Here is a 53,340-nt window from a genome sequence, read left to right as displayed (position 1 = left end):
AGCACCAGACAAGGACAGGCCACCAGATGGCGACGGGATGCGGCCGCGCAGTTTAGTGGCGGCTCCTGTTAGAACAATGCCGCCGGCGGGTGAGCGGGCACCACCGCGCAGCTGGGAAGAAGCCCCGGAGAAGACAAGGCCGCCGGATGGCGTCACCGTGAGCGACGCAGGGCCGCCTCCACCGCCGCCACCGGACGTCGTCGCACCGGTACCCAGCGGCCGCGTACCGAACGAGGATGCGCCGAAACTCATTTAAATCTCCGGCCAACCGGTTGAAAAATCGTAGGCGGAAACTGCTTGCCAATCAGTGAGCGCCGCGACCGCATCACGATGCCGGCCCGCGTTGCCGGCGATGACCGCTTCCAGCATCGCCAATTGGTCGCTGTTGGCCTTGACCCGCTGCGCCAGTTCCAGCACCGTGATTTGCCGCGCCTGCGCTTCCATCGTCAGCATCGGCGTGTCGGCGCTGGCGTCAGCCAGGTAGGCAATGGCTTCCTTGACCTTTAGCGGCCAGGAGGACATTTCGGCGGGCGAGATGCCGGCAACCACCTTGTTGCGCAGCTTGGCGGCGTGCGCATCGATGGCCGCGACCTTGGCCGCGCGCGCACCCGCGGCAGCATCGAAGCTGTCGATGATCGCCTGCACGGCTTCGTCGTTCGACGAAATCCAGACGCCGTTTTCTTCATGCAGCCAGTGGCCGGCGGCGCGAATGGCCTGGTGCAGCGCATAGCCTTTTTCGATGTAATTGATCATGCGATCACCTTTAAGCCGATCCAGGCATTGCCATGACCAGAAGCGCCCGGATCATTCATCGACGCGCCGGACAGCGACGGTGTGGCTGGCAAGCCCGATGCAAAACTGCCGGCCACACGCAGCGTGTCGCCGTAGCCGTAGCCGTTCGAGCGGCAATACAGCGAGTCAATGTTATTCGTATTGCCGCCAAGGTCGATCTGCACGTCGCAAATCATGCCGATGACATACCAGCCAGGCGGCAGCCAAATCCCGTTGGCGGGCGCCCAGGAGGCGACGGCGGTATCGGTTTTGAGGCCGGTGGCGCTCAGGTTGACGTTGTTGAACGTGACCAGCTTGTTATTTGGAAGGCCATTGTGGCCGACATCGTACAACGCCCATTTCAGCGTGCCCGCGCCGGAAGTGGTTCTCAGGTCGATGCGGATGCCGGTTAGCAGGCCGGCAGTGGACATCTTATATCCGGCGTAATACTCGATATTCGGGTAAAACGTGCGCGCCGAGCCGTTGCTGCCGGCCTGCATGTGCTCCGAGATGGGATAAAGCGCCCACAAGTTGTCAGCGTCGGTGATCTGCTGCCTGCCCGGCTTGAGCGCGCCGGCGATCTCGGCCAGCGGCGCCATGCGGATCTTGATGTTGCCGCTCGCCGGGGTCGATCCGAATGCCAGGGCCGCGACCGAACTGGATGCATCCTTGTAAGTTGCGCCGTCCCAGGTGATCTGTGGCCGACTTCGGGTGAGGACGTTGGCTGCGACCGTGCCGATGCCGGACTCGAACTTCTTGTTCACCGTGTCCTCGATGACATAACGCACCGTGGTCGCGCCCGTGCCGAGCACCGTCGAAAAGCGCGGCGTGTTGGCAATCGCGGTCAGCGTGACCGCGCCGTTGCCGCTGGCGCCGGCAATGGCGGTCGTCGTTTCTTCGACATAGTTACCTGCTCTCATACCACTCCCCAATCGTCGGTTAGCCGCTGCAGCCACTCCAGCGGGATGCCCTCGCCGTCGGTCTTGTCCGGATGGATGTCGGCGTGTTCATGCACACAGCGCAGCAGCGTATCGAGCGCCAGCGGGTGCACCGCATGCTTCTTGTGTGCTTCGACTAGGTAGCGGTCACCTGGGCCGACGATCGATTCGATGCCATCGATCTCGACGCGGGCCGAACCGCGCACGCATTCCATCCAGTGGTCAAAGGTGTGCGCATGCAGGCGGGTATGGCACCCCGGCACGTCGAAATCCATCTCGATTACCACCGCACCGGGTACCACACTGATCGACGTCAGCGGGCCGTCATCATGGGTTCGGTACTTCATTTCATCGACTCCATTCGATTGTTGATGCAGTGGTCTTTCCACCGCGTCTTGTCCAGCAGCCCGCAGAACCAGGCGCAGAACCAGCACGGCCGGCGCTCGATGATCTGCCAGCCGCAACGCGAGGAAACGGTTTCCCGTTTCCCCTTCGCCAGCACGTTCAGCAGCACATCCAGCGCCCACCAGATGTTGCCGAGGTATAGCGCGAGCGCCCTCATCATTCCGCAGTGATTTGCGGCGTCAGCTGGATGTTGTCGCCGTTGGCGGCCGGGGTGAAGCTGGTGAAGGGTTCGGCCAGCACCAGGTCGCCCGAGGTCAGGCGCGTCGCGTAGTACCCGTAGATAGTCGGGTTGGTCGTCAGCGCGCCGGTAAAGGTCCAGGTCTGCTGCGCATAGGCCGCCGTTGACGGATTGCCGCCAGTGATGGTCCAGTTCGCGCCGGTGAGCGTCTTGGAAGCGTAGCCGCCGCCCGCGGCCTCGGTAAAGGTCGAAGCGGTGTCGGTCTCGGCCGGCGTGATGTTGTTGCAGAACAGGCGATACACCAAGTTTTCCGGTGCAGCCTTGTTCACGAGGTAGCTCAGGGCGATGACTTCGCCACTGTTGGCAACGGTAATCGTCATGCTGCACCTCCATGCTGGTAACCAAGGCTGATCAGGACGGCCTCGTCAGGCCGGCGCGGGGCCGGGATATCCTCGATGGTCGCCTGGCGCAGATCCGCCAGCTGCGACCGCACCACCACCGGCACCGGCTTGTCGTTCTGGTCGAGCATCATCAGCGTGGTGCCATCCGGCTTGGCGAAGGTCACTTCGCCCATGGCGTCAATGCCGCAGCCGGTCAGAATGCCGACGGCGCCGTCCTGGGTGACCACCCACATGCCCACGCGCAGGCGCGCCGCGGCGAGCGCATCCTGATGGATGAAGGGCCGGTTGAGCGCAATGGCGATGGACTGCGGCATGCCTTGCGCGGCGCTGTCGGACTGATCTGGTAATAAAGTCATTGAAACCCTCACAAAGTAATAGGGGTGGTGGGATGAAACAGCAATTCGGTTGTCGACAGCGCCGTGCCAATCGGCAGCACGACGTTGCCCGTGGCATAGGCGCCCGCCGTGGCCGCATCGACAATGCCGCCGGCCGTGGTACTCAGGTAATACGCCGCACCGGGAGTCAGGCCTGACAAGCCGGCCATCACGTTCCCAGCGAGGTAGACGGTGGCGGCAGCGCCCGGCGCCACGCCCGCTTTCACGAAGCCGACCGCCTCCTTGCCTTCGGCCACGGCGCTGGCGTTGGCAACCGTGCCGTCTGATTTCACGTAGACCAGCGCATTCGGGGCCAACGCTTCCGCGGCGGTCAGGGTCACCGCCGATTGCCCGCGCGCGCCTGGCGGTCCTGCGGTAAAGACCTGCACTACCTCGCGCTGCGGCGGGTCGACGACGATGACGTTGTAGGTGACGGGTGCGCTCATGCTGCCCTCGTGGTATTGACAACAATCAGGCCCATGCCCTGCGCCAGCCGCTCCACGACGACACCGTCCGCGATCAGCTCGACGTCGAACACGAAGCGCACCTCGTTGATCTGCGGCTGCAGCGCCACCGGCAATTCGAGGGCTTCAGTCACCGCGGCCGGAAAATCAAACTGAAAGGCGGGAATCGTCTCGCCATCAAGGTCGACCGTGGTCGGGCCGATCGTGCCGGCGCTCTGGGTCAGCTCGAACAGGACCGGGCGCCCCTGGCCCAGGCGCGCCTGCATGAGGATCTCGTCGTATCCGGAAAAGTCGCGGTAACTGGCGTCAGTCGCGTTCTGCAGCGCGAACGCGGCCTGGTACGGCGCGCCCTGATAAATCTTCGGCAGGCGCACCACGCCGGATAACGCCATCTGGCCGGGCGCCAGGTCGAACTGGATCGGGATCGGATTGGGCAGCATGGGGGTCCAAAAAATAAAGCCCGCGTGCGGCGGGCGGGTTACTTGCAATGTCGTCCGGATGGATCGAAAGCATCGAGCAGCGAATGGCAAATCCAACACCCGAGCGTGCCTCTCCAGCCGACGCCCGAGCGACAGTGGCGGGACACGCGCGCCGACACCAGCCATTCCCGCGGCAGCTCGAGGAAGAGCAGCGAGGCGACCATTACGTTGCAGGCGAAGTCGATGACCAGCCCGAGATAGAGGATCGGCAGGCCGAGCAGGTAGGCGGGCCTCGGGATCGTGCCCGCATCGCGGGCACGCTGCAGGCTCATCACGGCGAGGTAAAAAAGCCAGAGCAGGTAAGCGCCGGCGAAGCAGCCGGCCACCAGCTGCAGGCCGATCACAGGTCGACTCCGCGGAAGGCGGTCTGCACGTTCGCCGGCGTGGCCGCGACGATGGCGCCATAGGCTGCCAGGATGGCATCGCGCAGGCTGCTTTCATCGGTGGCGGCGAGAATGCCGGCATTTTTGGTGATGTCGAGCAGCGACTGGCGCGTGGCCACGATCGCCTGCGCGGTGGCGGCATCGCCTTCGGCCAGCGCCGCGAAGCCGATGCCGGCCAGGCGGTTCAGGATTTCCTCGCGCTTGATGCGCACGACATTCATGGCGCCGACGAACACGTCGGCATAGGCCGACGTTGGATTCTGGATGGCGGCGATTTCCGCTTCCGTGGCCAGCCGCATGTCGTCAGTGATGAACTCGTCTTGTGAACCATCGTCTTCAAAAGCGAACAATCCGCCGGCAGCGTTAATGTAATGTTTCATGCGTTACCTCCTTGTTAGCGCATCTCGCGCCATGCCAGCAAGTTTGCTTGGGTTGCAGACGCTTGATAGGTCGCCCCTGGGGGCACGATGGCTACCACCGCCAGCGCATCATTACCAATGCCTCCTGCCACCCGGCTGTTGTTCGCAATACTGCTCACGCCCCCAATGGTGAGCGCAAGTGCTACCGTGCTATTGGACACTGAGTTCGTAGCGCAGACCGAAATCATGATTGGCTTGCCGGTCGTATTGGTGTAGCTCGTGTTCAGCGCGCGGCTCGACGTGACGTCGGTCCAGCTTTGGCCCAGGCCGATGGCTGCCGCAGCGACGAACGCCGTGGTCGCGGCCTTGGTCGTGCTATCTCCCTGTGACTGGGTCTGGAACACGCCGGCCGAGCGCAAGGCGGTCAGGAGCTGCGTGTAGTCGCCCTTGGCCAACGCGATGCCGGCGGCGGCGATCACCGAGACCAGCGTCTCCTGCACGTCGTTGAGCCAGGCGGCGTCCAAGACGCTGGCCGGGATGCCCGAAGACGGATTGCCATCGGTAAAAAGATTCCCTACCGCATAACCTGCGGCATCGGTACGGTGCATGTGTTTCTCCTTACGAGTAAGCGAAGAGGACGGTCGTGTGCGCCGGCTTGAACCGGCTCAGCACGGCCTCGAGCAGCTGGTTGCCCCAGGCATTGAGCGGATCACCCGCCGCCGACTGGCCGGCCCGAAATGGCGTGACGGTGTTGAGCGCCCCGTTGACCTGCCAGGCATGCCGCCACGCGCCGTTGGTGAGCCGGGCGCCGCAGCGGCTTACCCCCGCCTGGAATGGTTTGAAATCGGTGATCGTCACCGTGTAGCCGAGCGCGCCGGCCAGCGCGATGAAATACGCCGGCGACTGCCCGCCGACGGTCGTCAGCCGGGTCACCAGTGCCGTTCTGCGCTGCGCCACGCTTTGCGACAGGCCGGCGACCACCAGCGCCGGATCCGGCAGGCCGGCATTTCGCTCCCAGTCGGCCAGCAGCTCGGCGGTGGTGCGCGGATCGGCTTCACTCACCAGCTGCTCGGAGCGGGCATCGATGCGCGCCAGTTCATCGGCTGCCGCCTGCAGCAGCCGGGTCAGCGCCGCGTCATCGTTTCTCGGCCAGACGGCGCCGTGCGGCAGCAGCGCTTGCAGCTGGCGCAGGTAGTCGATCGCACTTACAGCCATGTGATCGCTCCCATGACCGGCATGTGGCCGGTGGCGCTGACGACATCGGCGCTTGGCGACACCAGCACGTGATTCGCCTCACCGGCGGCGGCGCTGATGGCGGCACGGATATGCGACAGGTACAGCGTGCCGCCCGGCGTGGCTTCGCGCAGCAGCAGGTCCGCCAGTTCCGCCTGGATCGCCGCCTGCACCGCCGCCGTGTTAGGGCTCACCGCCTGAATCTGGAAATTCAGGGTATCGGCGATCGGCGCGGCCACCGTCACCTGCGCCGTCACCGGGCGCCGCGCATCGAGATACGCCTGCACCGTCGCCACCTCGCCCGCATCCGGGATCAGGCTGGTGTCGTTGTCGCGCACGAAGCGCACGGTCACCGTACCGGCGCCGAGCTCCTGCGGATACACCCAGGCGCGCGTGACACCGGCGACTTCCAGAGACCAGGACAGATAATCGTTGCTGCTGCCGCCATGCGGCGGGGTCTGGATTCTCGCCAGCAGCCGGGATCGCAGCGCGTCGTCGGCTTCGGCATCGGCCGCGCCGCTCAGGCCGCCGGTGGCCACGCTGGCCGACGAATTCACGCCCACGACCGGCGACACCAGCACCAGGACCACCCCCGCCGCGGTATTGGCGGCCGCGCCGCTGGCGATAGAGGTCACCGCGGCGGTGCCGGTACCGGCGGACAGCGTGACGTCGGCGCTGGTGCGGAATTGCTGGCCATCGGCGCGCTGCAGCAGCGAGCCGGCCGGCACCGTGGCGCCGGCAGATCCGGTCAGCGTGACGTTGCCGGTGGCAGGCGCCGCGGCGGTGCGGGTGACGCCCCAGATGCCGGCCCAGCGATCGAGGTATTCCTGCTCGCAGGTGTCGATCATGAGCTGCGCCGACAGCCAGTCGAGGTACCCGTACAGGCCGCTGGCCGCGCCGCCGTTGACGTAGGCCAGCACGTTCAGCACGCTGGCGGCCAGGCGGGAATCGCCCTCGGGCAGCCGGCTGTTCATGTCGGCCAGCGCGCGGTCGATCAGCGTTTGAAGGGTGGGACGGTTAAAAGGCATCAGCTCCTCACTTGGTTGGCATCGGTCCAGGCGAACTCGAAGCGGAATTTCTGCGGCGCGCGCCGCTCGCGAATCACCGTCACGGCCAGTCCGAGCACGCCGGGCGCCACGATTTGCGCATCGACCGTCACCCTGCTGGCGACGCCGTCATCGACGAGCCACTGCAGCGCCTCCTGTGCATACTCGCGGGCGCGAGCGACGATTTCGGGGAGTTGTTTTTCGCGGCCCAGCAGCCACAGCCGCGAACCGATGCGGCGCCCGGCGCCGACGCCATCCAGCGCATCGCCCCACCAGCCGCGGCGAGACGCCGCCGGATCCGGCAGCGCATCGTCGCCTTCGGCGCGGCGATCGGTAAATAGAGATAACAGCACCGCGGTCTTGATGTCGTGGTCGCAGGCTACGTCTCCGCCGGCAAAGCCGATATCGGCGCGCGCGCCGGGGCCATTCCAGAACAGTTCGATGTCCATTTACATTGCCTGATTCGGGGTATTGACGGTGCCGCCCTGCGGATCGTTGTGGGTGTGGCTGTTGTAGGTGCTGCGCATGGATGCCATCGTCTTGCCCGTGCCGCCGCCCTGGTCGGCGATGTTCTGGGTGGCGGTGATGTTCTGTTGGCCGACGATGTTCTGCGTCACCTCCAGCTGCGCCTCGATGCGCACCTTCGGCGTGTTGGTGAAGGTGATCTGCTTCCCGGCACCATCGACCACGATGCCGTCGCGGGTTAAATGCACCTTCTGGCCAAGGTCGTCATAAATTGCCACTTCACCGCCGGCCAACCCCGTCAGCCGATATCTCCGGTCGTCGACGGCGATGATCAGGCCGTGATCGCGATTGCCGCCGACAAACGCCAGCACCGCCTCGGCGCCCGGCAGCGGCACCGAGGTGAAGCCATACTCCTGGATGCGCTCGGCATCATCCTGCACCTCGTCGGCCAGCAGCTGCGCCTGCGCGGTCTGGATCGCGCCGGCATCATTGACGACGGACAGGATCGCCCGGCCCACCATCAGCCGCACGCGGTTGCGCATGTCCTCGGTCAGCCGGTTCACCATTTCAATCATTTTTTGACCACCTGAAATTTGCTGACTGTTGCACCCGCGGCGGGATCCGGGATTTCCGGCAGCTGGTCAAATGCCTTGTCCGACACCAGGGACAAATCCGCCGTGGAGCCGCCCTCGTCGAGCTTGTAGGTGACCGATGAAATCAGCCACCAGCCATCGAGCCGCATCCATGGGCATTTCACGCGCACCATCTTGTTGATCTGCCACAGCTCGCCGGTATCCGGCTCGCGCCAGCCCTGCACGGTGATGACCACCTTTTTCGACTTCGCTTCCCGGTTGGCCGCCTCCCATTCGGCGCGCAGCCGGCAGCGCCGGGCATCGGCCTGCGTCTCCGCCAGGATGATCAAGGGTCGATAGCGCGTGATCTGCGAGTTGCCCGTCTTTGCACCTGGTGCGCGGGCGACCGTCGCTTTCGGTGCGGCCGTGCTCAGATCAAATTTGCCGGCGCCGGCCGCCGCCGCCTGCCCTTTCACCGTGATCTCGCTGAACAGTGCCGCGTGGCTATGCTCGAACGACGCACGCAGGATATTCTTGCCCTGCTCGAGCACGGTGGCGCAATGGCCACCCATGCCGGCGCGCGTGATGACCAGGCCACCTTCGCCATCGGACACCAGCAGCACGCCTTCGTTGCGGGCCAGCTTTTCCAGCGTTTTGAACACCGTCTCGCCGTTCTGGCACGCCTGCTTCGGCACGTGCCCGGCAACCCGTGCTTTCTTCGGCGGCGTGCCCTTCTTGCCCGCCTTTTTCTGCTTGGTGGTCAGCTTCTTGCCACCGACCGTCTCGTCGAACACCTCGATGCCGTACGGCGTGCACAGCGCGCTGGCGATCTGCTCGAAGGTCTGATTGGCAAACGCCGTCGACGGCGCCGAACAGTCGACCAGATCGCCGGCCCGGTCCCGCCCGGTGACTTTGATGTCATGCGCGTTGGCGTCGTAGCTGACCGCCACCGCGTCGACATAGCCCGAGATGACCGTGTCGTCGCCGATTTCGATGGAGCACGCTTCCCCTGGCGGGATCACCCAGTCCTTCGGCTGACCGGGCCAGCGCTCGGTGATGCCGAGCTCGAAGGTGCCGGCCAGCTGCTCGATGCCGGTGCGCACGGTGATCGCCTTCCAGCCGGCGAACACCTGCCCGCCGACTCGCAGCGTCAACAGATTGGATGGCGTCATGGTTATTCGTTAATGAACTGCAGCGGCGCGCCGGCGGCAACGAAGCCCGGATGGCGCACCCGGTTACGCGCCACCAGGTCCGCATCGCGGGCGGCGTCACGCCAGGCATCGCCATAAAAATCGTGCGCCAGCACGACACTGGGCAGCACCGCGCGCGGCGTGATGCTCACCAGCTGCGGCACGCCGGCCGTCTGCCTGCTGAAGTGTTTAATCGCATCGGTGCGCAGCTGCACAATGGCATCGGCCGCATCCTGCGAAATGCCGTCGGCCAGCAGTACCGCATCGGCGCGGCTGACGATCTCGGCGCGCAGCATTCTCGCTTCCGTCAGGGTTTGCGGCTCGGTCGTGGCCAGCGTATACACGCGCTCGACCGCCGCTGCCTGCTGCACCAGGCCAGAGAGTGCGGCGCGGTTGCCGGCCTGCGCCTTTCTCGACGGCGTGACTGCGCTGCTGGCAATCGCCGGCAAGGCAAAGCCGAGCAGCGCTGTCAGGTCGGAGGCGCTGCGCACCAGCGCCAGGATGCCCCGCGCCAGCGCCGCCGGATTCAGCAGCGAGCCGGCGAGATTCTCGGGCAACAACGCGGCCAGCGCCGACACCGGATTGGCGCGCAGCATGGCCAGGTTGCCCAGCGCCACGCCGGGTAGCTTCAGCAACTTGCCAACCGAATCGAGCGCATCCTGCGCCACGAAATCCTGGACATCGTCGACCGAGAAATCGCTGGCGAAGCTGTCCGCAATCGCCTCGCCGCTGGCCTGCTTCTGGTCATCGAGCACGGCCCGGGTATCGGTGCTGGCCTGCGGCGTTTCCTGCTGGCCAGCCTCCACGAAGGTCATGGTCACCTTGACCATGCCGCCTTCGCGGGTGGTTTCCGTCAGCTGCACGTCACCGCTGACGACCACCGACAGGGTGCCGTAGTACGGGTGCACCAGCTGGCCCGGCCCCGCTTCCTCGATCGCGGCCAGCAGCCGGTCGCGGCCGGCCATGTAGTCGGCGCCGACGATCAGCGCCTCGACCTTGTATTCCCGCGCCTTGCGGCCCATGTCTTCCATGTACGGGATGTCGCGCTGCGGATATTCGTGCCGTGCCAGGCGCCGGCCAGCGTTCAGCGTGGCGCCATCGACGGAAAACGGCACACCGCGAAAGCTCGCCGGCCGCAGGTTATCTCGCCATGCCATCTATGCCCCCGCCATCATGATGCCGGCCATCACGTCGATATCCATCGCATCGCCCGTCTTGGTCAGTTCCGTCACCTTGGCCTGCCCGCCCTCGACCTGGATCTTGAGCGTGCCGCCGACCTCGGTCTTGTTCTTGGCCGCCTGCGCTGCCGTCATGCCGTTGGCGCGATCGGTGGCGAAGGTGAAATTGAAGTTTTTCAGCGCCTCCGGCATCAGCTTGTCCGGCAGGATCGACTTGATGATGCCGAGGATGCCGTTGCCCAGTGCCTGCCAGGATTCCATCCACAATTGGATGATGCCGTCGAAAAAATTGACGCTGAACACCGATTTGATCCGGTTCCACGCGCCGCTGACGTAGTCGACGATGCTGTCCCAGTTCTGGTAGACGATGACGCCCAGCCCGACGACGGCAGCGATGATCGCGCCGATCGGATGCGCGCGCATCACCACCCAGAGGGTTTTGAGCGCCGCTATCGCCGCCGGCGCGAACTGCCACGCCAGCATGCCGATCTTGACCGCCACGCCGCCCACCGCCCATGCCAGGCTGCCGGCCGCCAGGATCACCGGCGACATGATCCCGCCCAGCATCGCCAGCGTGGTGCCGGTCGGGCCCAGCACGCTGTTGAGCGTCTTGAATGCGCTGCCCACCAGCTGCGCCACGCCCCACAGGCCTTTGAACATCTGCACGCCGAGATCGATCATCGCCGGCAGCTTCTGCAAGAAGGCGTCGAACTTGCTGTCGATCAGCGCCCGGTTCGCCACCACCCACTTCTGGATGTTCTCGAACATCGGCTGCAGCTTTTCCGCCAGGCGCAGGCCCAGCGCCGTCTTGATGCCGTTGAAGGTGCCTTGCAGCCGCTTCCAGGTCTTGTCGAACGCATCGGCCTGCTGCAGCTGGTCTTCGGTGAACAGCCGGCCATCGGCCCGCATCTCGGCGAACTTGTTCTTGATGCCGTCGGCGCCGCGGTTGAAAGTGCCCATCATGGTCTGGCCATTCTTGCCCATGAGCTCCAGCAGCACCGCCTGCTTGGCCAGGTCGTTTTCCGACCCCTTGAAGGCGCCGGCCATGCGCTCCATCACCTGCTCCGGCTTCATGGAGCGCAGCTCGGCCACGGAGATGCCGACGCCGGCGAAGGCGGCGGCCTGCTCCTTGCCGCCATGCGTAGCCTCGTTCATGGCTTTCTTCAGCTTGCCGATCGCCGCCGCGGCGTCTTCCATGGTGCCGCCGTCTTCTTCGACCAGCGCGCCGAACACCTGCAGCGTGTTGGCGTGCACCTGGTACTTCTCGGCCAAGTCTCCGACCTGGTCGGCGGTCTCGGCGGCGGTAATGCCAAAGCGCAGGATCTCGCCGATGGTGCCGGAATACACGCCGGCAATGCCGACCGTACTGGTGGCCAGACCCACCAGCGACTTCGACAGGTTGCCGACGGCCGACTTGACCGCACCGACTCCCGTGGCGTCATACAGCTTGCCCAGCGCCTTGTGCACGTCGCCGGCCGGCTTGATCAACCCTTCCAGCTTGGCGCCGACCTGGTTCAGCGTCGCGGTCGCCTTGTCGACGGCGGAAATGACGATTTCGGTCTTGGTCTGCGCCATGGTTCGCTTTAAAAACAAAAAACCCGCCATCAGGCGGGTTTCGAAGGAATGAAGTCGGATCAGCTCGCCAGCAAGTGCGCGAACTGCCAGAGGAATCGGACGCCGACGAACGACACGCCGCCCAGCACCAGCAGGATTAACAGCGCCGGGATGAGCCCGAGCAGGCCGGTGACGTACGTCCCGGCAATCAGCAGGCTGGAGACGACGCCGCGCTTGGGGTCGGTGGGCAGGGTGACCGGCAGGCCGTTATCGATGTGCTTGTCCATGCGGACATGGTAGCAAAAAATAACGGACTGCAACGGTCAGTCCTGCGCGCGCTGCGCTTCCGCAATCTTCTGCGCTTCAGCAGCCCAGAAGTCGATCTCCGCACCATCCATCTCCCAGATGTCGCTGGGCGGGAAATGAAAGATGTAGGCGATCAGGACGACGGCGTCGCGCCAGTGCCAGGCGCCAAAAAATCGGCTGCCTCCCCGACGATCTGCAGCGCGTCGGCCGCATCGAGTTCATCCATCACCGCCAGCGGCACGTTCGACATGATGGCGACGTATTTCAGGATGCCGCCGACCTTGCCGTCGGCGGGGCTGAGATCGACCGCCTTCATCTCCTTGGCCTTCAGCCGACGCAGCGTCAGCTCGGTGATGGTGCCGCCGTCAGGCGCGTTGACCGGAAACGAGAGCGTGTAGGTCTTCATGCCTGCTCCGCGGCGCTGCCGATGAATTTCACCGACGCCTTGCCGTCACCGGACTGCGGCTTGACCGGCATGGCCAGGCTGGCGTTGCGCACGATGAACACCTGCCCGCTGTCGCACTCGAAGGTGACGCTGGCATCCGCCGTGCGGTTGAGCGCGACGATATCGGTGTTGGCGTCGACGATGATGTCGCACTCGATCTCGGCGTGTACCGGCTTCTCGGTATAGCCGAGAAAGCCGTAATCGCCGACCACCGGGGTGCGCTCGACGCCGCCCGGATCCAGCTTGCCGGTGCCCGGCAGGCTGGCCAGCGTCAGGCCGTTGACGCGGATGAAGGCACGACCAAACATTTTGGACATGGGGTTGACTCCTTACAGTCGGAATTGGATCTGCGCGGCGAAGACCCTAAATTGGTTCACAAGATTCGGCGGCAGCTGCACGTCGATGCGGTTGACATCGGTGCCGTTTCTCGCCACCAGCAGGTCGGCCTTGAACTGCTCGATGTCTTCCATCAGGCCGGCACTGACCCAGTCCAGCGCCAGCGCGATCAGCTCGGCGCGGATGATCTTCGGCGTCACCACGGCCTGACCGGGCGCGGTCAGCGTGCCGTCGCTGGCCAGCTTGTAGCGCGGGAACTTCTGCGAAATACGCGCGCGCACCTGGTAGCGCATGAGCGACAGCGTGTACATCGTTTCGATGTCGCGGTAGCTCGGGTCGACGATGCCGCTGCTGTTGGTCTTGTAGTTCGTCACCGCGCGCTCGATGACGACGTTGCCGCCGCCGTCGACGATGGTGGTGGCGCCGCCATACGACAGGATGTTGTTGCGCTCGGCGCGGGTGAACCGCTTGTCGGCTGAAGCCGGCAGGCGGCCCGGCAGCACCAGCGTCTGCAGCGGGCGGGCCGGGTCAATGGCGAGGTAATACGCCGACAGCGCGCCGGCCAGTGCCGCCTTTTCCCACACCGGGCCGGGCTCGCCGCCGGTCTCGCAGGTCCAGCTGGTGATGTGCGGGTTGTTGCGGGATGACAGCGCCGTGTTGAGCGAACCGACGGTGCCGCGCAGGCCGATGTGGCAGTGGCCATCGTTCTGGTACAGCGGACCCCAGCGCGTGTTCAGTTCGGTTTCCATCAACGCGACGTTGCTCGCGTCGTTGAACGCCATGATGATCGTGTTGTATTGCGTGGCGCCGATGTTGGCCAGGGCGGTCGCAATGCTCGGGTCGCCCGCGCCATTGGCCATGGCGGTAATGGCAATCGCGATGCCGGCAGGCGTGGCTTCCGACAGCGGGTAATAGTTCAACCGCAGGTCGATGTCGTTGCCCAGCGTACCCTTGTGGCGGCTGGTCACGGTGACGTTGCCGGTGCTGCTGGTGGCGGTCACCGGCAGGTCGGCGTTGGCGTTGATCGCGGCGGCGATCGCGGTGGCAATCGTGGTCGGCGTATCGGACGTCGACACCGCCACCTGCACGCGCTGGCCGGCCACATACAGGTTCACTACGCCGGCCGCCGTCGGCGCGCCGGTGATGGCGAGTGATCCGGTGGCGGCCACGCCGGCGCCATTGTCGGCCACCGGCAGCACCCAGGTCTCGATCGCATCGGTGACATCGAACAGGCGCGACACCATGGCCGCGCCGATGGAGCCGCGGCCCAGGGCGGCGATGCCGGCGTTGGCCGAGCTGACCTGGAACGGCACGTTGGCCGACGCGGTGCCGGCGGCCAGCATGGCGGCGATCAAGAGGATGCGCTGCGGCATGTTGACCAGCCCGCCGATGGCGCGGCTGTTGTCGAATTCGACATACTGGCCAGGCGTGAGCAGGTTCACCGGGATCTGATTGAAAGAGATGGCGGCGTCAGACATCACTTGGCTCCTTGAGAGGCGTTATCGGCGGTTTGCGGCTGGGCGGAGACATCGCCATCGGCCAGACGGCGCAGCCAGAACGGATCGTTGTCCGGCACCTCGGTGCCGGCGGGGTCGGTCACTTCGCGGCCGGTTGCGGGGTCGCGCACCAGCCTCCCTGCGACGGGAAACACTTTCATGGATAGCTCCTATTGAGGAAGGGGGATGGTGGCGACGGCATCGATCTGGCCATCGGGACGGCTGGGCAGCTGCGGCTCGTTGCGCGGGCCGGCCATGTCGATGGCCACCTGCAAGGTGTCGAAACCCGGGAACGACTGCGCCGGCGAGCGGATGTAGCGCGCGGTATAGGTCATCTCCGCGTGCACCAGGTCGGCGCGGCCTTCGTCGCCGCCGTATTTCAGCTCGGTGTCGATATACGGGCACTGGTCGACCAGCGACACGAAGTCCGGCGCCGGCAACACGGATCCGTTCATCGCCGCTTCGATCGCATCCTCGATGGCGTCGCACAGGTCATCCAGCACGTCGTCGGCGTCCTGGTCGGCGCGCGCGATGACGACGATGCGAATGGCCAGATCTCGTCCATGGCGGTAGCCATCGATGTATTCGCCCGGATCGCGCTCGGTGTACACCAGCACGCACGGCAGCGCGCCCGGAGACTCCGCATCGACCGGGTGCGTGCGCGAGGCGAACACCCGGCCGGACAGTACCGGCACCGTGTCCAGCAGCTCGCACAGCGCGTGGCGGATCGCTTTCCGTTGGCTCATGTCTTGCCTATCTGGACGGTGCTGAAATAACCATCCGCTTTCTTGGTGGGCGTGCCGCGCACCCGGTAGACGTCGTTGCCGATGACGATCGTGTCACCCTGGCGCATCAGCGGCGCCCGGGCGGTCTCGAACTCAATCTCGACCTGCGACGCCTGCACGCGCTCGTCAAGCAGCAGGACGTCGGGCTGCACGAAGCCGACCTGCAGCGGTACCGGATTGCCGATGGCCGGCTGATACACCGCCGCCGTCAGCATGCCGGCATCGCTGAACGCGGCAAAGAAATCTTCTTCAGACCACGACACGTGCGTCTCCTGGGGGAATGCTGCCGGCGTCGGCCGGCAGCCGGGTCACGTCAATCCGCCCGATCAGGAGGGATCGGACAGGCGCACGCGGGCGGTGGTCTCGCCGTTGGCCTTGGCCTTGGTCAGCACGCCGATGAAGGTGTTGCCGGCGGAGGTGGTGGTGACGCGGAAGTTGACGTTGTCCCAGTACACCTTGGTGCCGACAGCGCCGGTATCGGTGCCGAGCGCGGTCAGGTCGAACACGCCTTCGGTGACGATGACGACGTCGGCGCCGTTGGCGGCGGAATCGACTGCCACGCCGAACAGGGAGACGAGCAGCACAAGCTCGCCGGCATTGACGGCGCGCGGGGCGACAACCTTGATGTTGTCGTCGTTTTGCACGTAGTTTTTCATTGCTTGCCTTTCTAAACTTGAAGGGGAAAAGGCGGCGCCAGCACGGCGCCGCGCGGGGCGTCAGTCGCGATCAGGCGCCCGGGTTCTTGTACATGCCGCGGAAGTCGATCGCTTTCGCGCCGATCACCAGGCGTGCCTTGATCTCGAGGCCGTCGACCTCGAAGCCCTGGCGCTGCTCGGTGAACAGGCCTTCCTCGCCCTCGAGGTACGCGTATTCGACGGTGTCGATCAGGCCGCCGGCCTGGCACAGCAGGTACCACTGGTTGCCCTGCAGGCGCTGCTCGGTCACGACTTCGAGCGAGGTGTTGAAGTTCGGATTGATGTCACCGGCCTTGGCGGCCACGAAGGACGCGCTGGTGTATTTGTTCGCCTCGACTTCCTTGTCCGGACCGACCAGCAGGATGGACGGCGCCAGGTTCAGCGGACGGCCTTTCGGCGCGGTCTGCTTGCGGATCGCGGCGCGACCGGCGCCCAGGCTGACGTCGGAGATCGCGGCACCGGCGCCGGCCAGGTTGGCATGGGTCGCGTGGAACAGCGCCACGCCGTCGGCCATCGCGGCGTTGGCCAGCAGCACGTTGTAGACGACGTCGCTCTCGGTTTGCGCGGCTTCGGCGCCCATGGCCATCGGGATGCGGCTGACCATGTCCATGTCGTCGTTGACGATGGTTTCCCAGGTCAGCGCGACGATCTCGCCGTATTTCTCGACAGAATATCCTTCGGCGCTGTCACCAAGGTTGCCATACGCGTAGTTCTCGCCGGCCTTGACCTTGCTGAATGCCGACAGGTCGGACAGCGCGGTGCGGGTCATGGTGCGGAAGTCCGGCGCGGACGACTGGCGGGCCCAGCGGGTGAAGGTGCGCGGCGCCAGCGCGTAGCCGTTGCGCAGCGTGCGGTTGACGGTGTTGGCGAGGATTGCCGGGAAGTCCGACACGCCCATCATGCCGGCGCGGGCGGCCAGGTCGCGGTCCAGACCCATGGCGATCACGGCGACTTCGCGCTTGTTCAGGCCGCGGGTGTTGACGCCCTGGTCTTCCAGCACGCGGCGGGCCAGCTCCGACAGGCCGTAGCCGCGGTACTGGCGGGCAGCGTCGGACAATTCGGCGCGCGGGTTGGAGCGGTGCAGCAGCGCCTCGGCGACGGCGGCGCGGCGCACGTCGGTCTGGTCGCGCACGGTTTCGATCTGGGCGGCGCTGCGCACGTCCTGCGCGGCCTGGCGCTCGTCGATCAGGCGCAGCACTTCGGCGCGCACGGCGTCGACCGAGGTGCCGGCATCGCGAAAGCGCGCGATCAGCTCGGCGCTGTTGTCCAGGCGGCCGGCGCGCACGGCGGCTTCGATGCCGACGATGCGCTCGCGCTCGGCGCGGGCGGCTTCTTCGCGCAGCTGGTCCTGGGCGCGCTGATTGTCAGCGGGCTGCTGGGGGGCGCCAGCGGTCTGGGTTGCCGCCGGATTCTGGCCTTGGGATTCAGGCATGTTGCTATCCTTTCTGAGGTGGTGGGTGGCGGCATCAGCACTGCCCGATGCCAAGGTGGTAACTTCAAAAACCGGGAGTTTCGAATCGGTGGCGCTCCTGACCTGCGCGCCGGGGTCGGCCGGGATCGGCACAATCGACAGCTCCATCGGCTCCCAGTCGATGGCGCGGTAGATCCAGTCGTCGCCTTCATTGGCCGGCGCGATCATTTCGCGCGCGTAGGTGGCGTAGCCGACGGAAATGTTGCGCAGGATGCCGTCCTGCACATCCTGGAAGATCGGCTCGACGTCGGCGCGCTTGGAAAACCGCACGGTTGCCTGCGCGCCGTCGGCGCTTTCGATCACGCCGATGACGTCGGACAGGTCGTACTGGCTGTGACTGTTGAGCAGCGGCGCGCTGCCCGACTGGAAGCGGCCCATGCGGATGTGCGCCGGGTCCAGGCTCAACTCTTCCATGTAGTAGCGGTCGCGGTACCAGTCATAGCGGCGCACGCCGGCGCCGGTGGTCCAGGTCAGCTTCGCGGTGCGCGACTCGGCGTCGACCGTGTTGACCGGCGCCAGGCGGTGCTGCATCGGCAGCGCTTCTCGCTGCTGTTGCTGTTGCTCTTGAGGCATTGCCTTCTCCAATGAAAAAGCCCGCGCAAGGCGGGCTGATCGGTTCAGTAAGCCGCCTTACTCGGCGGCGTTGGGCTGGAGCATTACTTCCTTCAGGCTCAGGCCCGCCGTCTTGTCGGGCGAGATGCCGAGCTTTTGCATGGTCTCGGTGTCGCGCTTGATTTCTTCCCAGACTTCCTGCGGGTCGTAGCCCATGCTGCGGATCACCTCCGACGGCGAGATCATGCCGCTGGCCAGCTGCTCCTTGAGCGCCAGCACTTCCTTCACCGGGTCGATGAACGGGCGTTTCGGCGTGGTGAATTTCGGCGTAATGCCTTTCACGTCCTTCTTGCCGACCAGCAGTGCCGCTTCGCCGAACGCACGAATCACCGGCTTCATGAACATCGGAATGAAGGTGAGCCACTGCGCCTGGTCGATCAGCGCATTGAATTCAATGCGGCCGCCGCGCATCGAGCTGAAGTTGGCCTGACTTAAGTCGCCGGTCAGCTGCTGGTAGGTGACGCCGGCACCGACCGCGATTGCGTGCAGCTGCGTGCGGGTGTATTCGCCGTACGCGCCGTTGGCCTGCGGATTGGCAAAGGTGATCTCTTCGCTGCCCTTGACATAGTTGATCATGCCGGGCGCGAGCTTCTCGATGCGGCGCGCGTCGGGCGTGTCACCCGGCGCGCCAATGGTGCGCACCGGATCATCGGTGCGCACGAACACGGAAAAGCACGCTTCGATCTTCTTGCGCACCAGCTCGGCGTCCTCGTAGTCGGACAAATCTCTCGTGCGCATCATCGACACGGCGAGTGCCGGCATGCCGCGCACCTGCTGCGGCCGATCCTTCTGGTACACGTGCAGGATGTCGGTGGCCGGGATCCGCACCCGCGCCTGGCTGCCGTTGTAGCCGGTTTCGCCCGGGTGCGTGCGCCACATGTGGTACGCCACACGCCGGCCAAGCAGGTCGTATTCGACGCCGGCGATGATGACGTTGCCGTTGGCGGTGAGCTCGTTGACCGTGATCAGGTAGTCCGGCTCCAGCACCTGCAGCTGCAGCGGTACCGACAGGCCGTCATCGGGCTTGCGGTAGCGCAGCCGCACCAGGGTCTCGCCGGATTCCTTCCAGCAGCGCGCGACCAGCGCCTGAATGCCGTTCAGGTCAAGCTGGCCATCGGCGTCGCACTCGTCGACCCAGCGGTTCCACAGGTCCTGCGACTTGCCCATGCCGACCTGGATCCCGGTGCCGACAATGCTGGTCGTGAGCACGCTGATGGCGCGCGCCGCATACTCATTGTTGCGCACCAGGTCGCGGGCGCGGTTGCGCACGCGCTCGAGCGCCGGGCCGATCTCGGTGTTGGCCGAGCTGCTCGGCGTGGTCCAGCCGGCAGTGCGGCGCCCGGTCTTGGCGGCTTCATAGGCGCGTGCGTGTTCCAGCGCCAGTCGCGCCTGCGCCCGCTTGACCCCGGCCACCGGGGCGACGGCGGCCACGATCTTGTCGAGTAGATTCACGTCAGTCCCGTCCGAAAGAAGCAAAGCTGGTGTTGCTGGTGCGCGAACTGGAAGACAGCTGCCCGGATTTTTCCAGTTCGCCCTGGATGAAGGAACGGGCCTCCATCATCTCGGCCATCGAACGATACTCGACTTCCTTGTCCGCATACTTCACGCGGCGGCGCCCGGTCTTGATCGCGTTGTCGAGGTTCTGCAGGTCTTGAACGGAAAATGCCATGTTGAAATCTCTATAAGTTGACCTCGAGGCCATCCAGCCAGCCGTTGCCGGCACTTCGACCCGAGGCGGCCGGGCGGGCGGACGGTGCCGGAAGCGCCGGCGCGGCCGGCGACTCGCCGAACAGATCGCCGTTTTTCGGCTGCACCACTTCTTCCAGCTTCTGCCACATGCGCTCGGTATAGCGGTGCAGGTCCAGCGTGTGCGCGGCGAAGATGCCGTACACCGTGCAGTCGAGCACCTCGTTGCGCTGCCGTACCTTCACCCAGCGGTACTGCTCGCCGGACGCCACCTTCTGCAGCATGCGCACTTCGGCGGTGAGCTGGTGATAGAACTCCGCCGGCAAATCCTTCGAGAAGTGCACGTAGCCAGGCCCGGGCTGCGTCACCTTCAGCCGCCCGAACAGCAGATCCTTTGCCGTGTCGGTGCCGACGTGCCACAGCTTGATGCCGTTTTTGATGACCTTGCCGCGCCAGTTCACGTCCTGCATCGACGCGCGGCCCTTGACCGGGTGGCCCTGCCTCGGCTCGCCGCGGATCGCGTAGATCCGGCTGCTGGCACCCGCATGGCGCACGAAGTTGTAGGCCTGGTGCGTGAAGTGGCCACCGGTGTCGAGCGCCGCCGCCTCGATGCGCAGGCTGCCGCCGGCGACGTGGTCAAATCTCGTGTCCAGGTACGTGCCCAGCTTGTCCCAGTCGCGCTCGTCGGCCGGGTTGGCTTCGATCACCATGTAATCGACGACCCACATCTCCTCGCCGCGCCCGATCGCCCAGACCACCACCTCGAAGCGGTTGTCCTGCGTGTCGACGCCGGCCACCAGCACCAGCCCGCCCATCTGCACCTGGCGCAGCGGGTAGCTTTCCGCCCGGGCCATCAGCGCATGCAGGTCGGCCTTCTCGACCTCCTCTTCCCACGTCTCGCCGAGCGTAGTGTTGACGAAAGTTTTCAGTTCCGACTTGTCACCGCCCGACGCCTTGGTCTTGGCCGACAGGAATTCGCGCACGATCTGCGCCCAGCTCGTTTGCGGGCTGTACGCGGTCCAGATGTGAAAGCCGATGCGCTTGGGCGTGGCGATCAGCTCGCCCGCCGCGTCGCGGTAGTTGCTCTGGTCGTCAATCCAGGTGCCGTCAGCGGCGATCCAGCGGCTGTGCTGCCAGCCTGCCAGATAATCCGCCTGCGACATCAGGCCGCCGCACTGCTCGCATGCATGCATGACGGTGTCCGGGTCGTCGTTCACCCATTTAAAGCCGAACGCCTTGTCCTTGCCGCCCCAGCGCAGGCGGATCATCTCGCCGCAGTGCGGGCACGGCACGTGCACGTAGAAGCGTTTATCAGCCTGATCGAAGCGGGCCTCGATCAGCGAGAAGCCTTTCAGCTTCGGCGTGGAGCCGGTCACCAGTTTCGGGAAGGTGGCGCCCTCGATGCGCTTGCGCGCCAGGGTCACCGGGCTGCCTTCCTTCTCGACGTCGATATCGAAGCCGTCGAGCTCGTCGAGGATGGCGACGTCGACCGACAGCCGGCGGTAGTTCTTCGCCGCCTTGCCGCCGCGCAGGTGCAGGCTGGATCCCAGGAAGCGCTTCTGCTTGAGCGTGTTGTCCTTGCTCTTGGCCAGAAATCCGGGAAACACCGTTTCCATTACCGGCACGTCGCGGATCATCGGCTCGAGTTCCGTCTTGCAGAACTCGTCGCTGTCGTCATCGGTCGGCTGCCACAGCGCCTGGTTCCGGCGCTTGTGCTCGGCGAAGTAGCCGATCGCCGCCAGGATCATCTTGGTGTACCCGACCCGCGCCGATTTCATGAACGTCACTTCTTCGATCTCGTCATTGGAGATCGCATTCATGATCGCGTGCTGGTACGGGTACGCCTGCCAGCGCTGCTCGACGTAGGAAGATTCCGCCGACAGGTAGAAATGCTTTGCAGCCCAATCGGACAGGCTGATCGGCTCGACCGCAGCCAGAGAACGCAGACCGGCACGTAGTGCCTTGTCAATCTCCGTCAGGTCCACCAGCCTCAGATTGATCTTCCGTCCCATCAGGGTCCTCTACGTCGTCCTCATCTAGCAAATCGAGGACCGTGATGCTCGCCGCCTGATTGCGAGCCTTGACGATCTCGCGGGTAATGAAGTCGAGGTCATCTGGCGTCAGACTGGAGCGGCGTTTCAATTGCACAGGGATCGCTTCGAGGACGCCTGATATGCGGCGCCCGGATCGGGCGACAACTTCCTGCAGAACATCGACAGATGCGAGCATGCGACGGGTAACCTCGTTCTGCATCTCAATTTTTTCGCGCTGCGCCTTAGCCAATCTTGCACGTTCAGCCGCCAGGTCGAGGTCACCGGCCGCAGCCCGGCCCGCCGCCTGCTCGCGCAAGTGGTGGCAATACTGGGCAAGCCAGTCGCCGGCAGTACCGCCAGGCTGGATGACGCCGCGAGACAGCATGTCGCTGACGGCCTGCTGGCTAATCCCGACCAAGTTGCCAAAGGCACCTTGTGTCATGGTCGCCTGCAGATCTACCACACAACCCCCTAAGCAAATTTTTGTAAGTAGCGCGCGATCGGGGTGCGAATTACCCGTGCGCCCGGGACCCCGCGGAAGGACCCGCGCACCACCCGGGCCTCATCGCATGGTGGCCACTGCCTTCGCAATGGCGGCGCTGAAGTGGCCATCGAAGGCTTTCGAGACAGCGCGCTGGCCGATCTCGGCGAACGGATAGCGACGCCGGTACTTCACCTGGTCCGCATACGCCACCAGCAGGATCACCTTGCCACCCTTGCGCTGATAGATGCCGGGCACGCCATCGACTTTGCCGCTGAAGACATCGGGCCGAGATAACAGCTTCTTGATCGCGCCGCGCGTCATGTTGCCGTATTGATTCAGGCGCACCCCTTTCGGGATCAGCAGCGCGCGCCGGGCTGGCGAGCGCACGCCGCCATCAATCTGAAACTGCAGGTATTTCAATTGCTCATGCCGCACGAACACGGTGGCGATCTGCCTGGCCTTGGTCGCTGGCGTATAGCCGAAGGCGCGCATGGTAAACGGCGTCGGCTTGTCGAACTGGTTCGGCAGCGCATCGGTCATCTTGATGCGCACTTCCTTGGCCGTGTCCGTCAACCCCTTGGCAATCGCGAATGGCAGCTGCGTCTTGGCCACGTCGTTCAGGCCTTTGACGACCTCGGCGATGTTGTGCTTGACGGAGGCGAAGAGCATCGGCGGCGATCGTTACCGGGCAGCTTGCGGCGGGTTGCCACGCTTGGGCGGGCGGATGGCGAAGTACTGGCGCAGGTGCGCAGGACAGAAGCCGTCGTGCGGCTGTTCCTGCTTGTCCTTGCATCCGGGATGGCCGCATTTCTGCGGCTCGCCGATCCAACGTGCTTTACCCATCGCCAATCCTTCAGGAATAAAAAAGCCGCCAGGCTGAATCAGCGTGGCGGCGAAATCCATCTCAAGGGAGAGCTGGAGGAGACACATGAAACTGGGATGCGGCGAGTTCGAAAATGTTCGGTTATTTCTTCATTTCGTACGCGCTGCAAAGTGTAGCGGAATCGTAGGGGTTTTCTCGGAGGGTTTCTAGCCCTCTGCTGCACGCCGTTTTCCAGAAAAGTTTCACGCGGCCCTGCGTACGGCTCTTGCGCGGCGCTCGGTTATATGCTTGTCGATCAGTTTATGCAGCGCGTTCAGGCGGTTGTACACGGTGTCGACGTGGCAGTGCGTGCGCCCAGCAATGGTGAGATTTGACAGGCACTGTACATAGCGCGCATAGGCGACGTCATACAGCTGTGGGCGGCGCAGTTTGATGGCGGCCAGCGCCGCATCAATTTCCATCTCTTCCCCATGCGCCAGCGGGTCCGGCGTGGCCGTGCTGCGCGCATGCACCAGCTGATACGCCGACGAGATGCCGCATCCGCCAATTCTCTGCCGGCCCGATGCCCATTCGCCCCAGCGCTCCAGGCGCACATGTACCCATTCGATCATTTGCCATCTCCTTGTTCATGTTTAACTTCCTGGCAGACCTTCGTGCCGAGCTCGATGCCGTTTTCGCGTGCATAGAAGGTTCGCTCGCCTTTCATGCCCTTGCGGATCTGAGCGTCGATCATTTCCTTGCCGAACGCATCCCGCAGCGAGTCGATGAAGCGGCTGACTTCCGGTATCTCGTTTCGCAAATCCTTCTTCACGTCCAACCTCCTAACCTGCCGTTTCAAGGTTAGACGGCTGCAAGCCTTTTAGAACATGGCTTCGTCTAACCTCCTAACCTACCTAACCTACTTTTTATTTCTATAGCTGTATTACGGCCCATGCCTCGCGTGTATACGTGGGAAACAGGTTAGGCAGGTTAGGAGGTTAGACGAAGCCTTATGCCATGCTGGTTTGCGCCGTCTAACCTCAAAACCGGAGGTTAGACGGTTGGACGGGTTAGACGGATTGCTGCTGCTATATTGGCAAATCATCTTCTACCCCTTGCTCCGCTGGCGCGACCGGCAGCTCCTTTGGCCGGGCGTAATACCACTCCCGGCGCCCGCTGGGCTGCCGTTTCTTTTCCCATCCCAGCCGCTTCATGACCGAAGCAATGCGCATGGTCTCGGTCTTGGCACCGCTGATCTTGCCGATCTCAATCTCCAGCGCCTTGGTGAGCAGCTCTTCCGAAGTCACCTCGTTGATCGCTCCACCGGCCGGCGGCGTGCCGCCCAGGTACAACGGCTGGCCATCGACATAGCGCTGGATGCGCGGCTCCCATGGATCGGCCAGCTCGCGTGCCTCCTGTTCCGGCTCGATCAGTTCGCGCTGCTCTTCGCGAGTTGGGTGCCACTTATGCCCCTGATCGATCAGGTTGACCGCCTCGGCAAACAGCTGATCGCGCATTTCGGCCAGTCGCTCCAGTTGGATCATGCCGCAGCGCACCGGCCAGCTACGCCGGTTGCCTGTGGAATCCTTCAGGTACTCGTCCTGGTTCGTCGTGGCGGCAAAGCAGGTGCGACGCAAGACGTTCAGCATGCGGCGCCCGTACGGCGCTCGGAAGCGGTCGGTTTTATTGGTGATGAAGGCCTTGATGGAGGTGGAGTCGGCCTTGTTGAACGAATCCAGCTCCGCGATTTCGTACAGCCACACGCCCTGGATCGCTAAATACGCATCCTTGTCGCCGATCTTGAACGGCGTCTCGCTGTACCAGTCGCCGCCGAGCACGCGCAGGGCTGACGATTTGCCGGCACCCTGCCCGCCCTCGAACACCGGCATGTAATCCATCTGGCAGCCAGGGTGGAAAGCACGCGCTACCATCGACATCAGAAACAACGTCCCGATCAGTGCGTTGTACCGGGTCGGCTCCGCGCCCATGGCCTCGGTCAGCCACAGATGCAGGCGCGGTTCGCCATCCCACTCTAGCGAGCGCAGATACTCGACCACCGGATTGAACTGATTCTCGCGTGCCGCCTGGGCGACTGCCTTTTCAATGGCGCCATCCGACTTGATCAGGATGTTGTAGTGATCGACCAAGTAATGGCCTAGCTTGAAATCGTCCGCTTCGGTCCACTCGCCTACCTCGCCACCCCAGGGCGGCACACGGCGTTTCACCTGCAGCTGGGAGAATTCATTTAGGGCAATCAGCCCCTTCAGCTGATCGTCATTCATCAGCACGATGTAGACGTTTTCCCTGCAATCCTCGAGGCCGCCGCGCGGCTTGACGATCAGGCCATCGCGCCACGTCTTCTCATCTTCATCGTGAGGACCAGGCGCCACCGCGCCAGCCGGGACAGGGGTAGAAGCGGCCTTCAGTGCCGGTACCGGCTTTTCTCGTGCCGGCTTCGGCGGCCGCCAGCCGCGGTCGACCGCCATTTTGTAGACTGTCGCTGCCGTGATGCTGCCGCCGCCGAAAGATTTCCAATGCGACTCCAGGTCTTTCAATCCGCCGTACTTGCTGGCTTTGGACGACCAATAGTCCCATACCCCTAACCCCGCTTCGCCGAGAGCGTCATAGATACCCATGCCGACCCGGATCCACTCGTCGTAGCCGCAATCGGCTGGGATCACCGCCAGCGCCGATTCCAGCTTGGCCCGCTCATCAACAGGCCCGACCATGGGAGCCGCTGCCGTGCGCGCCACATGCTTGGCGCCCTTGACGGTGATCCGCAGGCGGTTGAGCACGGTCGCCGAGATCGGCGCAATCTCGCTGCTGCACCCCATGTACGGCTTCGCGGTGAACGTAAAGTATTGACGTCCACAAAACACTTCCAGGCCGATCTCGTTCGACTTAAAGGTGTCGGATTCACCGGCCACGATAATGTGCACGCCGGTGCCCGACGGCGAATATTCGGTGTAGGAGGCGCAGGCGTCGATGATCTTCTGCGCCATTTCCGTGATTTCGCCGGTTTCGCGCTTGATGCAGCCATCGATATCGATACCGATCAGGCCGTCACCAGGCAGAAACGCGAAGCCAACGCCAGAGTAGCGGCCATTGCTGGCCTGAACCACCTGCAGCGCCTGGTCAAGCGTGACGAGCGCGGCGCGGTCGGCTTCATCGCCCTGCTTACCAACGCGGCGATTGCCGCTGGAGTAATACGGCATCTTCTTCGGCTTCTTGTCACCGGGCTCGAAGCGCCAGAGCAGCCACTGGCAGCGGCGCCGCAGAGACGCCGGCACCAGCGCAATGTCGATGATTGCGTCAGGCGTGGTCATGCGCCACCTCATCCGGGAAGTGCTCGCGCAGATCGTCCAGCACGGCGGTGACGGTCAGGCCGGGTCCGTAAATCGCGATTAGCGCGTCCGGATAACGCTGGTGGAAGGTTTTGAAGTGAAGCGAATTCATGTTCGACAGCACCAGGGCGCCGCCGTTGACGAATACGGCAAACGGATGCGGGCTGGACTTGGCGCGGGTGAGGATGCGCTGGATGGCATCGGTCAGCTGCGTGGCCGGCTTGCGCGAGCCGCGAAAACGCGGCATAGGGACTTTCTTCGGAATCGAGACCATCACCGCTTACTCCTTGGATCTGAGCAGGACGGTGTCGGTGTCGCGGCAGTAGGCGCGGAACGTCAGCGCCTTGATCTCGTCGAGCGTGCGGTGCATTGCATCGACCACGGCCGACAGGTCAGCGCGCTCGCGGGTGTCGATTTCGCCGTCGGCGGTCGCCAGGGCGAACTTGCCGCACCACTGGCCGAGTTCGACGTGCAGTTGATTCATCTTGGCCAGGATGTCGTCATTGTCGACGTGGTCCACGTTCGGCAGCTTGACGAAGGTGCCGCCGCTGATGGTGGCGATCGCTTCGGCGAAATGCGTAGTGTCGGAGAAGGACTGCATCTGCAGCGCGATCTCGACCAGCATCGACTGGCCCTTGCGCTCATAGATCCGGTTTTCCAGGCTGTCCTTAGAGGTGCCGAGCGCCGCGGCCATGGCATCCCAGCCGCCGGCGAAGGCCTTGATCATCGTTTGATACGCTTTGCGAAGTTCCACCGACCTCTCCCTTTCTTTGTGGTTTTGATATTTATTTTTGGCAACTAAACTGTAGGTACTTCAAATAGGGCGGGAGTTCCACCGTGATACATTGCTATTCCCCAACAACAACTTCTTAACGAAGAAACCCCCATGAAACTCGATCGCGCTCTACAAAGAGAGCTGCTTGAATTGCTTGCTGTCGAATATCCGAACACTCGTGAATGCGTCTTTACCCCCGAGTTGTCGGACGAAGTAAACGAACGCCGCATTGCCAACCTGCTTTACCTTGAGGAGCATGGATTGGTCGAATCTGGACTGCGGTCGTACATGGACGGCAACTACGCCTCGACCGGGTCCAGAATTACTGCGCGCGGCCTGGACTTCCTTGCCGACGACGGCGGCATGAGTGCCATCCTGGGTACGGTGACGGTTAAGCTTCATGACGACACCATCAGGTCTTTGATGGAGCTAACGATCGAGAAATCGGATCTCCCGCCGCCAGAAAAGAAGAAATGGACTGATGCGCTTCGATCGCTGCCTGCCGACGCCATAAAACACCTAACGATGAAATTACTGGGCATGGGGCTGGACCACACGCCGGACGCAATTCACGCAATGCGAACGTTCCTTTTCCCGTGATCGCTCTAGCTTCAAGCAGGACGAAGTGACCGTGGCCAATCTGGTCGCCAAAGTTCACCCAAAAGTCATCAACCGGAACCGAACCTTCGATGAAGACGCCGTTTTCATGGAAAACCACTGCGTCGACGTGTGCCCTTACCAGGTGAGTCATGACCCGACCTCTCAAAAGACTGACGAAACGGATGCGCGCGTTGACCGACCAGCGCATCGCACGACATGTGACCCGGCCGAAGCGGCGCTATTTCGCCCAGATTGCTGGACGGCGTGGACTATCAAGGAAGGCTTGGCTGCAGGTGCGTCGGCTGTTGAGGGAAGCGAGACCATCTTGACTGTCATGGAGCGTCCTTGGAAGGCAGCGTGATCGATGCGCGGATATAGCCCCAATCCACATCTGGACGGAGCTCTTCGCATCGCACGGCTCCATTGGTTAACCGCTCAATGCCAGGGCAATGCTCAGCTGGGACTTTTCTGGCGCTCTCCTTCCATTGCGAGACCGCTCCCTTAGTAATTCCCAAGCCTGCAGCCAAGGCGGTCGCCGAGCCGACGATAGAGATCGCTTCTTTTAAAGCTTCATGTTCAGTTCTTAGGCACATGATAATTTCCAATAGACAATTGCAGTATAGAACGCTATACCGAAAGGAGTCAAGCACTCTAAACCTCTATGTGTTTAGAGTGCTAAACATGTCTACACTTGCCGAACGGATACAAGAGGTCATCGATGCGGGTTACTCGCAAGTTGATCTCGCACGCGCTGCCAACGTCACTAAGGGCACTGCAAATCAGTGGCTAAATGGCGGCATTAAGTCGATCAAACTTGAATATGCCCAAGCGATCGAGGACTTGACCGGCTTTTCCGCTGTTTGGCTCGTAACAGGCAGAGGTGACAAGCGCCTCCCAGGCCGCGACAACCCAAGCCAACGCCCTCAGTTCGCTCCTGTCCAAGTCATTAGCGAACATGACATACCAGCCGGGGTAGTCAAAATAAGAAAGGTAAAACTTCGCCTCTCAGCTGGCATCTCAGGTTTCTCCATAGATGAAGTCGAGGAAGACGGAAACCCAATTTTCTTTCGTGATGATTGGCTTGCTGGGCGGGGCTACTACCGCGAAAACTTGATTGCCTTACGTGTAAAAGGCCAAAGCATGGAGCCAGGCCTTTATGAAGGGGATACAGTTGTTATCAACACCGCCGACACGAAGCCTAAAGATGGCTCGGTATTCGCTGTGAACTACGAAGGTGAAGCGGTCATAAAGAGGCTGCAGCGGGACATCGGCTTCTGGTGGTTGGTATCCGACAATTCGGATCAGCGACGCTATCCAAAGAAGAGATGCGAAGGAGAGGCATGCATTATTCTTGGCCGAGTCGTGCATAAACAAAGTGAACAAATTTAACCGCATTCCCTACGCAGATGGTCTAAGCGTGGAAAGAGCTATCAGGAACCATTTCGTCGCCGATCCAAGCCTAAATGCGACAGTAGAAGAAATTCACGAACTTTGGAATTCATGGCCAGATAAACCACTGCCCATCGAGTGGACTAGCTTTGCTGTGTCACGACTCAGCACCGATGGCTTCCTCGAAAATGCAATGGTTGGTACGAAAGTAGTCTGGTTTCGGTCAGATACCTTTAAAGGAAACGTATTCTAAACTTCGAAGTATAGTTTTCTTGACTGCATAAAGTTTAGCGGACTATACTGCATTCCATCGCGCAACATTCCGTTGCGGAAAACCGATGGAGGCTTGGATGTCCCTGCAATTCTTCAAGCGCTGCGCCCAGACGGTCGCCGCTCTTGATTCCCACGATCCCGCCATTGCCGCCCGCACGCTCCAGCAGCTGGAGCAGCGCGCCGGCCGCGCCCTTTCCTCTTACCGCTGCCGCCTGCGGCCGTTCGACGTCGCCTGCGCTGACGACTCGGCACTGGACGGCTTTATCCAGCTGAAAGCGTCCAACGCCGTCGAAGCGCAGCGCCTGGCGCACCACGTCACCGGCGCCGCGGTCATCGATGTCACCCGCATGGAGGGCTGAGCCATGCGCCGCTTCTCCGTCAAAGTACGCACCGAGACCGAGTTCCACAGCTTTATTGCTGTCGGCTCCTCTAGCGCAGATGTGCACAAGGCAGCCGAGGATCGCTTCGGCGGCCTCAGCTGCATTGTCGTCATTCCGCTGTAAGGGGGCAGCCATGGCCACCCTCTGCAAGCCGGCACCGAGCCGCTTCGCGCTCGAGCGCGCCCACCGCTTCCTGAAACTGACCCTGCCGCTCGACCAGGCGCTTGAGCGCACTGCGTTCCGCCTGATCCTCGAAAACGTCGCCCGCGGACCGAAGCTCTGCCCCACCCGCCTTGACGTCAAGAAGCTTCAAGCCAATGACCATGACTAATTCATCCATCACCCTCAAAAGCCGCGTGGACTTCGACAGCGACGACGGCCGCCATACCGGCACCGTCGTTGGCCTGCTGCGCGACATCAACAACGGCCGCGGCATCGCCCTGGTCGAGATCGACCACGAGCTGCCGGGCGTCGTCCACCAGGTCGCCATCGACCAGCTGCACGTCAGGTACCCCCATGTCGCGTGACAAGAAGAAGCGCACCAAGGTCTACCGGCCGAAGCACATCCAGATCCCGGTCATGCCGGATCTGCAGCGCGAGTTCATGCTGGCCGCGCATGCGTCGCTGGCCACCTTGCGCCTGGCGCCCAGCCTCGACGCATTCGACAACTTGGCCGACCTGTTCAACACCGTCTATGTCGCCGCACGCGATGCGGGCCATTCCATCACCGTTCTGGAGTCCGGCATGCGCGCATTGCAGACGGTCGGCGACCGCCATGACGAGAAAGGCGCGCTGGCGATCGCCCGCTTCGAGCTGCCGCCGATCGAGAACGCCGTCTTCGAATGCGAGCGCCTGGTGCCGCTGCTCGACATCTTCGGCCTGTACAAGGCACGGCTCAAGGCGCAGGCCCTGCAGCGCATGAACGCCCTGCAGGCGCCGCTGGAGGCTGCGTGAACACGAATTCCAACCAGCGCCTGTTCTATTGCCTCGACGCGTTCCCCTCCGGCGAGCGCGAAGAGCTGGTGCGCACGACATCGCAGCTGCACAACTGGCTGCCCATCACCAAATCTTCTCACCCTGACGCCGCCCTCTTCGTCGACGGCAAGTGTCGCTACCAGGGCCAATTTTCCGACGAAGCCATTGCCCAGATCGAAAGGGAAATCAGATGACCTCCGATGAGTACATTCCGCCTTGGCACAACGTGGCAGACCAGAAGCCGGACGTCGACACGACTGTCCTGATTTTCAACGCCGGTGCTAACGAGCCAGTCTGGCTTGGATGGTTCGATGGGGAGATATGGCGCTACATCGATGGCATGCCGGCCATGCCATCCCATTGGACTGAAATTCCCGGAGGACCGGAAGCATGAGCGCTACTGTTGAACTCTGGACTTCGAGCGCCCGGGATGCCTTTGGCTGCCGCTTTCGAGATGCTTGGCATGTCGTCGGCTGGGAAGAAGGCAAGCCGCCAGAAGGCTACGTTTGCTGGCTGCCGACCCAACATGAACAGAGAATGCCAGCGGCCATTAAGTCCGCTGCGCCCCAACTGGAGCTTTTTGAATGAATCACCGCGTATTGAAATTGCAGGAAGTGATGGCCAAGGTCGGCATGAAGAAGACGTCGATCTACCGCGCGATCTCGGTCCACGATTTTCCGGCGCCGATCAGCCTGGGCGCCCAAGCAGTCGGCTGGGTGGAAGCGGAAATCGATGCCTGGATCGAGTCACGCATGCAGGCGCGTCAGGTGTATAAATTTGGACTTGATCTGACAGGACATGTCGGATGAGAAGGCCGGTATCGACCCGTCGCTGCCCTACGCTTAGACATCTTGACGGGCTCCTCTTAGCGTAACATCGGACATCCAATAGACAAACAGGGGCGGAGGCTAGCCCCTCCGAAAGGGATTGATATTGGTGAATCAGAGGAGACAAGCAACCCGCTTTTAAGGCGGGTTTTGTTTTTGTATGGGTGTTACTACGCAAGTGATCCATTCCCTTAATAATCAGGAGACTATCTAAGCTTTTAGAATGGGATTAACAATTTTCGTGGGAGAGCAGTCGAAGCGAGAATATGGCTAATTAGGGACAATTCTTGGTTCCAAACCTACAACACCAGTTGAAGTCCCTCGCTCCTCGTCTTTCCGGTTGCCATAACTCTTGCAACTCTATCAGTTTGCAATCGATAATGCTTCTCTTCTCCGCAAGACCACTACCTGCTGACCCTCTTGTTATGTTTCTTAACAAAATTGTTGCACCTTCCTGCCTATTAGTCTCATAAGAGTTACCTAATCAAAAAGTCCCCAATACTGGCCAAAATTTGCAACTATAAATTGGAAGATCGTCAGTAGGCCGATAATTAGATAAAGAAAGACCACAATTTTTTTTCTTGCGGCTGGACTGGCTAACGCTGTTTGCAAGCGTGGCTGCAGATACCGTCTTGCCACATAAATGGCAATGGCAAAAATCAGAATATTGATGAAATGTATCATCGCGATACGGCTTGAAAAAACGTCTTACTAACGCAGCCCTCCATCTCTGCACCATGGAGATAAGCGCATACTTGATCGGCAGGCGATGCCAATGTCAAGCCCGACGGTAAACGCTTAAAATGCGAAGAAATTTAAGCGACGAAGAAAGACACCGCACAGCCGTCCAAGTCAGTCTACAGGCACTAAGAGGGCATTCCAGATATGACCGACCGACCCTTTTAGCGATTCGCCTAACTAGCCATTAGGCTATGGAGCAGAACGCGTTACATTTGCCGTCGGTGTCGGCACAATGCTAATGCGATAATATTGCGAATAGTCTAGAAGCGGGCTGTAATTCACATCCGCTGGGTTAGTTACACGGAAGTCAACCAAGCATAATTCACCGGCCGTGGTGACTCCAGGGTTTGGCGTGAACCAGAAGGCGCCATTAACGATGGTGATCGTCCCTACACCGAGGTTCGGCTGTATAGCAACCCCCGTTGGAACGGCAGTCGGAGAGCCAATCAGGCCAGGCAACCGGCACGGCGTATTTTGTAGTACCTCCACGCCAAACTCATAACCGTTGTATCCAAGGTTGCGGCAATCCGTTCCTGAAATAGGAGATGAATCCGTGCCCGGCACGGCTGATCCCAATTCCAAGGGCAAACTAACAACATTAGAATTAACGACTGAGGTATCGACATAAGCGAAAAGGTTGTCCTGTATTGGACCGGCACTTGTCGGAGTGAATGTCATCTGGTATTGCGTTCTTCTAGGTTCCCCCTGCACCGTTGCAAGGGGCGTCGCCGGCGCATCCCGCCGATACAGGCTGACGGATTTAATGACAGGAATTTCGTACACAGGAATTGCGATAGTCGAAGTATCCAGAGCTATGGTAACCGTCACGGGCACATCTGGCTGCAAAGTGGCTCTATCAGCAGTGATGGCCGTCGCTTTTGGCGAACCGAATAACACAATTTTCGGCACAGTAGCGTTAACCACAGAAGAACTAAGACTTAAAAATCTGAGCACGGTTAACTTGGCGGCAAGCTTTACTCCAAATTCACTGGTCACTTCATAGCTGGACGCATAAGACAAGTCTGCCAACTGAGTTGACGAAGTGGCGAAACTCCCATTTACGCCCGCTCCTCCCCTGACTGTCATAAATTCAAGTGAGAGTTTTCCCCCTAATACTCCCTTGATCTTTTGTGCGGCCCGCTTTAGCCATGGATTGTCTAGCGATAGAATTACGCCTCCGTATGCAAAGACCCTCGGTTCTACCCGTGCTTGAGGAGCAGAAGGCAAAACGATTTTGATCTCACCCGCCGTAATGTCAGGCTCTCCGTTCTTTACGTAAGTTTGACAGCTAGGCAGTGACGGTTCTGTGGTGAAGTCCGCTGCAAACGGAGGACATTGCATTCCGCTATTCAAGGTTTGTTTATATTTGAAGGGAACGCTGAACGTATCCTTGCCAGAGCTGTTCGATAATTTAAACTCAAAACCTATGACTGGCTTCGATCCAATAGCCACTTGCGCGAATGCACCAGGAAGAGGCACACTCGGAAAGGATGCCAGTTCCATCTTGCAATCCGCAGTAGCCTCGAGATCGGCTCCTGAGGCGAATTCAAGAGTCCCGTCAATCGCAATCGGACCTTTGATGCTTATGTCTAGTCTAGTAAGGGCAGTTGTTGTTCCCTTTACTTTTACATCATTGCGGAACTTCGGGACCATTTTGAAAGCAGCTTTGAGAAGGTCGATTGAAATGCCGGCCGTTGCTGTGCACACAAAACCAGTATCTCCCAAGCGAAACTGATTGGGCTCTAGTGGGGGCGCTGGCGTATCGCTGATCGTCGTATTGCTAAGCAGTTTCGGAGTATTGGCTGCAGCTTCCTTGGAGGTGAAAACGAGGTCTCCATCGGGGTCGGTAGTAATGGTGTAGCTGTCGGCAATTTCTCTTGGGATTACCGCGTCAGCATCAGCAAGCCTGAACCCCTCATCAATATCCAACTCGCGAAATAGCTGCATAAGCGGTATGGTTTCAATGATAATTTGCGTTTGGTTGTTTTCGACCTTTGACTCAACGACTTTGCCTGCCAGTGGAATCTCTCCCGTACCAATCAACACAGTTCCAGTCGGATAAGCCGTATTTCCCTTGAGGATCACACTGCCCCGGTACCCTATGTCATACTCGGCCTCTGGGTTCACCGGAAAAGGGCCTTCGGCAACTTGACTGTCTTCGATCAGCACTGCGCCAGAAACTGGCGTTGCGATTACTATGGTTGTAGGGGGTGACTTGACCCCGTTAGCCTCTGCCACGATCTGAGCCGACCCAACTGCTGCTACGGCAGTGACTTTGCCACTTGCGTCTACGGTAACTATGTCCGGCTTGGATGAAGACCATTGCGCGGTCGTAGGGGTGCTTGTGCCATCAGAACGGACAAAAGTTGCTTGAAGCTGTTTGCTGTCTCCTCTATCTGCAAACAGTATTGATCTCGGGCTAATAGTCAAAGAATTTGATGTGGCGGCGTTCTCCGTGGTTGTTGCAGTAGCCGCATTTTCATCACCGCCCCCCCCGCTGCCACAACCGGCAAGCCATGCTGCGAGAATGGCGACGATAACCCATTGAGCAATGAATGGAGCGTACTTCATGATTGTCTCCTTACTTACCTCTAGATTGTGTGCCTGTTGGCTTGATAGGTATCTGGATAACAAGCCAAAGCAGGGGTGGGCTGCGCACTGCGCAGTCTTAGATTTGTAAGTTGATGTTGGAGAGATTCGAGATGGAGCAGGATGCGGCCATTTTGCTGGGTCAGTTGGTAGCCGATCCAGCAGCCAATGGTTACCACTGCCCAGGCGAGAACAACCAGCAGGACCATAATGTCCTCTTCTTGCGCTTGTTTTTTAGACAGTCCGCTGGCGCTGCTCAAGAAAAGAACGCAGCCAGTAACCGCTAGTCGTTGGAGTCTAGGATGTACATGAGACGTTTCAAGATAGGCATGAGAGCGGAAGCCAGCGGATGAATAACCGCTTGACCTACATCAGACGAGGAGCGCATGGCGCGCTCCGGCTGCCAAGGCCAAACAGCAGCATTTACAACACAAAACGTTCCTATTGTTAACTTAAGAGCCAAAAGGTGTGCATCTATATGGTTTACCATTGACAACCAGTGGAGCAGCATAACAGCGTAGCAATACGATGACCTTAATCACCAAGCCTACGATCGACCATGGCAAGCCATACTCGTGTGCTATCCCGTTGTGGGTGCACGCTGGCGCAGGTCGCGCATTCCCATCTGGCCGCAACTCAACTGGCTACGAAAACGTTGACGCAAAGGGTTTGATCGCCATGCGCGCGGAAATCCAGTTGGTCAACTAAGTGGGTGCTCCTTATCTAAGGCGCAACGTCAGAAAAAGCGGCCTACCAAGCAAAGCTGTTGATCCTGTAAAACCGGTTCGATCCTTGCGGACGAGTCCTGACCAGCGCACGCGTAGAAAGCGCGACCAATGCTGTAGCCGAGGATCTGCTGGCGCCTTTGCTCGACACGCCACACCCTGTAGTCCGATCGTAATGTATGCGCGTACCAAATAAGGACATCTGTCGCGTCTGATTTGCTCCACCAAGCGAACGTTCAAAGCTAAAAGGTGAAGGCCGGCAACTGGCCGATTTCGGAAGCATGTCTAGTTTTCAGTTGCGATGAAATGTGACAGCGGTTAACAGACCGAGTCTGGTTCACTACGCGTCAGGCCATTTCCAGCTCGGCCACGGCCAGCTTCTCGATATAGTTGGACCAGTCCTGCATCATCTTCGTCCGCTGTTCCAGGAACTGAGCGCGGTCATATGCCTGGTCGACGCGGTTGCGCTTCACATGGGCCAGCTGCAGATCCACGATCTCGTGCTCGTACCCAAGTTCCTGCTTGATCGCCGACATGCCTAGGGCACGAAAGCCGTGCCCGGTCATCACATCCTTGTAGCCCATCCGGTAAAGCGCCATCAGTAGCGTCCCTGACGACATCGGCGTCTTCGGCGTGCGGGTGTTCGGGAACAGGAACTCGCTGCGCCCGGAGTACTCCCGCAGCTCCCCCAGGATCGCCAGCACCTGGCGGGATAGCGGCACAACGTGATCCCGCCCCATCTTCATCCGCTCCTTGGGAATTACCCAGAGCGCCCTCTCTAGGTCGAATTCCGACCACACCGCCGCCCGCAGTTCCTTGGTGCGTACGAAGGTATGCATCAGCAGCAGCATGGCGCAGTTGGTACTGTTGCGCATCCGGCCGCGGTTACGATAGATATCGCCCACCAGTTTTTTCAGATCCTCTACCTGTATGGCTGGGAAGTGACCTGCCTTGGGCCGCTTCAGCACTTCCTTCATCGGCCGCGCCGGATTCTCTGGACGCATCCCGAGCGCGATGCCGTAATCGAAGATCCGCTCGCAGTACCGCCGCACCCGGTGGCAGGTACTCAGGACGCCGCGCGCCTCCATGGCATCGAACGCCGCCCGCAGCTGCAGTGGCGACACCTGGGCGAAGGCGGTTTTCCCGACGTGCGGGAAGACATCATCCTCCAGCCGCTGCAGCACCAGGTCGGCTGTATGCTCGGTCCATTCCGGTGCTCGCAGGGCGTGCCATTCCCGGGCGACATGTGCGAACGTCTTCTCGGCCTCGCTCCGGCGCGCCAGCTTTTGCTCCTGCTTGGCCACCGCCGGGTCAACGCCCTGCTCCAGCTTTTGCCGCGCTTGATCCCATAAGCGGCGCGCCTGGACCAGCGTCACGTCCGGATAGACGCCCAGTGCTAGCGTCTTTTGCTTGCCCGCAAAACGGTAGGCGCCGCGCCAGTACTTACTGCCACTGGCGGAGACAAGCACGAACAGGCCCTGCTGGTCCGTTATCTTGTATTGCTTGCCGGTGGCCTTGAGATTACGGATGGCGACGTCCGTGAGCGGCATGTTGGTATCTCCGTGCTGAGCTTGTTGGTACGAGGCACGAATAATACCAACAAATTTCGTGGCTGCGGAGAAACGGAAATGGACTAATGGAAACTAGCGGAAATAGCTAAGTCGTTGATTTTAAGACGAGAATGAACGGGGTGAAACATCGTCGAACTGCTCTATTGCGCCCACCAGTGCCGCATCACCGGCGATGAACTGGCCGCCGCCCTCAAGCGCGGCGATGCCCAGGCGCTCAACGCCAAGCATGCAGAGGTCAAGTCGCGCCTGGAGTTCCTGCAGGGCTATGCCACCGCGATGGAGCATGCCGGCCTGATGCAAAAATCCGCCGCCGATGCCTTCTTCGCTGCCTGCGCCGTAGTACGACGATGACTCTGTAAGCTGGCCCCATTTTCCGCAAGCCCTGGCAGGCATGCCACGGTCCGGCCTGGCTCCTACAGCCAGCCGATGCGCCGGAAACGCCGGTACAGGATGACGCAGCCGATGGTGACCGTCGCCAGCACCGTCGGATACCCGTACTTCCAGTCCAGCTCCGGCATGGTGTGGAAATTCATGCCGTACAGGCTGAACATCATGGTGGGCACTGCCAGGATGGCACCCCAGCTGGCGAGACGCTTGACGACTTCGTTCTGGCGAATGGTGATGCCGGCCAGCGCCACCTGCATCGCCGCATTGATCATCTCCCGCATGCGGTCGCTGGTCTGGACGATGCGCGACACGTGATCGAGGATGTCGCGGTAATACACCCGGCTTTCCTTGGGAACGATCTCGCCGTGGAAGCGCAGCAGCCGGTTGCAGACGTCGATCAGCGGCGAAGCCGCCGACTCCAGCCCCAGCAGTTCGTTTTTGATCTGGTAGAAATCCTGCAAATAATCGTTCTGCGAAGTCGGGCTGAACAGTTCCTCCTCCAGGTAGCGGAAACGGGACTGCAGGTTATCCATGCAAGGCTGGTACTGGTCGACCACGAAATCGATGATGGCATACAGGACGTAGCCCGGTCCGGTGGCGAGCCGCTCCGGCAGGCTTTCGCAGCGTTCCCGCACGCGCCGGTAGCCGATGGAAGGTCCGTGGCGCACGGTAAGCACGAAGCGCGGGCCGACGAAGATATGGGTTTCGCCGAAGTGGATGGTGCGCTCAATCAGGTGGGCGGTATGGAGCACCACGAACAGCGTTTCCCCATACTCTTCCAGCTTGGGCCGCTGGTGGGCATTGCGGGCATCCTCCACCGCCAGCTCATGCAGCTCGAACTCGTCCTGCATCATGCGCAGCAGCTCTTCGTCGGGTTCCAGCAAGCCGACCCAGACGAAGGTGTCGGGCTCCTTCAAATGCTCGCTGATGGCGTCGAGCGAAACGTCTCCCAGTTTTCTGCCGTTCTTGTAGACCGAACAACTCACGACGGCGCTGTGTGCATTCATCAATACGCTTTCCGGATGGGTGGTGGCTGCACTTACATTAGACCAGAGGCGGCGTCCGGCGGCTTGAGGAATTTACAGGGTGTTACCGGCGCGCCCGGAGCGCGTTCGATTGGCGCCACGCGGCGGCCATCGGACCGGCCTCCTTGGCCCTTGCCCAGCGGCGCGAAGGTGCCCGCCGGCTCATCGATGCGTATTGCACCGCTCCGCAACACGGCCTGATGGCAGGCCCGTTAGGTCGCCGCCGGCTTCGGCCGCAAACTCGGCTCCGGATGCGCCGCAATCCACATCAACCAGGCTGTGTGGCCCCGGCACGATGCGTTGCAAGATCGTCGAGGATGGGACATTCCGGCCGCTGGTTTCCATGGCAGCAGTCCGCCAGATGCTGCAACTCGTCGCGTATCGACTGCAGCTTGCCGATCTCCCGGTCAAGTTCATCGATGTACTGGCGCGCCAGCTGCTTGACTTCGGCGCTCTTGCGTCCGCGATCCTCCCACAGTCCAAGCAGCATCTTGATGCGCTCCAGCGAAAAGCCGAGATCGCGCGAACGACGGATGAAGCGCAGGGTCTGCACCGCGTTCTTGTCGTACTGCCGATAGCCGGCAGGAGTACGGCTTGCCGCCTCGAGCAGGCCGACGCTTTCGTAATACCGAATCATTTTTGCCGTAACGCCGGATGCCTGCGCCGCTTCGCCGATGTTCATTGCGTTGTCTCCACATTGCTGGTGAATGCCAGATTAATCCTTCCCATGATAGGAAGGTAAACGCCTCATTGTGCCACTTCCATGCAGGTGCCTGCATTCAACGCGGCCGGCGCCGGCGGCGACGGCTTGACCAAAAGAATGACTGGCGAAATCTGCAAAACAGGCTATATACTGTATATGCATACAGCACATGATTTGTGCTTTTTCAGCTTCATTCTTGTCCGACTAATTATTTTCCAGCGCCCCATGTCAAACGCCCGTCTCATCGTCGCCGGCCCGGCGCCGCTCATTTCCCTTGCTGCAGCCGACGAACTCGATACGCTGCTCATGCTGATGCCAGCCATCAGCATCCTTGTGCCAGACATGGTGCGTCACGAACTGATCCAGCGCATCGATCAGCCCGGTGCGGTCGATGCGCTGGAGTGGATCCGGGCCAATGAATCCGGTCAGGTTTTCGTGCGCGCAACCGAGGAATTCGAGGAGTATGCGGTGCTCAGGACACGAGCCATGAAACCCGACAATAACCGCTGCGAATTGGCGGCGTGGGAAGTCATCGGCCGGGAATTGCAGCGCGATGCGGAAGCGGCGACCGTGGAGCCCGCAGGCTGCGCCACCACGGCGGGCGCATTGATCGTGCTATGCGACGACACGCCCGCCCTGCCGGCACTGTTGGCGCGACTTCCGGAAAGCGTCCTGGTATTTTCGACTTCCGGCTATCTGGAAAAGCTGCGCAGCCGGCAAGTCAAACCGATGGTGGATGCGCTGCTGCAGCGCCTGATGAACCTGGGGCGGTCGCATCGGGCTTGATTTCCGCATCACGCCAGCAGTGTCTGCCTGATTCAACCACGCGGATGCTGGCCAGCTCCAGGCTGCACCAGCTTCATGCCAAAGGCGCACGACTTTCGTGCGCCTTTTCTCTTTTTGCACGGATTCAGCCCGCGAAGCGGGGATCCATACGCACTCGGAACTGGCCCGTTACTTGCATTAATGAAGCGTGTCTCCTCTGGTTGCAAGGTAACCATTAAGCCCCAGCCCTGCTGGGGCTTTTTTTCGCTCATTGGGTTTGATTAAGCACGGGCTCAATTCTTCTATTTTTTTGAAATTAAAGCTTTCCTAGGCCAGATGCGGCAATGCGGCGGAAATAAAAAATCCACTTCGACACCTACTGAAAACGGTGCCCTTCTTCCGTGCCCGAGAAAGCAAGGAGCAGGATTCTTCTATTGTGTAACAGGCAAGCCTTTGGCTGTGACAAACGAGCTTTGCCTCGTGCCTGGCACGTTCGACTGACCTGAAATAAGGTTGATGAAAGCGCAAACCCATTCGGTTATCGGCGCTATGCAGTGCTTCAAGACTCCGCGCCTCAAATTGGTTTCTGTTGGCTAAAACGGGGCCGCCACTTCCACTCTGGAAAGCCGGTATGATTGACCGCCCTGCTCAACAAAAATCATGCCCTTTGGCATCGTTTGAAATCGTTGCCAACTTATGGAACATATTGAGTCTCTCCGGAGCGAAATTGCCGAATACCGGTTCCTGGTGGAGCTGGACGACCTGGTACGGCACCTGGTAGACCCGGCCGAAATCACGCTCGCTGCGGCCACGTTCCTCGGACAACATTTGGGCGCCAACCGGTGCGCCTATGCAGACGTCGAGGCTGACCAGACCACCTTCAACTTGACTGGCAATTACACCAATGGTGTGCCCACCATCGTCGGCCGTTATGACATATCCGCCTTCGGTGCCGAATACGTAAGGCTCTGCCATAGTGGCGTGCCATACGTCGTTGAAGACGCGGAGACGGATGACCGCGTAGCGCAGGTACGCGACGTCTATCGACAGTTGCAGATTCGTTCTGTGGTTTCCATTCCCATCATCAAGGCTGGCAAGTTCGTGGCCGGCATGGCGGTGCATCAGGTGTCATCGCGCCAGTGGCAAGCAGCCGAGATACGGCTAATCAGTATGGTGGCCAATCGCTGCTGGGAGTCCATTGAACGCAATCGCATTACCCGCGAACTGCATGAGAGCGAAGCGAAATTCCGCACCATAACCAATGCCATGCCCCAATTGGTTTGGACCGCGAGGCCGGACGGGTTTGTTGACTACCATAACGACCAATTGTTCGACTACGCCGGCGTACCGCGTGGGAGCACGTCTGGAGACGCGTGGGCAGATTTGATTCACCCTGAAGACCAGAAGCAAGCCTTCGAAGCTTGGAGCCACAGCGTGGCAAACGGTGTTCCCTATGAAACCACATATCGGGTCCGGCACCATTCGGGAGAATATCGCTGGACCCTGGCCCGCGGTTTGCCGGTTCGCGATGGGAGCGGCAACATAATCAAATGGATGGGCACCAATACAGACATCCAGGCGCAAAAGCGGGCTGAAGAGCTGCTGCGGGAAGCCAATCATCGCAAGGATGAATTTTTAGCGATGCTTGCGCATGAATTGCGAAATCCCCTTGCGCCTATCAGTGCGGCCGCTGATCTGCTTTCCATGACCAAGGCGGCAGACGCACAGGTGCAGAAAACCGCCGACATCATCCGACGCCAGGTCGACCACCTGAGCAGCTTGGTGACGGACTTGCTGGATGTCGCCCGCGTGACGCGGGGCACCATCCAGCTCGAAAGCGCGCTGTTCGACGTCAAGCAAGTCGTCGCGGACGCCGCCGAGCAAGTGCGGCCATTAGTGGAACAGCACAAGCATCACTTGGTGATGCATCTTGCGCCGGAAGCGGTATTTGTCATGGGAGACCAGAAGCGCTTAGTTCAGGTGCTAACCAATCTGCTCGACAACGCCGCGAAATACACGCCCGCAGGCGGCAACATCACCCTCAGGATGGCGGCTAGCCAGAGCGAAGTCATCTTGTCCGTCAGCGATGACGGCCTTGGCATGAAACCAGACCTCTTGCAGAACGTTTTCGACCTATTCCAGCAGGGGGAACGAACGGTAGAACGTTCACAGGGCGGTTTGGGCATCGGGCTGGCCTTGGTGAAAAGCCTGGTCGAGCAACATCATGGAACCGTGATCGCCAAGAGTGCCGGCCCTAGCCAGGGGAGCGAATTCGTCGTCCGTCTGCCCCGGGTCTACAAAGCCGAGGAACCCGTCGGCATGGCAAGGCCCACCCCGCAGCCACCTTCAAGGAAGCTGCGCATTTTGGTCGTTGACGACAACATGGATGCGGCCGAGTCCACCGCCACGCTGCTGAAAATGATGGGAAATGAGGTGGCGGTGGAGTTTGAACCGGGTGCTGCGTTGGCGCGCGTGCAGCGCGAGAAATTCGATGCCTATGTCCTGGATATCGGCCTTCCCGGTATGGACGGATACGAACTGGTCCAGCGGCTGCGCTCCTGCCAGGGAATGGAAAAGGCAGTCTTCGCGGCAGTTACCGGTTATGGCCAAGAGCAGGATAGGCAAAAATCTGCGGCGGCCGGCTTCGACCACCATTTTGTCAAGCCAGTCAACATCCATGCGCTTACCGAGGTGTTCAAAGTTCTGCATTGACGTACCCGTAAGACAACTCAATAAGCGGGCACAAAGACAGGGCTGGTTCTCAATCTCAATGCCTTGGCATCAAAACCTATTCCTGCCGATTCGATGATCAAAAGCGACGAAGACCCGGGGCTGTCAGCTGAATGAAATTCTTCAGGAATGCCAAGTAGGCTCCGCGCTCCTGGAAGTTGGGACGGTGAGCTCGAATAAAACCGCCGCCTCCGGATTGGCCGGTTTTCGCTGCCCAGTGCGATGGCGGCGTCCAATGCTCCCATCCGCGCACGCTTTTCCGTTTCATACTGCCATCGTAATGCGCTGCTCGCATTGAGCCGTTCCCGCATCTGGTCCAACGTCGCATACCGCTTCAGCAGCTGTTCCAAAGACTGGGTAACAGCGGAGGTTTGCCTTTGCAGATAGACAAGGTCGCCGGCAAGGGTGTCATGCGCGACAAGGCACCACTTGAGTACTGGAGGGGTTCCTTCGCTTCTGTCTGTCATAAGAATCAACAGTGCGGAAGTGGAAGAACCGAAAACATGCGTTTTCCTTGGTGTAACGCACAAAAAGGGGCTGTACGGAGTTTGGTGCGGCGTTTAATGACACCCCGCTCATTTCTTTGCTTGCGGGCTTACGACAACCTCACCGCTCGATTTTTTCTTCCCGATTCCGACATGTTATTTCGCAAACTTTTGGTAGAAAACCGAGTCGCAATGATGTCAAGGTGCTATGAGATAAACGAATCTTCATATCGGCATCTACCAGCCAATGGCCATGGGTTTCCTTTCCGCGAAGACGGCGCGCCTATCGGCGACGATGGGCCAGGTGCCTCGCCTTGCCGGTTTATGGACCAATTTGCGGCCATCCTTGATCTGGACGTCGCTTGTGCTGCTGCTGATGCTGTTTTGCTGGGCGGGCCTGCTCGACGTGCTGGAAAGGGAAAGGCGCGAACAGGAAGCCGACGCCCTGAAGGAAGCGGAGGTGTTGGCGCGGACTTACGCCGGACACCTGTACCGCTCGCTGGAATCGATCGACCAGATCACGCTGTATATCAAGCATGGCTGGGAAACCTCCAACGGCACGATCCGGCTGGAAAAAGTGGCGCCCGAAGGACTCTACCCGACGGATTCCGGGCTGTATCTCAGCATCATCGACCGGCGCGGCGACCTGGTCACGACGACCATTCCCTTCCCCAGCAAGGTGAATATCGCCGGCCAGCCCTATTTCACGCTTCACTTGGCGCGTGATGGCGAGTTCTACGTCGGCGCACCGCAGATCGGCCCTTTCTCCCGCAAGCCCATCATTCCCTTCTCCCGCCGACTGTCCGACCGGGACGGCGGATTTTCGGGCGTGGTGGTGCTGTCGGCGCAACCGCAGTATTTCATCGCCGGCTACGACAAGCTGACGCTGGGTCGGCACGGGTTGCTGGCCATTACCAATCCGGACGGCTCGCCCCGCATCGTGCGCGTGGGTGACGAAGTGTATCTGCCGGAGAATCAGCCGTTCCGGTCCAACCCGGTATTCGACAGCCGGTCGGGCAGCAGGCTGCTGCCGGGCATCGACTGGTTCAAGGATGGGCGCAGCCGCTACGTGGCGTGGCAAGTGACCGAACGATATCCCATGATGGCTCTGGCCGGCGTGGACCAGGACAGCTTTCTTTCGCCCTTTCTGAAGCGCCGCCAGCAGATCGTCAGCACGGCAGCCCTGGTATCGGTAGGCGTGCTGGCCATCCTCGCGCTGGTCATCGCACTCTCTCTCAGGCTAGCCCGGCGCCAGCAGGAACTGGCCACCATCCAGCATACCTACCGCATCGCCACCGAGGCGGCCAACGAAGGCTTTTACATTGCCGAACCCGTCCACGACTCGCGCGGAAACATGACCGATTTCAAGATCATCGATTGCAATCACCGCGGCGCTGATTTCCTACGCCATCGGCGCGACGACCTGGTCGGCAAGAAAGTCAGCGAGGTCTATCAGGGTGAAACTCGTGACTTCATCCTGGAGGTGCTCAAGCGGGCGATGATCAATCGCCATTATGAAGGCGAAATCGATCTCGGCGGACTGGGTGGGGAAGGACCACGCTGGGCCCAGCTGCGCATCCTGCGCCCGGAAAGCAACCTGGCGGTCAACATGCGAGACATCAGCGACACGAAGACGCACGTCGCCGAACTGCAGCGCATTGGCAACGAGGATGCGCTGACCGGTCTACCGAATCGTCATTGGCTCAACGGCTTTCTGCCCGATGCGCTCAAAGCAGCGGTTCATTCCCGCAAGAAATTCGCCCTGCTCTATCTCGACCTGGACGGATTCAAGAGCGTCAACGACAGCAAGGGCCATGAAGCCGGAGATGAAGTGCTCTGCCATGCCGCCCGGCGCTTGCGTGAGGCGGTGCGTCCGGAAGATCGGGTGGTCCGCCTGGGCGGCGATGAATTCCTGGTCATTCTCGAAAACCTCGCAGGCTCGCGTGATGCCGCCCATGTCGCCGACCGCATCCAGGAAGCGTTCCGGCCGCCGTTCCGCATTACCAAGGGCGTGCACTCGGTCGGCGCGTCCATCGGCATTGCCGTGGCACCGAAGGATGGCCAGGATTCCGATACGCTGCTCAAGCATGCCGACAGCGCGATGTATGCGGTCAAGAAAGCCGGCAAGCGCGGTTATCGCTTCTTCGACATCAGCGTCGCGGAGGAAGAGAGCAGCCGGGAAGCGCTGATGCGGGAAATGCAGCATGCATTGGACTACGATCAGTTCATCATGTATTACCAGCCTCGCGTCGACACTGGGAATGGCCACACCTGCGGGCTGGAAGCGCTGGTTCGCTGGGTGCACCCGGTGCGGGGACTGATGGAACCGCTCGAGTTCATTCCGCTGGCGGAGGAAACCGGCCTCATCGTCAGGCTGGGAGAGCAGGTGATCAAGAAGGTGATATCCCAGCTGGCTTACTGGTCGAAGAGCGGCTATCCATTGGTGCCCGTCTCGATTAACGTTTCCGTGCGTCAGCTGGAGGGCGGCAGCCTGGCGGACACGCTTTCGGTCTGGCTGCGCAGCTGCCGCATCGATCCCTCCCTGGTGGAGATCGAAGTCACGGAAGCCTCGGTTGCGCGCCATGGAGCAGATGTGCTGCAAACCCTGGCTGCGATACAGAACATGGGCATCAAGCTCGTGCTCGACGATTTCGGCACCGGCTACTCTTCCCTATCGCAGCTTCAGGAGATGGATTTCGACATGATCAAGGTCGACCATACCTTCGCCGCCCGGCTGGAGGACTCCGAGCAGGGTACCGCGTTGTTCAATGCCATCATCACCATGGCACATTCGCTCGACATGCGCGTCGTGGCCGAGGGCGTCGAAACACGACAGCAGGCAAGCACCTTGCGTGCGCTGGGGTGCGACGAGATCCAGGGCTTCCTCGTGTCGCCGCCGCTGCCGCCTGCCGAACATCCGCCGACGCCGCCGGTCACCTTGCCGGCTCCAGCCTGACCGTGATTTTGGCTCAAGGCACCTGGGAAGAAGACGCCAATTCCCGTGGCGGCTGGTCCGGCGGCACCGCCTCATGCGGCATGTCGGCCAGGGGCGTATCCACCGATTCAGGCGCCGGCTCGTCACCTTCCGTCCCGGCCGCATCCAGGACAGCCTCGCTCTGCCAGTCAGACGCCGGCTGGGCGCCCCCGGCACCTTGCGCAGGAATGTCGGCCGGTTCGGGGGCCGCGCCGGCAATCGAATGCCACGCCAAACGCTCGGCCGACAGGAAGTCGCGCAAGCGCTGCTGCCACAACTCCTTGTCGCTCAGGCCCGAATCGTCGCCGGCAGTGAAGACGCTACGCTCCCCGAAGAGCTGAGCCGCCTCGTAAGGCGGCAGGCCGAACACTTCTGCCATGGCAGCGGCTGGCGATGACGCATCTTCACGGCCATGCACCCGCAACCCCCGTCCGTCCGCCGACAGCGAGAGACCAAGCGCCTGGAACTGCGGATGCTGCGCCAGCCACCCTTCCGGCGAACAGATGGTTCCATTGCGCAGTGATGGCCCGCGCGCAGAACAAGGCGCGCCGAAGGCAATCTGCGCCTGCGGGATGCCATCGATGATGGCAAAGGCGTCGCGCAACAACTCATCCGTGTTTTTCATGGCCGTTCCTCCTGTCGAAATGATGGACGCAATGGCACTGCGGGCAGCGAAGCGACGCAGCCTGAAATGCCTGTCGTTACTCCATTATTGGACAGATGAATACCAGCCGCAATTCACTCGCCGGCCGGATTGCTCTTGCGCAGCGTGCAGTATGGAGAGCGATAGAGCGATCTTTTGGGTTGGCGAAAAAAACCGGAATTTGTGTTGTCACAGCAATAAAAGAGTCAAGAAAATCGTGAAGACGTGCGGCTTAATGAAATCCTTGTCCTTGATCGCAAAAGTTGATGTTGTGAGGGCATCAGGGCAAATCAGACGATGACCCAATTTCTTGCGGAAAATAAATCGATTTCATTTCGAACTCTTCGGCAGGTAATGAAAAGGATAGATGGCAGACTTTGCACGTCTAGTCCAGGCTGGCTCGCGGGCCCGGTCCAACCCACAATTATCGCTCTCAATAACACGCCTCCTATTTTTAGTTAGAAATGGCATAGCGACAGTAGGAATCCAGGCTTTAGCGCCTTAAAAGAAATCGGGAATTAAGGATAGTTTGGCGACCGGCTGCTATATCAAGCCTTCAAAGTACAAGGCCACCTAAAGAGCAGTCTATACATAAACTGGATTTAATTCATAACGGCATAGCTTAAGCTTATTGCGCGACAGAAAATAAGTCATTGGTATATTTCCATACCCCAATTCATACTTGGACACATAACAGTTTGGTCATCATAAATTTGCACAGTCGCATGCCCCATTTTCAAGTAGCAAATCCCTTGATTAGCTTATATTGGCATATACGTATTAATACGGTCATTCAAAGACCAATCAATTCTATGAAAGCCGAAAACCACAGCGAATGCCGCTTACTGGATTCACCACAAGCCAAGTCAGTCGATTTTTCTTCGGAAGGTTAACCGTCGCAGGTTTCTGCGGCGGTTAAAGTCACTGATATGACTTGCAGATAGCGTCGCTTTTAAAGAAAAGGCATCTCACCAACGATTTCCGGGCGCGAGCACTGTTGCATTCGAAGTCCAATTTTGCAAAAAGTTCATATGTCTATGGCATGCGAGGCGAATTCACTTGAGGCATATTTTGACCTCAAGCAGAACACTGGAGGCGCTTGGCAGCTATTCACCGCTTTCAGGCAAGCCCAGTCAAAAGATGTAGTTGGCGTTGTTATTTATGTCTTCAAACCTGAATCTTATTTTTAGAGCAAGCTCTTTTTGTCAAAGACAGAAATCGGCATCAGATTCGGCGAACCAGAAACCTAACCGGAGGCAAGCATGAGCGCAAGGCCTAACTTCGAAGCTTCAATTCCGCATTATTCCGGCATCGAGCCGATGACAACCATTTCCGTTAAACGAGAGATCGAAGTTTCTACGATTAGGGAGTTATATGGGAATGGCGAAGGAATCGATGAAGATGGATCCATGCATTTCAACTCCCATACTCTTGTTGTTTTCACCGAAGGCGAGATCTCGGCGAGCGTTGATGGGACGCAGTACACATGTCACCGCGGATGCGTGTTGAATGTTTCCCCTCATCAGAACAGCCATATGTGGGTGAATGCGGCATCGAACGGCGTAGTGATCACGTTTTCCAAGTCGTGGATTCTTCCTATCCTTGGCCAGACCAGCCATACTGAGCAATCGGAGCTACTACGGGTTTTGAGAATGACCTTTTGCGAGCTAAATCCAGAAGAACTTGCTCAGTGCCTGACCATTACCAATTCAATGCAAATGGCCCAAGGAAGGAATGGGTTCTCAAAACCGGTAGATGAAGCTCAGACTTACCGTCTGGCGCTGCTGCTTCTGACAGCACTCGGCAACAAAAGCGAGCAAGCTCAAACCAAGGCGCGCGAGAATCACAACTTCATTTATCGCGCTTTCCAAAAACATTTGGAGAGCAACGAACTCAATCTGCGGACCGCAAAGCAGATGGCAAGAAAGTTGAATATTTCCGAGAAAGGTCTGTACCGTGCAGTGCTTGCTTGTACCGGGCGTACGCCGAAACAACTGATTGACGACCGCACAGCCCTGGAAGCAAAAAGGCTTCTTCTGTTCATGAACTCCAGTGTCGAGTCCGTCGCCATGATGCTTGGCTTTTCCGACGCGGCCAATTTTGCCCGGTTTTTCCACAGAATGACCGGCATGACGCCCAGGGAGTTCAGAAAAGGAAACAAGTGACCGTTCGGAGCACTCCATAACGAAAACAATTGGCAGTCGGCTCAAATCCATGCGATCTGGTAAGGCAACAAAAGGCCCAGTATAGGATTCTGACTTGACGACATAGCATCAGCATTCCTTTACACTTTTGCTCAATACATAAGAATTTTCTGGTCGCATATGGAAAAAGATGCCGGTGCCAATTTGGGGATCCTGATACTGCTTTCCGACCGCTCGCTTGCAGAAGAGTTAAGCCTGACGGCGGCTCCGGCACTGCCGCCATTTGAAATCGCAATCTGGCAAGACATTGATGAACTAAAGCGCATTTCCGGTACTGCAGGGGCAGCCATTTCCGTGTTTGACATTGCGGCACAGGCTGAACCCGACCAACTCAATGGATCCAAATGGTTGCGATGCATGATTCCTGAAATCGACATCGTTGCTGTCATTGACTCGGAATCTCATGACTCGGCATTGAAAGCGCTGCAGCATGGAGCAAACCACTTTTCCCGCCGTGAAAATCTCTCGGAAGTCCTTGGGAGCGTCATCCTCGAACGAGCCCGATTGGGAAAACATCAACGGAAAGCAGCCAGCACGGATTACGGAATCTACACACGAAGCCGGGCTCTTCTAGACTTGATTGCTGATGTCTGTGCAGTGGCCGAATCGCGCTGCCACATCTTGTTTCACGGACCGACAGGCGCTGGAAAGGAGCTGTTCGCGCGCACCGTCCACAAGCACAGCAATCGATGCCATGGACCTTTTGTCGCTTTGAACTGCGCCGCTGTACCTGCGGAAATGATTGAAGCGGAATTGTTCGGGTTTTCAAAAGGCGCATTTACCGGTGCCATGTTTTCCAACGTCGGCTTGTTCCGGACGGCAGACAAGGGCACGCTTTTCCTGGACGAGATCGGCGATCTACCGCTTGGGCTGCAAAGGAAACTGCTGCGTGTCATCGATACCGGCGAGGTTCGACCAGTAGGGTCCAACGAGGTAATCCAAGTGGATGTTCGTGTCGTGTCTGCGACTCATCGGGACATTGCCCAGATGGTATTGTCTGGCAACTTCAGGGATGATCTATTCTTCCGCATCGCTGGCGCTGAGTTCAGTATTCCGCCCTTGTGCGATCATCCTGAAGACATTCCCGTCCTTGCGAATTGTTTCCTCTCAGAGCTATCCGTAGACGACTCGATCCAGGCCAGATATTTCTCTGAACAGGCCCTTCGATTTCTGCAGCAGTGCAAATGGCCTGGCAATGTACGTGAGCTCAAGAATTTCGTGGAGTACTGCTCCGCCATTTCCCGCTCCACAGTGATAGACGAAGTACTCGTCAATAAATTGTTCAAAGGCGAGAAGACATACTCGAGCTTGGTCGATGTTCTGCGTACGTTCGAGTTTGAACACCTTGCTTACTTGTTGAAGCTCACTGGCGGCAAGGTCGAAGAAGTGTCAAAACTGATAGGGAAGAGTCGGTCGTCAACCTATCGGCTGTTGAGCAGCGTCGGGATAGATCCGACTCAATATCGGCAATAACGCGCGGGCCTCTCGATGAGCTTCCATACGGGGCTTTTACCAAGAAATAGCGACGTGCGGCCGGCGTGGATGGTCAGGTTGCCGTTCTTCGGTCCGACCAGGCTGCGGGCCTGGCCGCTATTGCGTGGTGGTGCGGTGGTGTCGGTGGTGGTGGTGCGATTGCCGTAGTTGATGCCGAAGCTGCCGCCCGACAAGAAGCCGCTTTCTTCCACCTTCTCGAAACGCTTGTCGGTGCGGGTAGCGGTGGCGGCTGCCACGATGGCATCGCGCCCGCCTAAGAGCAGCACGTCGCCCTTGCCGGCGATGCCGCTGCCGGTCACCTTGATGTCGCGGCCGGCTTGCACTACCACGGTGTTGTCGGAGACGGCGCTGCCATGCGCCTGGTTCAGCGTGACGCTATTGGCCTGGGTAGTAGCCGTGGAGGAGAATAGGCCGCTGCTTTTGCTGTAGCGTTCATCGATGGCCACTTGCCGCGTGTTGCCGGCGTTGATGGTCACATCGTTGGCGGCGACCAGGGCGGCGCGGCCCTGTCCGGCGTTGACGTTGGAGCCGGTGATGTTGAGGTGGCCGTTGCCGGTGGCGCGCAGGGTGACGTTGTTGCTAGCCTAGATGTCGGTGCCGACCCGGGTTTGATTGTCGCAGGCGAAGCGGGTGTAGCTCATTGCGCCGATAACCTGCAAGGCGGATACGCTTCTGTTAATCTTCTTCAGTGCCAACAAGCAGCTCTGGTAGCCCGCCCGGCAGAACTCGTACACTTCTTGTTCATCCTTGGCGAACAATCCCGCCAGCCCGCCAATCGTCTTGATTGGGTAGACATTGCCTTCCACCAGCGCCTTGCAGGACTCCGTGGTGGTGCATTGTCTGACCAGGACATTCTGGGCATTTGACACGGCCAACACGTCCTGAAGAACAGTCTTCTTACAAGAGTGAACGCTTGAGTTCGCGGTTAATTGCTTGCAGTATTAATCGGAGGAGTGGAATTCGCACTGGTGGGTGACGCGTAAATCGGCTTCCACGAGGTGGTGAGCCGCAGAAAAATCTGCTACTGGAACAGGCTGTTCTACGGCACTGTCGACACCGGGACGGTCGCGCCGATTGGCACGGGATTGATTGTTGGATGGGTGTTCCCTGTTGCTGTAGCACAGCGGCAGCAGCGACTGAGGCTTCGGCAGTGGCCTTGCTGAAAACAAGGTTTTGGATGATGGTGGGGGTTACCAGTTTAGGCTGCCTACTCAATTGTAGGGCCTTCCCTTTTTCTGCCAGAGGGCCCGAGCCGATTCTAAGCTTTCACGATTTGCCCCCCCTGTATATTTCGGGTCAGCCGACTGAACTGGATCATCTTCCCAACCACACACTGAACATATCTCATAAGCCCCTGGCTCACTGATTGTCCGCTGCCCGCAACATGGACATAGTAGATGCTGATTGTTATCTGATTTTGTCATTGTTTATTCCAGTAATTGATTCCATCGGTAGGTCTAAACATCGTTCGTGGAGCACCGTCAGCCCTTTCACCAAAAAGTGTTTGTGTTTTTGTCATAGATTAAAGTATCCGCGCCGCGAGACTTGAACACTGCTCCTGCAGGAGGATTTGCAGCAAACGAATGAGCCGCTTCGACGTATTGCTTTGAATTAGCAAGTTCTGGAATTTCTTTTGAATGCTTTTCACAATGGCTAAAGGCGTTTTCGAGGGACGATTTGCTATTGGTCGAGGACCAAATCGGCGTTTCTTGCTTAATGCTTACTTTGTTTCCAGCAGCGGACCCCGCCAACGCCCCTGCAATTGCCGGCTCCGACATACTACCAGCCAGCATCGACGCCGCTTCTAGCGACAGCTTCAACCGCTGCTGCAGTTCCTTCGCCCCCTTCGTCTGCCCCACATTGCGCTCGTTCTGCGCCGCAAATAATTCCGGCGCCGCAGCCACTTTAGTTTGAGTTCATAACAAGCTTTAGTGGATGACAAGATGGCGTGACAGGACAAGATCACCACAGTGAACGGCTGAACTTGCCCTGGCAAACACCTGCATCGAACTGGGAAACTGTCAGGTCAGATTGCGTGCACTACGAACTAGAACTCATTTCATAAATATCGGTCTGGTTAATTTTCAGGCAAATGGAGGTCTGAAATGGCCGGCCGGCAAGGTGTAATGACCCATCGAAACCTGATCAAGTTAGGCTGCTAAAGCAAATACCTCGGCAGGCGTTTTCATGCCCAGCGCTTGATGCAGGCGCCGGGTGTTATAAAAGCCAATCCAGTCTCCAATGATTCGGCTCGCGTGCTGCAAGGTCTCAAATCGATGTCGGTGCACGCATTGTTCCTTCAGCGTTCGAATGACCCGCTCAACCATGCCGTTTTGCTCCGGACAATGCGGCGTAATGAATTCCTGCATAAGCCCATAACTGCGTACCAGAGCGGTATAGCTGCGGCTGGTGAAGACTAGGCCATTGTCAGACCTCAGCAGAAACGGAACTGTTACCTTGCCAAGTGTGCCATAGCGAGCAATCAGGGCCTGTTCCAGCGCCGAGTCGGCCGTCATCGCCTTGCCCGAGCGTCACAGGTGCCAGCCCAGCAGTTCACGGGTGTGGCAATGCATGACCAACGCCAGTACCGCCCAGCCGTC

At 60.1% G+C, this 53,340-nt stretch carries 69 protein-coding genes and 1 pseudogene (1 of these 70 only partly in view); 17 read left to right on the top strand and 53 right to left on the bottom strand.

Features of this window, described 5'->3' with window-relative positions; translation table 11 throughout:
- From CHB88_RS24885 to CHB88_RS21510, 39 genes are all read right to left on the bottom strand, one after another.
- Positions 1–252, bottom strand: the 5' end (the start) of a protein-coding gene (locus tag CHB88_RS24885) for a hypothetical protein (RefSeq protein ID WP_143131417.1). Its footprint begins 651 nt before the window's first position; the window shows 252 of its 903 coding nt (coding positions 1–252); the start codon lies at positions 250–252; the stop codon falls past the left edge of the window.
- Positions 253–753, bottom strand: a complete 501-nt coding sequence (locus CHB88_RS21695) for a hypothetical protein (protein ID WP_089401444.1) — start codon at positions 751–753, stop codon at positions 253–255. It lies immediately after the preceding gene.
- Positions 750–1,727, bottom strand: a complete 978-nt coding sequence (locus CHB88_RS21690) for a hypothetical protein (RefSeq protein WP_143131416.1) — start codon at positions 1,725–1,727, stop codon at positions 750–752. The genes CHB88_RS21695 and CHB88_RS21690 overlap by 4 nt, the downstream gene beginning before the upstream one ends.
- Positions 1,688–2,056: a cupin domain-containing protein gene (locus tag CHB88_RS21685; RefSeq protein ID WP_089401442.1), complete on the bottom strand. Its 369-nt coding sequence runs from the start codon at positions 2,054–2,056 to the stop codon at positions 1,688–1,690. Before CHB88_RS21685 ends, CHB88_RS21690 begins: the two co-directional genes overlap by 40 nt.
- Complete coding sequence (locus CHB88_RS21680) at positions 2,053–2,274, bottom strand: hypothetical protein (protein WP_089401441.1); 222 nt, start codon at positions 2,272–2,274, stop codon at positions 2,053–2,055. Before CHB88_RS21680 ends, CHB88_RS21685 begins: the two co-directional genes overlap by 4 nt.
- Positions 2,271–2,672, bottom strand: coding sequence for a hypothetical protein (locus CHB88_RS21675; protein ID WP_089401440.1), 402 nt, complete (start codon positions 2,670–2,672; stop codon positions 2,271–2,273). The genes CHB88_RS21680 and CHB88_RS21675 overlap by 4 nt, the downstream gene beginning before the upstream one ends.
- Complete coding sequence (locus CHB88_RS21670; RefSeq protein WP_143131415.1) at positions 2,669–3,049, bottom strand: hypothetical protein; 381 nt, start codon at positions 3,047–3,049, stop codon at positions 2,669–2,671. The genes CHB88_RS21675 and CHB88_RS21670 overlap by 4 nt, the downstream gene beginning before the upstream one ends.
- An 8-nt stretch (positions 3,050–3,057) precedes the next feature.
- Positions 3,058–3,513, bottom strand: coding sequence for a hypothetical protein (locus CHB88_RS21665; protein ID WP_089401438.1), 456 nt, complete (start codon positions 3,511–3,513; stop codon positions 3,058–3,060).
- Positions 3,510–3,971 (bottom strand): hypothetical protein, encoded by a 462-nt coding sequence (locus CHB88_RS21660; protein ID WP_089401437.1) that lies wholly within the window; start codon positions 3,969–3,971, stop codon positions 3,510–3,512. The genes CHB88_RS21665 and CHB88_RS21660 overlap by 4 nt, the downstream gene beginning before the upstream one ends.
- Before the next feature lie 38 nt (positions 3,972–4,009).
- A complete protein-coding gene (locus tag CHB88_RS21655) occupies positions 4,010–4,354 on the bottom strand; it encodes a hypothetical protein (RefSeq protein WP_089401436.1) in 345 nt (114 codons plus the stop codon).
- Positions 4,351–4,773 (bottom strand): hypothetical protein, encoded by a 423-nt coding sequence (locus CHB88_RS21650; RefSeq protein ID WP_143131414.1) that lies wholly within the window; start codon positions 4,771–4,773, stop codon positions 4,351–4,353. Before CHB88_RS21650 ends, CHB88_RS21655 begins: the two co-directional genes overlap by 4 nt.
- A 14-nt stretch (positions 4,774–4,787) precedes the next feature.
- On the bottom strand, positions 4,788–5,360 hold the full coding sequence (locus tag CHB88_RS21645; RefSeq protein ID WP_089401434.1) for a hypothetical protein: 573 nt from the start codon (positions 5,358–5,360) through the stop codon (positions 4,788–4,790).
- A gap of 10 nt (positions 5,361–5,370) precedes the next feature.
- Positions 5,371–5,967 carry a YmfQ family protein gene (locus CHB88_RS21640; RefSeq protein ID WP_089401433.1) on the bottom strand — a complete coding sequence of 199 codons (597 nt, stop codon included), beginning with the start codon at positions 5,965–5,967 and terminating at the stop codon, positions 5,371–5,373.
- Entirely contained in the window at positions 5,958–7,013 is a 1,056-nt protein-coding gene (locus CHB88_RS21635; protein WP_089401432.1) for a baseplate J/gp47 family protein, read from the bottom strand. The genes CHB88_RS21640 and CHB88_RS21635 overlap by 10 nt, the downstream gene beginning before the upstream one ends.
- A complete protein-coding gene (locus CHB88_RS21630) occupies positions 7,013–7,480 on the bottom strand; it encodes a phage GP46 family protein (protein WP_089401431.1) in 468 nt (155 codons plus the stop codon). The genes CHB88_RS21635 and CHB88_RS21630 overlap by 1 nt, the downstream gene beginning before the upstream one ends.
- Positions 7,481–8,071, bottom strand: coding sequence for a phage baseplate assembly protein V (locus CHB88_RS21625; RefSeq protein WP_217900213.1), 591 nt, complete (start codon positions 8,069–8,071; stop codon positions 7,481–7,483).
- Positions 8,068–9,240 carry a phage baseplate assembly protein gene (locus CHB88_RS21620; RefSeq protein ID WP_089401430.1) on the bottom strand — a complete coding sequence of 391 codons (1,173 nt, stop codon included), beginning with the start codon at positions 9,238–9,240 and terminating at the stop codon, positions 8,068–8,070. The genes CHB88_RS21625 and CHB88_RS21620 overlap by 4 nt, the downstream gene beginning before the upstream one ends.
- Positions 9,241–9,242: 2 nt before the next feature.
- Positions 9,243–10,415, bottom strand: a complete 1,173-nt coding sequence (locus CHB88_RS21615) for a DNA circularization protein (protein WP_089401429.1) — start codon at positions 10,413–10,415, stop codon at positions 9,243–9,245.
- Complete coding sequence (locus tag CHB88_RS21610; protein ID WP_089401428.1) at positions 10,416–12,011, bottom strand: phage tail tape measure protein; 1,596 nt, start codon at positions 12,009–12,011, stop codon at positions 10,416–10,418.
- Between the two features lie 59 nt (positions 12,012–12,070).
- Positions 12,071–12,277, bottom strand: coding sequence for a hypothetical protein (locus CHB88_RS21605; protein WP_089401427.1), 207 nt, complete (start codon positions 12,275–12,277; stop codon positions 12,071–12,073).
- A gap of 152 nt (positions 12,278–12,429) precedes the next feature.
- Complete coding sequence (locus CHB88_RS21600; RefSeq protein ID WP_089401426.1) at positions 12,430–12,702, bottom strand: phage tail assembly protein; 273 nt, start codon at positions 12,700–12,702, stop codon at positions 12,430–12,432.
- Complete coding sequence (locus CHB88_RS21595; protein ID WP_089401425.1) at positions 12,699–13,058, bottom strand: phage tail tube protein; 360 nt, start codon at positions 13,056–13,058, stop codon at positions 12,699–12,701. Before CHB88_RS21595 ends, CHB88_RS21600 begins: the two co-directional genes overlap by 4 nt.
- A gap of 12 nt (positions 13,059–13,070) precedes the next feature.
- The gene (locus tag CHB88_RS21590; RefSeq protein ID WP_089401424.1) at positions 13,071–14,555 is read right to left on the bottom strand and encodes a phage tail sheath subtilisin-like domain-containing protein; all 1,485 of its coding nucleotides are present in this window, start codon (positions 14,553–14,555) and stop codon (positions 13,071–13,073) included.
- Positions 14,555–14,734: a DUF2635 domain-containing protein gene (locus CHB88_RS21585; RefSeq protein ID WP_089401423.1), complete on the bottom strand. Its 180-nt coding sequence runs from the start codon at positions 14,732–14,734 to the stop codon at positions 14,555–14,557. Before CHB88_RS21585 ends, CHB88_RS21590 begins: the two co-directional genes overlap by 1 nt.
- A 9-nt stretch (positions 14,735–14,743) precedes the next feature.
- Positions 14,744–15,319 carry a hypothetical protein gene (locus CHB88_RS21580; protein ID WP_089401422.1) on the bottom strand — a complete coding sequence of 192 codons (576 nt, stop codon included), beginning with the start codon at positions 15,317–15,319 and terminating at the stop codon, positions 14,744–14,746.
- A complete protein-coding gene (locus CHB88_RS21575; protein ID WP_089401421.1) occupies positions 15,316–15,621 on the bottom strand; it encodes a head-tail joining protein in 306 nt (101 codons plus the stop codon). Before CHB88_RS21575 ends, CHB88_RS21580 begins: the two co-directional genes overlap by 4 nt.
- Positions 15,622–15,684: 63 nt before the next feature.
- The gene (locus tag CHB88_RS21570; protein ID WP_089401420.1) at positions 15,685–16,014 is read right to left on the bottom strand and encodes a DUF2190 family protein; all 330 of its coding nucleotides are present in this window, start codon (positions 16,012–16,014) and stop codon (positions 15,685–15,687) included.
- Positions 16,015–16,084: 70 nt separating this feature from the next.
- Entirely contained in the window at positions 16,085–18,097 is a 2,013-nt protein-coding gene (locus CHB88_RS21565; protein ID WP_217900212.1) for a prohead protease/major capsid protein fusion protein, read from the bottom strand.
- 57 nt (positions 18,098–18,154) lie between these two features.
- Entirely contained in the window at positions 18,155–19,588 is a 1,434-nt protein-coding gene (locus tag CHB88_RS21560; protein WP_176442599.1) for a phage portal protein, read from the bottom strand.
- A gap of 1 nt (position 19,589) precedes the next feature.
- On the bottom strand, positions 19,590–19,805 hold the full coding sequence (locus CHB88_RS21555) for a phage head-tail joining protein (protein ID WP_089401418.1): 216 nt from the start codon (positions 19,803–19,805) through the stop codon (positions 19,590–19,592).
- Positions 19,806–19,815: 10 nt separating this feature from the next.
- On the bottom strand, positions 19,816–21,834 hold the full coding sequence (locus tag CHB88_RS21550; protein ID WP_245845151.1) for a phage terminase large subunit family protein: 2,019 nt from the start codon (positions 21,832–21,834) through the stop codon (positions 19,816–19,818).
- Positions 21,788–22,297: a terminase small subunit gene (locus tag CHB88_RS21545; protein WP_089401417.1), complete on the bottom strand. Its 510-nt coding sequence runs from the start codon at positions 22,295–22,297 to the stop codon at positions 21,788–21,790. The genes CHB88_RS21550 and CHB88_RS21545 overlap by 47 nt, the downstream gene beginning before the upstream one ends.
- Positions 22,298–22,417: 120 nt before the next feature.
- The gene (locus CHB88_RS21540) at positions 22,418–23,008 is read right to left on the bottom strand and encodes a hypothetical protein (protein ID WP_089401416.1); all 591 of its coding nucleotides are present in this window, start codon (positions 23,006–23,008) and stop codon (positions 22,418–22,420) included.
- A 12-nt stretch (positions 23,009–23,020) separates the two neighbouring features.
- Entirely contained in the window at positions 23,021–23,242 is a 222-nt protein-coding gene (locus tag CHB88_RS21535; protein WP_089401415.1) for a hypothetical protein, read from the bottom strand.
- A 162-nt stretch (positions 23,243–23,404) separates the two neighbouring features.
- A complete protein-coding gene (locus CHB88_RS21530; protein WP_089401414.1) occupies positions 23,405–23,773 on the bottom strand; it encodes an antiterminator Q family protein in 369 nt (122 codons plus the stop codon).
- The gene (locus CHB88_RS21525; protein ID WP_143131413.1) at positions 23,770–23,973 is read right to left on the bottom strand and encodes a hypothetical protein; all 204 of its coding nucleotides are present in this window, start codon (positions 23,971–23,973) and stop codon (positions 23,770–23,772) included. The genes CHB88_RS21530 and CHB88_RS21525 overlap by 4 nt, the downstream gene beginning before the upstream one ends.
- Positions 23,974–24,229: 256 nt before the next feature.
- Entirely contained in the window at positions 24,230–26,467 is a 2,238-nt protein-coding gene (locus CHB88_RS21520; protein ID WP_176442598.1) for a VapE domain-containing protein, read from the bottom strand.
- On the bottom strand, positions 26,454–26,732 hold the full coding sequence (locus CHB88_RS21515) for a hypothetical protein (protein ID WP_089401411.1): 279 nt from the start codon (positions 26,730–26,732) through the stop codon (positions 26,454–26,456). Before CHB88_RS21515 ends, CHB88_RS21520 begins: the two co-directional genes overlap by 14 nt.
- A 33-nt stretch (positions 26,733–26,765) precedes the next feature.
- A complete protein-coding gene (locus tag CHB88_RS21510) occupies positions 26,766–27,239 on the bottom strand; it encodes a YmfL family putative regulatory protein (RefSeq protein WP_089401410.1) in 474 nt (157 codons plus the stop codon).
- 132 nt (positions 27,240–27,371) lie between these two features.
- Between CHB88_RS21510 and CHB88_RS21505 the strand changes: the two genes are divergently transcribed.
- On the top strand, positions 27,372–27,860 hold the full coding sequence (locus CHB88_RS21505) for a hypothetical protein (protein WP_089401409.1): 489 nt from the start codon (positions 27,372–27,374) through the stop codon (positions 27,858–27,860).
- Between the two features lie 31 nt (positions 27,861–27,891).
- On the top strand, positions 27,892–28,221 hold the full coding sequence (locus CHB88_RS24880; protein ID WP_143131412.1) for a hypothetical protein: 330 nt from the start codon (positions 27,892–27,894) through the stop codon (positions 28,219–28,221).
- On the opposite strand, the gene CHB88_RS21500 is transcribed toward CHB88_RS24880, so the two are convergent.
- A complete protein-coding gene (locus CHB88_RS21500; RefSeq protein ID WP_089401408.1) occupies positions 28,193–28,453 on the bottom strand; it encodes a transcriptional regulator in 261 nt (86 codons plus the stop codon). The two genes, CHB88_RS24880 and CHB88_RS21500, sit on opposite strands and share 29 nt — an antisense overlap.
- Before the next feature lie 88 nt (positions 28,454–28,541).
- Here CHB88_RS21500 and CHB88_RS21495 point away from each other — a divergent pair, with 88 nt between their 5' ends.
- From CHB88_RS21495 to CHB88_RS21460, 10 genes are all read left to right on the top strand, one after another.
- Entirely contained in the window at positions 28,542–29,249 is a 708-nt protein-coding gene (locus tag CHB88_RS21495; RefSeq protein WP_245845149.1) for a S24 family peptidase, read from the top strand.
- Between the two features lie 350 nt (positions 29,250–29,599).
- Positions 29,600–29,881, top strand: coding sequence for a DUF3105 domain-containing protein (locus CHB88_RS21490; RefSeq protein ID WP_245845147.1), 282 nt, complete (start codon positions 29,600–29,602; stop codon positions 29,879–29,881).
- A gap of 3 nt (positions 29,882–29,884) precedes the next feature.
- Positions 29,885–30,025, top strand: a complete 141-nt coding sequence (locus CHB88_RS25285; protein ID WP_176442597.1) for a hypothetical protein — start codon at positions 29,885–29,887, stop codon at positions 30,023–30,025.
- A 10-nt stretch (positions 30,026–30,035) separates the two neighbouring features.
- The gene (locus CHB88_RS21485; RefSeq protein WP_089401406.1) at positions 30,036–30,233 is read left to right on the top strand and encodes a hypothetical protein; all 198 of its coding nucleotides are present in this window, start codon (positions 30,036–30,038) and stop codon (positions 30,231–30,233) included.
- On the top strand, positions 30,226–30,429 hold the full coding sequence (locus tag CHB88_RS21480) for a hypothetical protein (RefSeq protein ID WP_089401405.1): 204 nt from the start codon (positions 30,226–30,228) through the stop codon (positions 30,427–30,429). Before CHB88_RS21485 ends, CHB88_RS21480 begins: the two co-directional genes overlap by 8 nt.
- Positions 30,419–30,856, top strand: a complete 438-nt coding sequence (locus CHB88_RS21475; protein ID WP_089401404.1) for a hypothetical protein — start codon at positions 30,419–30,421, stop codon at positions 30,854–30,856. The genes CHB88_RS21480 and CHB88_RS21475 overlap by 11 nt, the downstream gene beginning before the upstream one ends.
- On the top strand, positions 30,853–31,071 hold the full coding sequence (locus CHB88_RS21470; protein ID WP_089401403.1) for a hypothetical protein: 219 nt from the start codon (positions 30,853–30,855) through the stop codon (positions 31,069–31,071). Before CHB88_RS21475 ends, CHB88_RS21470 begins: the two co-directional genes overlap by 4 nt.
- The gene (locus CHB88_RS21465; protein ID WP_089401402.1) at positions 31,068–31,271 is read left to right on the top strand and encodes a hypothetical protein; all 204 of its coding nucleotides are present in this window, start codon (positions 31,068–31,070) and stop codon (positions 31,269–31,271) included. Before CHB88_RS21470 ends, CHB88_RS21465 begins: the two co-directional genes overlap by 4 nt.
- Entirely contained in the window at positions 31,268–31,465 is a 198-nt protein-coding gene (locus CHB88_RS24875) for a hypothetical protein (RefSeq protein WP_143131411.1), read from the top strand. Before CHB88_RS21465 ends, CHB88_RS24875 begins: the two co-directional genes overlap by 4 nt.
- The gene (locus tag CHB88_RS21460; protein ID WP_089401401.1) at positions 31,462–31,686 is read left to right on the top strand and encodes a helix-turn-helix transcriptional regulator; all 225 of its coding nucleotides are present in this window, start codon (positions 31,462–31,464) and stop codon (positions 31,684–31,686) included. The genes CHB88_RS24875 and CHB88_RS21460 overlap by 4 nt, the downstream gene beginning before the upstream one ends.
- A 948-nt stretch (positions 31,687–32,634) precedes the next feature.
- Here CHB88_RS21460 and CHB88_RS21455 read toward each other — a convergent pair.
- From CHB88_RS21455 to cueR, 6 genes are all read right to left on the bottom strand, one after another.
- On the bottom strand, positions 32,635–35,016 hold the full coding sequence (locus CHB88_RS21455) for an Ig-like domain-containing protein (protein ID WP_089401400.1): 2,382 nt from the start codon (positions 35,014–35,016) through the stop codon (positions 32,635–32,637).
- Between the two features lie 20 nt (positions 35,017–35,036).
- Entirely contained in the window at positions 35,037–35,294 is a 258-nt protein-coding gene (locus CHB88_RS24870; protein ID WP_143131410.1) for a hypothetical protein, read from the bottom strand.
- An 812-nt stretch (positions 35,295–36,106) separates the two neighbouring features.
- Positions 36,107–37,309: a tyrosine-type recombinase/integrase gene (locus CHB88_RS21440; RefSeq protein ID WP_089401397.1), complete on the bottom strand. Its 1,203-nt coding sequence runs from the start codon at positions 37,307–37,309 to the stop codon at positions 36,107–36,109.
- A 120-nt stretch (positions 37,310–37,429) separates the two neighbouring features.
- Positions 37,430–37,723 carry a hypothetical protein gene (locus CHB88_RS21435; protein ID WP_089401396.1) on the bottom strand — a complete coding sequence of 98 codons (294 nt, stop codon included), beginning with the start codon at positions 37,721–37,723 and terminating at the stop codon, positions 37,430–37,432.
- Positions 37,724–37,743: 20 nt separating this feature from the next.
- Positions 37,744–38,724: a magnesium/cobalt transporter CorA gene (gene corA / locus CHB88_RS21430; RefSeq protein ID WP_089401395.1), complete on the bottom strand. Its 981-nt coding sequence runs from the start codon at positions 38,722–38,724 to the stop codon at positions 37,744–37,746.
- Positions 38,725–39,010: 286 nt separating this feature from the next.
- Positions 39,011–39,424, bottom strand: a complete 414-nt coding sequence (gene cueR / locus CHB88_RS21425) for a Cu(I)-responsive transcriptional regulator (RefSeq protein WP_089401394.1) — start codon at positions 39,422–39,424, stop codon at positions 39,011–39,013.
- 81 nt (positions 39,425–39,505) lie between these two features.
- Here cueR and CHB88_RS21420 point away from each other — a divergent pair, with 81 nt between their 5' ends.
- A complete protein-coding gene (locus tag CHB88_RS21420; protein WP_143131409.1) occupies positions 39,506–40,231 on the top strand; it encodes a hypothetical protein in 726 nt (241 codons plus the stop codon).
- Between the two features lie 675 nt (positions 40,232–40,906).
- Positions 40,907–42,922, top strand: a complete 2,016-nt coding sequence (locus CHB88_RS21415) for an ATP-binding protein (protein WP_089401392.1) — start codon at positions 40,907–40,909, stop codon at positions 42,920–42,922.
- Between the two features lie 17 nt (positions 42,923–42,939).
- On the opposite strand, the gene CHB88_RS24865 is transcribed toward CHB88_RS21415, so the two are convergent.
- Positions 42,940–43,407: a hypothetical protein gene (locus CHB88_RS24865; protein WP_143131408.1), complete on the bottom strand. Its 468-nt coding sequence runs from the start codon at positions 43,405–43,407 to the stop codon at positions 42,940–42,942.
- Between the two features lie 271 nt (positions 43,408–43,678).
- Between CHB88_RS24865 and CHB88_RS21410 the strand changes: the two genes are divergently transcribed.
- Positions 43,679–46,381, top strand: a complete 2,703-nt coding sequence (locus CHB88_RS21410; RefSeq protein WP_143131407.1) for a bifunctional diguanylate cyclase/phosphodiesterase — start codon at positions 43,679–43,681, stop codon at positions 46,379–46,381.
- Positions 46,382–46,394: 13 nt separating this feature from the next.
- On the opposite strand, the gene CHB88_RS21405 is transcribed toward CHB88_RS21410, so the two are convergent.
- Positions 46,395–47,024, bottom strand: a complete 630-nt coding sequence (locus CHB88_RS21405) for a hypothetical protein (RefSeq protein ID WP_089401390.1) — start codon at positions 47,022–47,024, stop codon at positions 46,395–46,397.
- Positions 47,025–48,304: 1,280 nt separating this feature from the next.
- Here CHB88_RS21405 and CHB88_RS21400 point away from each other — a divergent pair.
- Together CHB88_RS21400 and CHB88_RS21395 are read left to right on the top strand one after the other, a co-directional pair.
- Positions 48,305–49,207 carry a helix-turn-helix domain-containing protein gene (locus CHB88_RS21400; protein WP_089401389.1) on the top strand — a complete coding sequence of 301 codons (903 nt, stop codon included), beginning with the start codon at positions 48,305–48,307 and terminating at the stop codon, positions 49,205–49,207.
- Between the two features lie 159 nt (positions 49,208–49,366).
- On the top strand, positions 49,367–50,719 hold the full coding sequence (locus CHB88_RS21395) for a sigma 54-interacting transcriptional regulator (RefSeq protein WP_089401388.1): 1,353 nt from the start codon (positions 49,367–49,369) through the stop codon (positions 50,717–50,719).
- Here the strand turns inward: CHB88_RS21395 and CHB88_RS21390 are convergent.
- From CHB88_RS21390 to CHB88_RS21375, 5 genes and pseudogenes are all read right to left on the bottom strand, one after another.
- Positions 50,704–51,309, bottom strand: a pseudogene (locus CHB88_RS21390) (hemagglutinin repeat-containing protein); the annotation flags it as partial. The gene CHB88_RS21395 and the pseudogene CHB88_RS21390 sit on opposite strands and share 16 nt — an antisense overlap.
- Before the next feature lie 15 nt (positions 51,310–51,324).
- Positions 51,325–51,609, bottom strand: a complete 285-nt coding sequence (locus CHB88_RS21385; RefSeq protein WP_143131406.1) for a hypothetical protein — start codon at positions 51,607–51,609, stop codon at positions 51,325–51,327.
- Between the two features lie 342 nt (positions 51,610–51,951).
- Complete coding sequence (locus CHB88_RS21380; protein WP_089401385.1) at positions 51,952–52,164, bottom strand: CPCC family cysteine-rich protein; 213 nt, start codon at positions 52,162–52,164, stop codon at positions 51,952–51,954.
- A gap of 66 nt (positions 52,165–52,230) precedes the next feature.
- Positions 52,231–52,644: a hypothetical protein gene (locus CHB88_RS24860; protein ID WP_143131405.1), complete on the bottom strand. Its 414-nt coding sequence runs from the start codon at positions 52,642–52,644 to the stop codon at positions 52,231–52,233.
- Between the two features lie 246 nt (positions 52,645–52,890).
- Entirely contained in the window at positions 52,891–53,256 is a 366-nt protein-coding gene (locus CHB88_RS21375; protein WP_143131404.1) for an integrase core domain-containing protein, read from the bottom strand.
- Positions 53,257–53,340 lie beyond the last annotated feature (84 nt).

The organism is Noviherbaspirillum humi (assembly GCF_900188095.1).
GTDB classification, from domain to species: domain Bacteria; phylum Pseudomonadota; class Gammaproteobacteria; order Burkholderiales; family Burkholderiaceae_D; genus Noviherbaspirillum; species Noviherbaspirillum humi.
Note: the sequence above shows the minus strand (reverse complement) of the source record. Positions and strands in the feature narration are given on the sequence as shown.

Excerpts from the sequence above, each read along its gene's own strand:
- CHB88_RS21460 (WP_089401401.1), top strand. The coding sequence starts at position 31,462 with ATGAATCACCGCGTATTGAAATTGCAGGAAGTGATGGCCAAGGTCGGC.
- CHB88_RS21505 (WP_089401409.1), top strand. The coding sequence starts at position 27,372 with ATGAAACTCGATCGCGCTCTACAAAGAGAGCTGCTTGAATTGCTTGCT.
- CHB88_RS21640 (WP_089401433.1), bottom strand. The coding sequence starts at position 5,967 with ATGGCTGTAAGTGCGATCGACTACCTGCGCCAGCTGCAAGCGCTGCTG.
- CHB88_RS21440 (WP_089401397.1), bottom strand. The coding sequence starts at position 37,309 with ATGCCGCTCACGGACGTCGCCATCCGTAATCTCAAGGCCACCGGCAAG.
- CHB88_RS21585 (WP_089401423.1), bottom strand. The coding sequence starts at position 14,734 with ATGAAAGTGTTTCCCGTCGCAGGGAGGCTGGTGCGCGACCCCGCAACC.
- CHB88_RS21555 (WP_089401418.1), bottom strand. The coding sequence starts at position 19,805 with ATGGCATTTTCCGTTCAAGACCTGCAGAACCTCGACAACGCGATCAAG.
- CHB88_RS21565 (WP_217900212.1), bottom strand. The coding sequence starts at position 18,097 with ATGCCTCAAGAGCAACAGCAACAGCAGCGAGAAGCGCTGCCGATGCAG.
- CHB88_RS21620 (WP_089401430.1), bottom strand. The coding sequence starts at position 9,240 with ATGACGCCATCCAATCTGTTGACGCTGCGAGTCGGCGGGCAGGTGTTC.
- CHB88_RS21650 (WP_143131414.1), bottom strand. The coding sequence starts at position 4,773 with ATGAAACATTACATTAACGCTGCCGGCGGATTGTTCGCTTTTGAAGAC.
- CHB88_RS21645 (WP_089401434.1), bottom strand. The coding sequence starts at position 5,360 with ATGCACCGTACCGATGCCGCAGGTTATGCGGTAGGGAATCTTTTTACC.
- CHB88_RS21660 (WP_089401437.1), bottom strand. The coding sequence starts at position 3,971 with ATGCTGCCCAATCCGATCCCGATCCAGTTCGACCTGGCGCCCGGCCAG.
- CHB88_RS21520 (WP_176442598.1), bottom strand. The coding sequence starts at position 26,467 with ATGACCACGCCTGACGCAATCATCGACATTGCGCTGGTGCCGGCGTCT.
- CHB88_RS21570 (WP_089401420.1), bottom strand. The coding sequence starts at position 16,014 with ATGAAAAACTACGTGCAAAACGACGACAACATCAAGGTTGTCGCCCCG.
- CHB88_RS21600 (WP_089401426.1), bottom strand. The coding sequence starts at position 12,702 with ATGAAGACCTACACGCTCTCGTTTCCGGTCAACGCGCCTGACGGCGGC.
- CHB88_RS21375 (WP_143131404.1), bottom strand. The coding sequence starts at position 53,256 with ATGACGGCCGACTCGGCGCTGGAACAGGCCCTGATTGCTCGCTATGGC.
- CHB88_RS21415 (WP_089401392.1), top strand. The coding sequence starts at position 40,907 with ATGGAACATATTGAGTCTCTCCGGAGCGAAATTGCCGAATACCGGTTC.
- CHB88_RS21610 (WP_089401428.1), bottom strand. The coding sequence starts at position 12,011 with ATGGCGCAGACCAAGACCGAAATCGTCATTTCCGCCGTCGACAAGGCG.
- CHB88_RS21420 (WP_143131409.1), top strand. The coding sequence starts at position 39,506 with ATGCAGGTGCCTGCATTCAACGCGGCCGGCGCCGGCGGCGACGGCTTG.
- cueR (WP_089401394.1), bottom strand. The coding sequence starts at position 39,424 with ATGAACATCGGCGAAGCGGCGCAGGCATCCGGCGTTACGGCAAAAATG.
- CHB88_RS21605 (WP_089401427.1), bottom strand. The coding sequence starts at position 12,277 with ATGGACAAGCACATCGATAACGGCCTGCCGGTCACCCTGCCCACCGAC.
- CHB88_RS21580 (WP_089401422.1), bottom strand. The coding sequence starts at position 15,319 with ATGAGCCAACGGAAAGCGATCCGCCACGCGCTGTGCGAGCTGCTGGAC.
- CHB88_RS21635 (WP_089401432.1), bottom strand. The coding sequence starts at position 7,013 with ATGCCTTTTAACCGTCCCACCCTTCAAACGCTGATCGACCGCGCGCTG.
- CHB88_RS21590 (WP_089401424.1), bottom strand. The coding sequence starts at position 14,555 with ATGTCTGACGCCGCCATCTCTTTCAATCAGATCCCGGTGAACCTGCTC.
- CHB88_RS21455 (WP_089401400.1), bottom strand. The coding sequence starts at position 35,016 with ATGAAGTACGCTCCATTCATTGCTCAATGGGTTATCGTCGCCATTCTC.
- CHB88_RS21530 (WP_089401414.1), bottom strand. The coding sequence starts at position 23,773 with ATGATCGAATGGGTACATGTGCGCCTGGAGCGCTGGGGCGAATGGGCA.
- CHB88_RS21535 (WP_089401415.1), bottom strand. The coding sequence starts at position 23,242 with ATGGATTTCGCCGCCACGCTGATTCAGCCTGGCGGCTTTTTTATTCCT.
- CHB88_RS21465 (WP_089401402.1), top strand. The coding sequence starts at position 31,068 with ATGACCTCCGATGAGTACATTCCGCCTTGGCACAACGTGGCAGACCAG.
- CHB88_RS21380 (WP_089401385.1), bottom strand. The coding sequence starts at position 52,164 with ATGACAAAATCAGATAACAATCAGCATCTACTATGTCCATGTTGCGGG.
- CHB88_RS21615 (WP_089401429.1), bottom strand. The coding sequence starts at position 10,415 with ATGGCATGGCGAGATAACCTGCGGCCGGCGAGCTTTCGCGGTGTGCCG.
- CHB88_RS24865 (WP_143131408.1), bottom strand. The coding sequence starts at position 43,407 with ATGACAGACAGAAGCGAAGGAACCCCTCCAGTACTCAAGTGGTGCCTT.
- CHB88_RS21500 (WP_089401408.1), bottom strand. The coding sequence starts at position 28,453 with ATGTGCCTAAGAACTGAACATGAAGCTTTAAAAGAAGCGATCTCTATC.
- CHB88_RS24875 (WP_143131411.1), top strand. The coding sequence starts at position 31,268 with ATGAGCGCTACTGTTGAACTCTGGACTTCGAGCGCCCGGGATGCCTTT.
- CHB88_RS21395 (WP_089401388.1), top strand. The coding sequence starts at position 49,367 with ATGGAAAAAGATGCCGGTGCCAATTTGGGGATCCTGATACTGCTTTCC.
- corA (WP_089401395.1), bottom strand. The coding sequence starts at position 38,724 with ATGAATGCACACAGCGCCGTCGTGAGTTGTTCGGTCTACAAGAACGGC.
- CHB88_RS21550 (WP_245845151.1), bottom strand. The coding sequence starts at position 21,834 with ATGGGACGGAAGATCAATCTGAGGCTGGTGGACCTGACGGAGATTGAC.
- CHB88_RS21475 (WP_089401404.1), top strand. The coding sequence starts at position 30,419 with ATGTCGCGTGACAAGAAGAAGCGCACCAAGGTCTACCGGCCGAAGCAC.
- CHB88_RS21630 (WP_089401431.1), bottom strand. The coding sequence starts at position 7,480 with ATGGACATCGAACTGTTCTGGAATGGCCCCGGCGCGCGCGCCGATATC.
- CHB88_RS25285 (WP_176442597.1), top strand. The coding sequence starts at position 29,885 with ATGCGCCGCTTCTCCGTCAAAGTACGCACCGAGACCGAGTTCCACAGC.
- CHB88_RS21675 (WP_089401440.1), bottom strand. The coding sequence starts at position 2,672 with ATGACGATTACCGTTGCCAACAGTGGCGAAGTCATCGCCCTGAGCTAC.
- CHB88_RS21665 (WP_089401438.1), bottom strand. The coding sequence starts at position 3,513 with ATGAGCGCACCCGTCACCTACAACGTCATCGTCGTCGACCCGCCGCAG.
- CHB88_RS21410 (WP_143131407.1), top strand. The coding sequence starts at position 43,679 with ATGGGTTTCCTTTCCGCGAAGACGGCGCGCCTATCGGCGACGATGGGC.
- CHB88_RS21625 (WP_217900213.1), bottom strand. The coding sequence starts at position 8,071 with ATGATTGAAATGGTGAACCGGCTGACCGAGGACATGCGCAACCGCGTG.
- CHB88_RS21435 (WP_089401396.1), bottom strand. The coding sequence starts at position 37,723 with ATGCCTGCCAGGGCTTGCGGAAAATGGGGCCAGCTTACAGAGTCATCG.
- CHB88_RS21405 (WP_089401390.1), bottom strand. The coding sequence starts at position 47,024 with ATGAAAAACACGGATGAGTTGTTGCGCGACGCCTTTGCCATCATCGAT.
- CHB88_RS21685 (WP_089401442.1), bottom strand. The coding sequence starts at position 2,056 with ATGAAGTACCGAACCCATGATGACGGCCCGCTGACGTCGATCAGTGTG.
- CHB88_RS21490 (WP_245845147.1), top strand. The coding sequence starts at position 29,600 with ATGTCCCTGCAATTCTTCAAGCGCTGCGCCCAGACGGTCGCCGCTCTT.
- CHB88_RS21540 (WP_089401416.1), bottom strand. The coding sequence starts at position 23,008 with ATGCTCTTCGCCTCCGTCAAGCACAACATCGCCGAGGTCGTCAAAGGC.
- CHB88_RS21515 (WP_089401411.1), bottom strand. The coding sequence starts at position 26,732 with ATGCCGCGTTTTCGCGGCTCGCGCAAGCCGGCCACGCAGCTGACCGAT.
- CHB88_RS21680 (WP_089401441.1), bottom strand. The coding sequence starts at position 2,274 with ATGATGAGGGCGCTCGCGCTATACCTCGGCAACATCTGGTGGGCGCTG.
- CHB88_RS21480 (WP_089401405.1), top strand. The coding sequence starts at position 30,226 with ATGACTAATTCATCCATCACCCTCAAAAGCCGCGTGGACTTCGACAGC.
- CHB88_RS21485 (WP_089401406.1), top strand. The coding sequence starts at position 30,036 with ATGGCCACCCTCTGCAAGCCGGCACCGAGCCGCTTCGCGCTCGAGCGC.
- CHB88_RS21400 (WP_089401389.1), top strand. The coding sequence starts at position 48,305 with ATGAGCGCAAGGCCTAACTTCGAAGCTTCAATTCCGCATTATTCCGGC.
- CHB88_RS21495 (WP_245845149.1), top strand. The coding sequence starts at position 28,542 with ATGTCTACACTTGCCGAACGGATACAAGAGGTCATCGATGCGGGTTAC.
- CHB88_RS21695 (WP_089401444.1), bottom strand. The coding sequence starts at position 753 with ATGATCAATTACATCGAAAAAGGCTATGCGCTGCACCAGGCCATTCGC.
- CHB88_RS21670 (WP_143131415.1), bottom strand. The coding sequence starts at position 3,049 with ATGACTTTATTACCAGATCAGTCCGACAGCGCCGCGCAAGGCATGCCG.
- CHB88_RS21595 (WP_089401425.1), bottom strand. The coding sequence starts at position 13,058 with ATGTCCAAAATGTTTGGTCGTGCCTTCATCCGCGTCAACGGCCTGACG.
- CHB88_RS21545 (WP_089401417.1), bottom strand. The coding sequence starts at position 22,297 with ATGACACAAGGTGCCTTTGGCAACTTGGTCGGGATTAGCCAGCAGGCC.